The sequence below is a fragment of the Mesorhizobium waitakense genome, assembly GCF_056431085.1.
The window spans coordinates 340,667-398,337 of record NZ_JBWKME010000016.1 but is presented as its reverse complement, the minus strand read 5'-3'; the positions used below and the strand labels follow the sequence as shown (position 1 = coordinate 398,337).

General features: G+C 64.4%; 50 protein-coding genes and 1 riboswitch (2 of these 51 running past the window's edge). Of the genes, 29 read left to right on the top strand and 21 right to left on the bottom strand.

Translation table 11 applies throughout. The features are described 5' to 3' along the window. The 10 genes in view from AC07FD_RS04425 to AC07FD_RS04380 are tightly spaced (at most 11 nt apart) and all read left to right on the top strand, a layout consistent with a single transcriptional unit that may run on beyond the window. Positions 1–1,312 carry the 3' portion of an ABC transporter substrate-binding protein gene (locus AC07FD_RS04425; RefSeq protein WP_478348811.1) on the top strand. Its footprint begins 35 nt before the window's first position, so the window shows 1,312 of its 1,347 coding nt (coding positions 36–1,347); its start codon lies off the left edge, out of view; the stop codon is at positions 1,310–1,312. 4 nt (positions 1,313–1,316) lie between these two features. After that, the gene (locus tag AC07FD_RS04420; RefSeq protein WP_478348810.1) at positions 1,317–2,249 is read left to right on the top strand and encodes a carbohydrate ABC transporter permease; all 933 of its coding nucleotides are present in this window, start codon (positions 1,317–1,319) and stop codon (positions 2,247–2,249) included. After that, positions 2,246–3,082, top strand: coding sequence for a carbohydrate ABC transporter permease (locus tag AC07FD_RS04415; RefSeq protein WP_478348809.1), 837 nt, complete (start codon positions 2,246–2,248; stop codon positions 3,080–3,082). The genes AC07FD_RS04420 and AC07FD_RS04415 overlap by 4 nt, the downstream gene beginning before the upstream one ends. Before the next feature lie 5 nt (positions 3,083–3,087). Further along, entirely contained in the window at positions 3,088–3,909 is an 822-nt protein-coding gene (locus AC07FD_RS04410) for a sugar phosphate isomerase/epimerase family protein (protein ID WP_478348808.1), read from the top strand. An 11-nt stretch (positions 3,910–3,920) separates the two neighbouring features. Beyond that, positions 3,921–4,997: a Gfo/Idh/MocA family protein gene (locus AC07FD_RS04405; RefSeq protein ID WP_478348807.1), complete on the top strand. Its 1,077-nt coding sequence runs from the start codon at positions 3,921–3,923 to the stop codon at positions 4,995–4,997. Continuing rightward, a complete protein-coding gene (locus tag AC07FD_RS04400; RefSeq protein ID WP_478348806.1) occupies positions 4,997–5,815 on the top strand; it encodes a sugar phosphate isomerase/epimerase family protein in 819 nt (272 codons plus the stop codon). The genes AC07FD_RS04405 and AC07FD_RS04400 overlap by 1 nt, the downstream gene beginning before the upstream one ends. Continuing rightward, positions 5,815–6,645: an alpha/beta fold hydrolase gene (locus tag AC07FD_RS04395; protein WP_478348805.1), complete on the top strand. Its 831-nt coding sequence runs from the start codon at positions 5,815–5,817 to the stop codon at positions 6,643–6,645. Before AC07FD_RS04400 ends, AC07FD_RS04395 begins: the two co-directional genes overlap by 1 nt. Next, the gene (locus AC07FD_RS04390) at positions 6,642–7,364 is read left to right on the top strand and encodes a ribulose-phosphate 3-epimerase (RefSeq protein WP_478348804.1); all 723 of its coding nucleotides are present in this window, start codon (positions 6,642–6,644) and stop codon (positions 7,362–7,364) included. The genes AC07FD_RS04395 and AC07FD_RS04390 overlap by 4 nt, the downstream gene beginning before the upstream one ends. After that, on the top strand, positions 7,361–8,383 hold the full coding sequence (locus AC07FD_RS04385; RefSeq protein ID WP_478348803.1) for an ROK family protein: 1,023 nt from the start codon (positions 7,361–7,363) through the stop codon (positions 8,381–8,383). The genes AC07FD_RS04390 and AC07FD_RS04385 overlap by 4 nt, the downstream gene beginning before the upstream one ends. After that, the gene (locus AC07FD_RS04380) at positions 8,376–9,470 is read left to right on the top strand and encodes an ABC transporter ATP-binding protein (protein WP_478348802.1); all 1,095 of its coding nucleotides are present in this window, start codon (positions 8,376–8,378) and stop codon (positions 9,468–9,470) included. The genes AC07FD_RS04385 and AC07FD_RS04380 overlap by 8 nt, the downstream gene beginning before the upstream one ends. Positions 9,471–9,530: 60 nt before the next feature. Here the strand turns inward: AC07FD_RS04380 and AC07FD_RS04375 are convergent, their stop codons facing one another. After that, positions 9,531–10,859 (bottom strand): dicarboxylate/amino acid:cation symporter, encoded by a 1,329-nt coding sequence (locus AC07FD_RS04375; protein ID WP_478348801.1) that lies wholly within the window; start codon positions 10,857–10,859, stop codon positions 9,531–9,533. 322 nt (positions 10,860–11,181) lie between these two features. Here AC07FD_RS04375 and AC07FD_RS04370 point away from each other — a divergent pair, with 322 nt between their 5' ends. Genes AC07FD_RS04370 through AC07FD_RS04360 form a run of 3 tightly spaced genes read left to right on the top strand, consistent with a single transcriptional unit; the run spans position 11,182 to position 14,858 of the window. Beyond that, positions 11,182–13,002 carry a sensor histidine kinase gene (locus AC07FD_RS04370; RefSeq protein ID WP_478348800.1) on the top strand — a complete coding sequence of 607 codons (1,821 nt, stop codon included), beginning with the start codon at positions 11,182–11,184 and terminating at the stop codon, positions 13,000–13,002. Beyond that, a complete protein-coding gene (locus tag AC07FD_RS04365) occupies positions 12,999–14,390 on the top strand; it encodes a sigma-54-dependent transcriptional regulator (protein ID WP_478348799.1) in 1,392 nt (463 codons plus the stop codon). Before AC07FD_RS04370 ends, AC07FD_RS04365 begins: the two co-directional genes overlap by 4 nt. A 39-nt stretch (positions 14,391–14,429) precedes the next feature. Further along, positions 14,430–14,858 carry a GNAT family N-acetyltransferase gene (locus AC07FD_RS04360; protein WP_478348798.1) on the top strand — a complete coding sequence of 143 codons (429 nt, stop codon included), beginning with the start codon at positions 14,430–14,432 and terminating at the stop codon, positions 14,856–14,858. Here AC07FD_RS04360 and AC07FD_RS04355 read toward each other — a convergent pair whose 3' ends face one another. The 9 genes from AC07FD_RS04355 to murA all read right to left on the bottom strand — a co-directional run bounded on the left by AC07FD_RS04355 (position 14,859) and on the right by murA (position 25,880). Next, a complete protein-coding gene (locus tag AC07FD_RS04355; RefSeq protein ID WP_478348797.1) occupies positions 14,859–15,974 on the bottom strand; it encodes an anhydro-N-acetylmuramic acid kinase in 1,116 nt (371 codons plus the stop codon). A 10-nt stretch (positions 15,975–15,984) separates the two neighbouring features. Continuing rightward, complete coding sequence (locus AC07FD_RS04350) at positions 15,985–16,989, bottom strand: serine hydrolase domain-containing protein (RefSeq protein WP_478348796.1); 1,005 nt, start codon at positions 16,987–16,989, stop codon at positions 15,985–15,987. A gap of 433 nt (positions 16,990–17,422) precedes the next feature. Then, positions 17,423–19,171, bottom strand: a complete 1,749-nt coding sequence (locus AC07FD_RS04345; RefSeq protein ID WP_478348795.1) for an ABC transporter ATP-binding protein — start codon at positions 19,169–19,171, stop codon at positions 17,423–17,425. Next, on the bottom strand, positions 19,168–20,007 hold the full coding sequence (locus AC07FD_RS04340; RefSeq protein ID WP_478348794.1) for an ABC transporter permease: 840 nt from the start codon (positions 20,005–20,007) through the stop codon (positions 19,168–19,170). The genes AC07FD_RS04345 and AC07FD_RS04340 overlap by 4 nt, the downstream gene beginning before the upstream one ends. Next, a complete protein-coding gene (locus tag AC07FD_RS04335) occupies positions 20,007–20,966 on the bottom strand; it encodes an ABC transporter permease (RefSeq protein ID WP_478348793.1) in 960 nt (319 codons plus the stop codon). Before AC07FD_RS04335 ends, AC07FD_RS04340 begins: the two co-directional genes overlap by 1 nt. 31 nt (positions 20,967–20,997) lie before the next feature. After that, complete coding sequence (locus tag AC07FD_RS04330; RefSeq protein WP_478348792.1) at positions 20,998–22,518, bottom strand: ABC transporter substrate-binding protein; 1,521 nt, start codon at positions 22,516–22,518, stop codon at positions 20,998–21,000. A gap of 123 nt (positions 22,519–22,641) precedes the next feature. Next, the gene (gene murQ, locus AC07FD_RS04325; protein WP_478348791.1) at positions 22,642–23,565 is read right to left on the bottom strand and encodes an N-acetylmuramic acid 6-phosphate etherase; all 924 of its coding nucleotides are present in this window, start codon (positions 23,563–23,565) and stop codon (positions 22,642–22,644) included. A 180-nt stretch (positions 23,566–23,745) separates the two neighbouring features. Then, positions 23,746–24,627: a glucosamine kinase nucleotide-binding domain-containing protein gene (locus tag AC07FD_RS04320; RefSeq protein ID WP_478348790.1), complete on the bottom strand. Its 882-nt coding sequence runs from the start codon at positions 24,625–24,627 to the stop codon at positions 23,746–23,748. After that, the gene (murA, locus tag AC07FD_RS04315; RefSeq protein ID WP_478348789.1) at positions 24,624–25,880 is read right to left on the bottom strand and encodes a UDP-N-acetylglucosamine 1-carboxyvinyltransferase; all 1,257 of its coding nucleotides are present in this window, start codon (positions 25,878–25,880) and stop codon (positions 24,624–24,626) included. Before murA ends, AC07FD_RS04320 begins: the two co-directional genes overlap by 4 nt. Before the next feature lie 131 nt (positions 25,881–26,011). On the opposite strand from murA, the gene AC07FD_RS04310 reads away from it, so the two are divergent. Beyond that, positions 26,012–26,872, top strand: a complete 861-nt coding sequence (locus tag AC07FD_RS04310; RefSeq protein WP_478348788.1) for a MurR/RpiR family transcriptional regulator — start codon at positions 26,012–26,014, stop codon at positions 26,870–26,872. 6 nt (positions 26,873–26,878) lie between these two features. Here the strand turns inward: AC07FD_RS04310 and AC07FD_RS04305 are convergent, their stop codons facing one another. Next, the gene (locus AC07FD_RS04305; protein ID WP_478348787.1) at positions 26,879–28,234 is read right to left on the bottom strand and encodes a glutamine synthetase family protein; all 1,356 of its coding nucleotides are present in this window, start codon (positions 28,232–28,234) and stop codon (positions 26,879–26,881) included. 334 nt (positions 28,235–28,568) lie between these two features. Here AC07FD_RS04305 and AC07FD_RS04300 point away from each other — a divergent pair, with 334 nt between their 5' ends. Beyond that, positions 28,569–29,381: a class I SAM-dependent methyltransferase gene (locus AC07FD_RS04300; RefSeq protein WP_478348786.1), complete on the top strand. Its 813-nt coding sequence runs from the start codon at positions 28,569–28,571 to the stop codon at positions 29,379–29,381. Positions 29,382–29,385: 4 nt separating this feature from the next. On the opposite strand, the gene AC07FD_RS04295 is transcribed toward AC07FD_RS04300, so the two are convergent. Then, on the bottom strand, positions 29,386–30,084 hold the full coding sequence (locus AC07FD_RS04295) for a GntR family transcriptional regulator (protein ID WP_478348785.1): 699 nt from the start codon (positions 30,082–30,084) through the stop codon (positions 29,386–29,388). A gap of 374 nt (positions 30,085–30,458) precedes the next feature. On the opposite strand from AC07FD_RS04295, the gene ftsZ reads away from it, so the two are divergent. The 6 genes from ftsZ (at position 30,459) to AC07FD_RS04265 (ending at position 39,093) form a co-directional block, all read left to right on the top strand. After that, positions 30,459–31,496 carry a cell division protein FtsZ gene (gene ftsZ / locus AC07FD_RS04290; protein ID WP_478348784.1) on the top strand — a complete coding sequence of 346 codons (1,038 nt, stop codon included), beginning with the start codon at positions 30,459–30,461 and terminating at the stop codon, positions 31,494–31,496. A 206-nt stretch (positions 31,497–31,702) separates the two neighbouring features. Further along, positions 31,703–33,088: an SWIM zinc finger family protein gene (locus AC07FD_RS04285; RefSeq protein ID WP_478348783.1), complete on the top strand. Its 1,386-nt coding sequence runs from the start codon at positions 31,703–31,705 to the stop codon at positions 33,086–33,088. Then, positions 33,085–34,524, top strand: coding sequence for a DUF5691 domain-containing protein (locus AC07FD_RS04280; protein ID WP_478348782.1), 1,440 nt, complete (start codon positions 33,085–33,087; stop codon positions 34,522–34,524). Before AC07FD_RS04285 ends, AC07FD_RS04280 begins: the two co-directional genes overlap by 4 nt. Positions 34,525–34,543: 19 nt before the next feature. Further along, entirely contained in the window at positions 34,544–35,623 is a 1,080-nt protein-coding gene (locus AC07FD_RS04275) for an ATP-binding protein (protein ID WP_478348781.1), read from the top strand. A 4-nt stretch (positions 35,624–35,627) separates the two neighbouring features. Beyond that, positions 35,628–37,877 carry a DUF5682 family protein gene (locus AC07FD_RS04270; RefSeq protein WP_478348780.1) on the top strand — a complete coding sequence of 750 codons (2,250 nt, stop codon included), beginning with the start codon at positions 35,628–35,630 and terminating at the stop codon, positions 37,875–37,877. After that, complete coding sequence (locus tag AC07FD_RS04265; RefSeq protein ID WP_478348779.1) at positions 37,870–39,093, top strand: VWA domain-containing protein; 1,224 nt, start codon at positions 37,870–37,872, stop codon at positions 39,091–39,093. The genes AC07FD_RS04270 and AC07FD_RS04265 overlap by 8 nt, the downstream gene beginning before the upstream one ends. A 69-nt stretch (positions 39,094–39,162) precedes the next feature. Here AC07FD_RS04265 and fba read toward each other — a convergent pair whose 3' ends face one another. From fba to AC07FD_RS04250, 3 genes are all read right to left on the bottom strand, one after another. Then, a complete protein-coding gene (gene fba / locus AC07FD_RS04260; protein ID WP_477225929.1) occupies positions 39,163–40,227 on the bottom strand; it encodes a class II fructose-bisphosphate aldolase in 1,065 nt (354 codons plus the stop codon). A gap of 163 nt (positions 40,228–40,390) precedes the next feature. Further along, positions 40,391–40,864 (bottom strand): 6,7-dimethyl-8-ribityllumazine synthase, encoded by a 474-nt coding sequence (locus AC07FD_RS04255; RefSeq protein WP_477413763.1) that lies wholly within the window; start codon positions 40,862–40,864, stop codon positions 40,391–40,393. Between the two features lie 76 nt (positions 40,865–40,940). Then, positions 40,941–41,155, bottom strand: a riboswitch (FMN riboswitch). Between the two features lie 201 nt (positions 41,156–41,356). Then, complete coding sequence (locus AC07FD_RS04250; protein WP_478348778.1) at positions 41,357–42,532, bottom strand: MFS transporter; 1,176 nt, start codon at positions 42,530–42,532, stop codon at positions 41,357–41,359. Positions 42,533–42,580: 48 nt separating this feature from the next. On the opposite strand from AC07FD_RS04250, the gene AC07FD_RS04245 reads away from it, so the two are divergent. Beyond that, a complete protein-coding gene (locus AC07FD_RS04245) occupies positions 42,581–43,120 on the top strand; it encodes an Lrp/AsnC family transcriptional regulator (RefSeq protein WP_478348777.1) in 540 nt (179 codons plus the stop codon). 122 nt (positions 43,121–43,242) lie between these two features. Here AC07FD_RS04245 and mtnA read toward each other — a convergent pair whose 3' ends face one another. Beyond that, entirely contained in the window at positions 43,243–44,337 is a 1,095-nt protein-coding gene (mtnA, locus tag AC07FD_RS04240) for an S-methyl-5-thioribose-1-phosphate isomerase (protein WP_478348776.1), read from the bottom strand. Further along, complete coding sequence (gene mtnK / locus AC07FD_RS04235; RefSeq protein WP_478348775.1) at positions 44,334–45,605, bottom strand: S-methyl-5-thioribose kinase; 1,272 nt, start codon at positions 45,603–45,605, stop codon at positions 44,334–44,336. Before mtnK ends, mtnA begins: the two co-directional genes overlap by 4 nt. 135 nt (positions 45,606–45,740) lie before the next feature. Between mtnK and AC07FD_RS04230 the strand changes: the two genes are divergently transcribed. The 3 genes from AC07FD_RS04230 to AC07FD_RS04220 all read left to right on the top strand — a co-directional run bounded on the left by AC07FD_RS04230 (position 45,741) and on the right by AC07FD_RS04220 (position 49,428). Next, positions 45,741–47,252 carry a sugar ABC transporter ATP-binding protein gene (locus AC07FD_RS04230; RefSeq protein ID WP_478348774.1) on the top strand — a complete coding sequence of 504 codons (1,512 nt, stop codon included), beginning with the start codon at positions 45,741–45,743 and terminating at the stop codon, positions 47,250–47,252. Between the two features lie 79 nt (positions 47,253–47,331). Then, positions 47,332–48,327 (top strand): ABC transporter permease, encoded by a 996-nt coding sequence (locus tag AC07FD_RS04225; RefSeq protein WP_095088174.1) that lies wholly within the window; start codon positions 47,332–47,334, stop codon positions 48,325–48,327. A gap of 48 nt (positions 48,328–48,375) precedes the next feature. After that, on the top strand, positions 48,376–49,428 hold the full coding sequence (locus AC07FD_RS04220; protein WP_478348773.1) for a substrate-binding domain-containing protein: 1,053 nt from the start codon (positions 48,376–48,378) through the stop codon (positions 49,426–49,428). Between the two features lie 49 nt (positions 49,429–49,477). On the opposite strand, the gene AC07FD_RS04215 is transcribed toward AC07FD_RS04220, so the two are convergent. From AC07FD_RS04215 to AC07FD_RS04200, 4 genes are all read right to left on the bottom strand, one after another. Then, positions 49,478–49,765 carry a type II toxin-antitoxin system RelE/ParE family toxin gene (locus AC07FD_RS04215; RefSeq protein WP_478348772.1) on the bottom strand — a complete coding sequence of 96 codons (288 nt, stop codon included), beginning with the start codon at positions 49,763–49,765 and terminating at the stop codon, positions 49,478–49,480. Next, positions 49,758–50,018 carry a type II toxin-antitoxin system ParD family antitoxin gene (locus tag AC07FD_RS04210; protein ID WP_477300744.1) on the bottom strand — a complete coding sequence of 87 codons (261 nt, stop codon included), beginning with the start codon at positions 50,016–50,018 and terminating at the stop codon, positions 49,758–49,760. Before AC07FD_RS04210 ends, AC07FD_RS04215 begins: the two co-directional genes overlap by 8 nt. Before the next feature lie 127 nt (positions 50,019–50,145). Further along, on the bottom strand, positions 50,146–52,200 hold the full coding sequence (locus tag AC07FD_RS04205) for a bifunctional aldolase/short-chain dehydrogenase (protein ID WP_478348771.1): 2,055 nt from the start codon (positions 52,198–52,200) through the stop codon (positions 50,146–50,148). Between the two features lie 92 nt (positions 52,201–52,292). Then, a complete protein-coding gene (locus AC07FD_RS04200; RefSeq protein WP_478348770.1) occupies positions 52,293–53,258 on the bottom strand; it encodes a sugar-binding transcriptional regulator in 966 nt (321 codons plus the stop codon). Between the two features lie 191 nt (positions 53,259–53,449). Here AC07FD_RS04200 and AC07FD_RS04195 point away from each other — a divergent pair, with 191 nt between their 5' ends. The 4 genes from AC07FD_RS04195 to AC07FD_RS04180 all read left to right on the top strand — a co-directional run. Further along, positions 53,450–55,090: an acyl-CoA synthetase gene (locus AC07FD_RS04195; protein ID WP_478348769.1), complete on the top strand. Its 1,641-nt coding sequence runs from the start codon at positions 53,450–53,452 to the stop codon at positions 55,088–55,090. Positions 55,091–55,277: 187 nt separating this feature from the next. Then, entirely contained in the window at positions 55,278–55,886 is a 609-nt protein-coding gene (locus AC07FD_RS04190) for a TetR/AcrR family transcriptional regulator (protein ID WP_095088192.1), read from the top strand. 52 nt (positions 55,887–55,938) lie between these two features. Beyond that, positions 55,939–57,087 (top strand): efflux RND transporter periplasmic adaptor subunit, encoded by a 1,149-nt coding sequence (locus AC07FD_RS04185; RefSeq protein ID WP_478348768.1) that lies wholly within the window; start codon positions 55,939–55,941, stop codon positions 57,085–57,087. Between the two features lie 204 nt (positions 57,088–57,291). Beyond that, a protein-coding gene (locus AC07FD_RS04180; protein ID WP_478348767.1) for an efflux RND transporter permease subunit crosses the window boundary here: on the top strand, positions 57,292–57,671 show its 5' portion. It continues 2,767 nt past the right edge of the window; 380 of the gene's 3,147 nt are visible here — the first part of the coding sequence; its start codon is at positions 57,292–57,294; its stop codon lies beyond the right edge, outside the window.

The following is a 57,671-nucleotide window of genomic DNA, read 5'->3' as shown; positions in this document are numbered from 1 at the left end:
CAAGTCGATTGGGCATGTCACCATCGCCGATCGCCGGCAATTTCTCATCGGTTCCGCCGGCCTTCTCGGCGCGGCGGCTTTCGGGGCAGGGACGTCGCTCGGCATTGGCCGGGCTCGCGCTCAAAGCCGGGCCGAGATCAGCTTCGCCAGCGCCGCCTTCTTCGGCAAGGAGACCTTTGGCGACCTGATCAAGGCCTTCAACGAATCGCAGGACCGCATCCTGGTCAAGAACATCGAACTGCCGCCGCCGAGCTCCTCGACCGAGGTCTACCAGGGCCTGGTGCAGCAGCTCGCCCGCCGCACCGGCACGCCCGACGTCTTCAGCCAGGACGTGATCTGGATCGCCGGCTTTGCCGCCGCCGGATGGGCGCTGCCGCTGGATGAGTATTTCCCGGCCGACAAGCGCAGCGCCTACTTCACCGGGACCCTCGATGCCTGTACCTATGGCGGCAAGCTCACCGCCCTTCCCTGGTTCATGGATTCGGGCATGTTCTATTACCGCAAGGACGTGCTGGAAAAGCATGGCGGCAAGGTGCCGGAAAGCTGGGCCGACATGGCGACCATCGCCGCCGCCGCGCAGAAGGCCGGCGACATCGATTACGGCTATCTCTGGCAAGGCAAGCAGGCCGAGGTTCTGGTCTGCGACGCGGTCGAGATCATCACCTCCAACAACGGCGCCATCCTGGCGCCCGACGGCAAGTCGTCGCTGATCAACCAGAAGGGCGCGGTAGAGGCGATCCAGTTCCTGCACGACACCCTCGCCACCAACAAGATCAGCCCGAAGGACGTGCTGTCCTGGGACGAGGAGCCGTCGCGTCAGCCCTTTACCTCGGGCAAGGCGATGTTCATGCGCAACTGGTCGTATGTCTACCCGATCGCCCAAGACGCCAAGGCTTCCCAGGTGGTCGACAAGGTCGGCGTCGCGCCGCTGCCGTCGTTCCCCGGCGGCAAGAGCTCGGCCTGCCTCGGCGGCTACCAGCTCGGCGTCAATGCCAACTCGAAGCAGCGCGAAGCCGCGATCGAGCTCTTGACCTGGCTGTCGTCGACCGAGGTCCAGCACCGCATCGCGCTGAACTTCGGCCTCGCACCGACGCGGCCGGCGCTGTTCCAGGACGCACAGATCAAGAAGGAACAGCCGTTCATGGCCAGCCTCGAGAAAGTCTTCACGGGCGCCACGGCGCGGCCGATCACGCCTGAATACGCGAAAGTGACGCTTGCCCTGCAGTCCGGCATCTCCAAGGCGCTGGTCTCTGGCAACGTCCAGGCCGAGATGGACGCGACGGCGGCGCAAATCGACAAGATCGTAGGCTGAACCAATGTCCGCGGCGGCCACCATTCCCAGTGTCGGCCGGCCGCGGCGTCTCGGCAAGGCGCTTCCGGGCGCCTTGTGGGCCTTGCTCCTGCTGACGCCGGCCTTCGTGTCGCTGGCGTCGGTTTCCTTCTACCCGATCGTCAACGGGCTCTACCTCTCGCTCACCAACACCTCGCTGATCACGCAGGAACAGGATTTCACCGGCTTCTCCAACTATGTCGAGCTGTGGGGCGACCCGCAGTTCTGGAATGCGTGGTGGCACACGATCTGGTTCACCATCGCTTCGACCGTGCTGGAGACGGTGATCGGGCTCGGCATGGCGCTCATCCTGTGCGAAGCCTTCAAGGGACGGGGGCTCGTCCGCGCGGCCATGCTGGTGCCGTGGGCGATGCCAACCGTCGTCACCTCCAAGATGTTCGGCTGGCTGTTCGATGGCCAGAACGGCATCATCAACTACATCCTCCTGCATGCCGGACTGATCGACCAGAACATCAACTGGTACGGCTCCACCGACACGGCGATGATCACCATCATCATCGCCGATGTCTGGAAGACGACGCCGTTCATGGCGCTGCTGCTTCTGACCGGGTTGCAGACCGTGCCCAATTCGCTGATCGAGGCGGCGCGTATGGATGGCGCCAAGGGCTGGATCACCTTCTGGTACATCCGCCTGCCGCTGTTGATGCCGACCCTGCTGATCGCCGGCCTGTTCCGTGCGCTCGACGCCTTCCGCGTCTTCGACCTCGTCTATGTGCTGACCGGTGGCGGCCCGGCCGATTCGACCGAAACGCTGTCGACGCTGTCCTACAAGGTGCTCTTTTCGACGCTGCAGTTCGGCTACGGCTCGGCCGTCTCGACGGCGATGTTTGTCACCGAGGGCATCATCGCGCTGGTGTTCTGCCTGTATCTCGTCCGCCAGATCAGGAGAGCGCAATGAACGACACGCGCTCGCCGCTGCAGACCTTCGCCATCTATCTCGGCGCCTTGCTGATCCTCGTCTGGTCGGGCGGTCCGTTCATCTGGCAGTTCTCGACCTCGTTCCAGCTTGACAAGGCGCTGACGTCAGGCTCGCCGTCGCTGATCCCGCATCCCTTCACGCTGGAGCACTACTACAACGCCTTTGTCGAGAAGCAGCTTCACCGCTATGTCTGGAACTCGCTGGTGGTCTCGCTGGCGACGACGTTCCTGTGCCTGTTCGTCGGCTCGCTGGCCGCCTTCGCGCTGTCGCGGCTCAACATCAAGGGCCGCTTCGGCATTCTGATGGTCATCCTTTCGGTGTCTATGTTCCCGCAGATCGCGCTGGTCGGCCCGCTCTATCTGGTCGCCACCAATCTCGGCCTGCTCGACACCTACACGGCGCTGATCATCACCTACCTGGCGCTCGGCCTGCCGCTGGTGACCTGGGTGCTGTTCGGCTATTTCGAGACGCTGCCGCGCGAGATCGACGAGGCGGCGCGCATGGATGGCGTCAGCGTGCCCGGCCTGCTTTGGCGCATCATCCTGCCGATGTCGCTGCCGAGCCTGGTGACCACCGGCCTGCTCGCCTTCATCACCGCGTGGAACGAATTCCTGTTCGCGCTCGCCTTCACCTCCAACATCGACCGGCAGACGATACCGGTCGGCATCGCCAACTTCACCAACCTCTATTACGTCCCCTGGGGCGATATCGCCGCGGCCTCCGCCGTGGTGACCGTGCCCTTGATCCTCCTGGTGCTGTTCTTCCAGCGCCACATCATCGAAGGACTGACCCAGGGCGGCGTCAAGGAATGAATGACATGACGGAGACGAAGCTCAAGGTCGGCTGTCAGACCTTCACCTGGGAAATGCTGGGCAAGGGCTGGACCGGCGGCCCCGACGATCTGTTGAACGCGATAGAAGATGGCGGCTATGCCGGCATCGAGATCACCGACACCATGATCGGCCGCTACGCCGACAGGCCGGCTGAATTCGCTGCCGCGCTCGACGCCCGAGGCCTCAACCTCGTTTCCTTTGCCTTTGGCTCGAAGAGCGGTTTCACGTTGAAAGAGGCGCTGGCAAGCGACCTCGAAGCCGCCCGGCGCTGGACAGGCTTTGCCGCGAACTTTCCCGGCGCACTGGTCTCGATCGGCTCGGCGACGGTCGTCTCCGATGGTCCGCGCGAAGACAAGTTCGCCATATCGGCCGAATTCTACAATCGCGCTGCCGAGATCGGCCGCAAGACCGGTGTGGATGTCGCGGTGCATCCGAGTTCGCACCACAACACGCTGCTGTTCGACCGCGCCGACTATGACACGTTGTTCGCGCAACTGGATCCGGATCTTGTCGGCTGGGTGCCGGATACCGGCCACATCCTGCGCGGCCACAAGGACATGCTCGACACGCTGCGCACCCACCGCGACCGCATCCGTTACATCCACCTCAAGGACGTCGACGCCAAGGGCACCTGGGCCATGCTCGGCAAGGGCGTCTGCGATACGCCGGCAGTCATCGAGATCGCCGGCACCGCGCCGCGTTTCACCGGCTGGCTGGTGCTCGAAGAGGAATCCGACACCGCCGCCGCCGACCCCGCCGGCGCGGTCAAGACCAACCGCCAAACAATGCGCAGCTACGGCGCCTGAAGAACGAGACGATGATCAAGAAACAGGACAGACGCCTCAGGGTCGGCGTGCTCGGTTGCGGCCCCATCGCGCAGTTTGCGCATCTGCAATCCTGCGCCAAGGCCAGGAATGCCGATCTCTACGCCATCTGCGACGCCGCACCCGACCTCCTCGCCCGCATGGGTGCCACCTACGAACCGCGGAAAATGTATGCCGACTATGACGCGATGCTCGCCGATCCCGAACTGGAAGCGGTGATCGTCGCCACCTCGGACGCCTATCACGTGCCGATGTCGATCAAGGCGCTCGATGCCGGCAAGCATGTGCTGTGCGAAAAGCCGATAGGCACGTCGGTGGAGGAGGGCGAGGCGCTGGCCGAGGCGGTCAGGCGCTCCGGCAAGGTCCTGCAGGTCGGCCACATGAAGCGCTTCGATCCCGCGCTGGAGGCGGCGCGCGATTTCGTCCGGGACGAGATCGGCGAGGTGCTGGCGCTGAAGGCCTGGTACTGCGATTCCACCCATCGCTACACCAACACCGATGCCATCCAGCCGCTGCCCGTCACCAGCAAACTGGCGAGGAAACCGAGCGGCAATCCGAAGGCTGATCTCAGGCAGTATTTCATGCTGGCGCACGGCTCGCATCTCGTCGACACGGCGCGCTTCCTGTGCGGCGACATCGTCGCCGTGCGCGCCCGCCTCAACGAACGTTTCGGCGCCTATTGCTGGTTCGTCGAGACCGAATTCGCCAGCGGCGCGCTCGGCCATCTCGATCTCACCGTCGCCGTGCGGATGGACTGGCACGAAGGTTTCCAGCTCTATGGCGAGAACGGCTCTGTCATCGCCAAGACTTTCAACCCCTGGTACTTCCGCGCCAGCGAGGTCGAGATCTTTCACGAGAAGACCGCCACCGCCCACAAGCCGCTCGGCGCTGACGGCCATTTCTTCCGGCGCCAGCTGGAAGCTCTTGCCGAAACGGTGCTCGAAGGCGCGCCGATGCGCGGCGCCAACGTCGAGGACGGCGTCGCGTCAATCCGGGCCATGGTCGCCATCGCGCGCTCGGTGGTATCAGGCGAGCGGGTTGAGCTCGCCTCGGTTTCGGGGGCGGTGTGATGCGTCTCGGCATTTTCGCCAAGACCTTTCCAGGCGCCGAGCCAGCCGCCGTGCTGGCGGCCGTGCGGCATGCTGGCTATGAGACCACGCAGTTCAACCTCGCCTGCGCCGGCCTGCCTTCTATGCCGGATGCCGTGCCGCCGGACGCCATCGCGGCGATCCGCGCCGCCACGCAGTCGAGCGGTGTTTCGCTCGCGGCACTATCGGGCACCTACAACATGGCGCATCCCGACAAGGCCGTCCGCGACGATGGCCTCAGGCGACTTGCCGTCGTCATCGAGGCTGCTTCTGCCCTGGGCATTCCTCTGGTCACGCTCTGCACCGGCTCGCGCAATGCCGCCGACCAATGGGCGTACCATCCCGACAATGCCGACCCGGCGGCCTGGTCCGACATGGCCACCGAGATGGCGAAGGCGCTGGCGCTGGCAGAAACCGCCGGTGTCGATCTCGGCATCGAGCCCGAGCAGGCCAACATCGTCACCTCTGCGAAGGATGCCACGCGGCTGATCGCCGAGATGGGATCGAAGCGCCTGAAGATCGTGCTTGATCCGGCAAACCTGTTCGAACATGCGACGCCCGACGAAGCGCGTACCATCGTCGCCGCCGCGATCGGCGAAGCGGCCGGCCACATCGCCATGGCGCACGCAAAGGACCGCTATGGTGACGGCCGTTTTGCCAGCGCCGGCCAAGGCATCGTCGACTTCCCGGATTTCATCGCGCGGCTGAAGGCAGTGGGCTTCGACGGGGCGTTCGTCACCCACGGGCTGTCCGCCGGCGAAACCCCCGGCGTCGCCGCCTTCCTGCGGAGGCTCCTTTGATGGACGCCGCGCCGACGGTCATGCTTCGCGACGATGCGGCGCTTTGTGTCTTCGATACAGGGCGGGGGTTTCCGGTCATCTTCCAGCATGGTCTCGGCGGTGATGCGGCGCAGGTGGCGCAGAATTTTCCCGACAGTCGGTCATACCGCCGGCTGACCGTCGAATGCCGCGCACACGGCGGCTCCGGCGCCGGCTCGACGCGGCCCTTTTCGACCGCCATGTTTGCCGACGATGTGCTGGGCGCCGCCGACGCGGCCGGGCTCGACCGTTTCGTCGCCGGCGGCGTCTCGATGGGCGCGGCGATCGCGCTCAGGCTTGCAAGCCATCACGCGGACCGTGTCCTGGGTTTGGTGCTGGTGCGCCCGGCCTGGCGCTTCGATGCGGCGCCGCAGAACATGCAGCCCTTTTCGGAGGTGGCGAAGCTCATCCGCGATCGCCCGCTGGAGGACGCGCGCAACGCCTTTGCAACCTCGGTCACCGCCGCCCGCTTTCGTGGGGAAGCGCCTGACAATCTTGCTTCCCTGCTTGGTTTCTTCGAGCGCGAAAATGCGGCTGTCTTCGCCGAGGTGATGCAGGCGATCGCCAACGATGGCCCCGGCGTCACACTGGCGGCAGCCGGCAATCTCGCTATCCCCACGCTGGTCATCGGTAGCGGCGTCGATCTTATCCATCCGCTGGCGACCGCCCGTTTCCTCGCCGACGTCATCCCAAACGCCGCCTTTGCCGAGGTGACGCCGAAGGCCAGCGACAAGGATCGTCATTTCGCCGAGGTCCGCGCCGCTATCGCGGGCTTCCTCGAGGATCGTTTCAACAACCAGGACCATTCATGATCTCGAAACCTCTCTCAGGCCAGGCCGCCATCGCCGCATTGCCGCGCGATCGCATGATCGCTGAATTCTCGCTGTGGTCCGCCGACCTCGTCAATTTCGAGAGCGACCTGAAGCGCATCGAGCCCTATGTCGACCTTCACCACATCGATGTGGCGGACGGTCATTTCGCGCCGTCCTTCCTGTTCTTTCCCGATCTTGTCGCCCGCATCGCTGGGCTGACGGCCAAACCCATCCATGTCCATCTGATGGTCGATGCGGCGGTTGTCGAGGCGCAGACGCGCCAGTTCATAGAGGCCGGCGCCGACATGATCAGCGTCCATGCCGAGAACGGCGAGGCGGGATTGCGCGCCGTCCGGCTGGCGCGGGAACTCGGTGCCGAAGCCGGTGTCGTGCTCAGGCTGGAGACACCGGTCGAGACGGTGACGCCTTTCGTCTCCGAGGTGGCTTTCGTCACGCTGCTTGGCACCGCCATCGGCGTCAAGGGGCAGAGCCTGTCGGACGAGGCCTGCGGCAGGCTGGGCGCTGCCCGCGCCATCCTGAGAGAGGCCGGCCGCGAGGCGGCCGTGGTTCTTGCTGCCGATGGCGGCATCCGCCACGAGACGGTGCCGTTGCTGCGTGCCGCCGGTGCCGAAACCGTGGTCCTCGGCTCGCTCGCCTTCGGCGACAGGGACCTGGCCGGCCGCATCGGCTGGCTGCATGGCCTGAAGGTCGCGGCATGAGCGACGAAGCGGCCCTTGCGATCGATCTTGGTGGCACCGAGCTTCGTGCCGCCCTGGTCGACCGCGACGGCAAGATCCTGGCGTTCGCCGCAGTGCCGACACAGGCGCAAGCCGGTCCCGACGTGGTGATCGGCCAGATCGAGGCGCTGGCCGCGACGGTTCATGCCGAGGCGCCGGCGCTCGCCATCGTCGGCGTCGGCGTCGGCGCGCCGGGACCGCTCGATCCGCTGGCCGGCATCGCCGTCGGACCGCCGACACTCGCCGGCTGGCTGGACGTGCCGCTTGCCGATATCCTCGAACGGCGGCTCGGCCTGCCGGTGCGGCTGGAGAACGATGCTAACGCCGCGGCACTCGGCGAATGGCGCTTCGGCGCCGGTCACGGCGCCCGCTCGCTGGTCTTCGTCACGGTTTCCACCGGCATCGGCGGCGGCGTCGTCGTCGACGGGCGCATCCTGCATGGCCGCCGAGGCCTCGCCGCCGAGATCGGCCACATGACCATCACCAATGAGGGCGAGCGCTGCATGTGCGGCGTCGTCGGTTGCTTCGAGGCCATCGCCTCGGGCACCGCGCTCGGCCGCCGTGCCAACGCCGCGACAGCGCCCTTTGATGGCTCGGCGCTGCGGCGCCTCTCGGGCAACGGTGAGGTGACCGGCCGTCACGTGGTCGAGGCGGCACGGATGCAGGACGAGCTTGCCTTGGCCCTGCTCGAGGAGGAGGCCCGATGGCTGGGCATCGGCTTCACCAATCTTTTGCATCTTTATTCGCCTGACGTGCTGGTCGTCGGCGGCGGCATTGCCAATGGTCTCGACCTCATGGCACCTGCCATCGAGGCGACCATCAGGCAGCGGGCCATGCGTGCCTATCGCGACGTGCCGGTCGTTCAGGCCCAGCTTGGCCGTCACGCCGGGCTGGTTGGTGCTGCCAGCCTTGTCCTGTTCGATGACGGAGGTACGCTGGCGGCACGCATGCCTGTCGGTCCAAGCACATATCCGGATGCGAGGAGGGACTTCAATGGCTGAGCTCAAGCTGCGCGGCGTGCGCAAATCCTATGGCAATGCCGAGGTGATCAAGGGCGTCGACCTCGATGTCGGCGACCGCGAGTTCGTCGTCTTCGTCGGCCCGTCGGGCTGCGGGAAGTCGACGCTGCTGCGCATGATCGCCGGTCTCGAGAAGATCACCTCCGGCGAGCTGATGCTTGATGGCGCGCGCATCAATGAGGTCGATCCCTCCGAGCGCGGGCTCGCCATGGTGTTTCAGTCCTATGCGCTGTATCCGCATATGACGGTCGCCGAAAATATGGGTTTTGCGCTGAAGATCGCCGGGTTGCCGGTCGTCGAGCGTGACGCCAAGGTCCAGGCCGCGGCCGAGGTGCTGCAATTGTCGCATCTGCTCGAACGGCGGCCAAAGGAGCTGTCCGGCGGCCAGCGCCAGCGTGTCGCCATTGGCCGCGCGATCGTCCGCCAGCCGAAGGTGTTCCTGTTTGACGAACCGCTGTCGAACCTCGACGCGGCGCTCCGCGTCAACATGCGGCTGGAACTGATGCAACTGCACGAGCGGCTCGCCGCCACCATCGTCTATGTCACCCACGACCAGACCGAGGCGATGACCATGGCCGACAAGATCGTCGTCCTCAATGGCGGCACGATCGAGCAGGTCGGCACGCCGCTCGACCTCTATGCGAGGCCAGCCAATGTTTTCGTCGCCGGCTTCATCGGCTCGCCGAAGATGAATATGCTGCCGGTCAGGGTTCTCTCCGCCCACGCGGATGGCGTTGCCGTTGCCCTGCCGGGCGGATCCAGCCTGGTCGTTCCGGTCGAGGCGGGCGCGCTTGCACAAGACAGCGAGCTGCTGCTCGGCATCCGGCCGGAACATATCCGCATCGCGGATGCGGGCCAGTTCAAGGGCGAGGCGGTGCTGGCCGAACGGCTCGGCGGCCTGACCATCCTGCATGCCGACATCGGCGAGAAGACGAGGCTGGTCGTTCAGACCGAGGGCATCGACACGACACCGCTGCACAGTCCCATCGCCATGCAGGCCGACCCCTCCCGCTGCCATCTCTTCGCCACCGACGGCAAGGCGCTGGCACCGCTGCGCAAAACCGCCTGACACCGTTGTCACCTGTACGGCAGCGGGNNNNCCCCGCTGATTGGTGTTGAAGCGCTCGGATTACTCGGCGGGAACGAGATCAGCCGCCAGGCTGTCGTCGGCCGTGCCCGCCAGTGCCCTGGCGAGCTTGGCTTCGTCGAGTTCGCCTTCCCAGCGTGCCACCACCAGCGTGGCGACGGCATTGCCGACGAAGTTGGTCAGCGCCCGGCACTCCGACATGAAGCGGTCGACGCCGAGGATCAGCGCCATGCCGGCGACCGGCACCGCCGGAACGACCGACAGCGTGGCGGCAAGTGTGATGAACCCGGCTCCGGTGATGCCGGCGGCGCCCTTGGAGGAAAGCATGGCAACCAGCAGCAGCAGGATCTGGTCGCCGATCGACAAATGGATGTTGGTCGCCTGCGCGATGAACAGTGCCGCCAGCGTCATGTAGATGTTGGTGCCGTCGAGGTTGAAGGAATAACCGGTCGGGATGACCAGACCGACCACCGAGCGCTTGGCGCCGGCCTTCTCCATCTTTTCCATCAGCGAGGGCAGGGCGGCTTCCGACGAGGACGTTCCCAGCACCAGCAGCAGCTCTTCCTTGATGTAGCGGATCAAGGACAGGATGGAGAACCCGTTATAGCGGCAGACAGCACCCAGCACGACGAACACGAACAGCAGCGACGTCACGTAGAAGGTGCCGACCAGCATGGCGAGGTTGATGACCGCGCCGATGCCGTATTTGCCGATGGTGAACGCCATGGCGCCGAAGGCACCGATGGGTGCGGCCTTCATCAGCACGCTGACCAGCTTGAAGATCGGCGTCGTCAGGGCCTGTAGGAAATTGAGCACTGGCGTGCCCTTGTCGCCGACCAGCGCCAGCGAAATGCCGAACAGCACCGAGAAGAACAGCACCTGCAGGATGTCGCCGTCGGCGAAGGCGCCGACGATCGTCGTCGGGATGATGTTCATCAGGAAGCCGGTGACCGACTGGTCATGCGCCTTGGCGGCATAGGTGTTGACGGTCGAGGCGTCGAGCGTCGCCGGATCGATGTTGAAGCCGGCACCCGGCTGGACGACATTGGCCACGACAAGGCCGATGATCAGCGCCAGCGTCGAGAAGGTGAGGAAGTAGAGCATCGCCTTGCCGGCCACACGTCCGACCTTCTGCAGGTCGCTCATGCCGGCGATGCCGGTCGCCACAGTCAGGAAGATGACCGGGGCGATGATCATCTTGACCAGCTTGATGAAGGCGTCGCCGAGCGGCTTCATGCTCTCGCCGATCGACGGATAGAAGTGACCGAGCAGGATGCCGACGGTGATCGCGACGAGCACCTGCACGTAGAGTTGGGCATAGAAAGGCTTGCGCTGCGCGGAAGGCGCGCCTGATTGGTCTGCGATGTGCATCGAACTCTCCCTTGCCGGATGGGCGGAAATACACCGCCCTGCGTGACTTCTCCCATCGCGGCGCTCCGGTCGCGCGCCGCTGCAAGGACTTTTGCAAGCGCTGTGCCAGATCGGTGAAAGGCCGGAATCCCTGGATTTCGGCGGTTGTCAGCCGCTTTGCCGCGAATGCCTGTGCGGATTTCCGCACAGGCAGCGTTTGCCTGGGCGGAATTTCGCATTACACTGGGCCCCAAGGCTGCGGGGGAAAAACGGGCCGCGAGGAAAAGGGAGAGGGCAGACGTCGCAAGCAGGCATCGATAGGGGATACGCGGCCGGCCGTGAATTGCTGCGCGAAGCGGTGGCCCGGCTGCGCGATGGCCGCTGGCGTGTCGTGGTCGTCGCTCTTGCGGTTCTGGCAGGCGCGATCGCCATCGCCGGGCGCATCGCCACCGGCCAGGCGGCCGACAATTTGCGCGACGGAGCGCTTGCCGCCCTGCCGCTGGCGGCGGGAACCCTGACCGGCGAAATCGAAAAGCAGCGCCTGGTTCCATTGGTGCTGTCACGCGACGATGCCGTGCGCGGGGCGCTGCGCCGGGCCGGAAAGATGCAAGAAGCGGCCCTCAACGACAAGCTCAGGGCGATTGCCGGCGATGCATCGGCGTCCGCCATCTATGTCATCGACACAGCAGGCATCGCAATCGCCGCCAGCAATGCCGGCGAGCCGACGAGCTTTGTCGGCATCGACTATAATTTTCGTCACTATTTCCAGGAGGCAATGGCCAAGGGTGCTGCCAGCCAATATGGCCTCGGCACGATCAGCGGCCGGCCGGGTCTTTACCTCGCCAGCCGCGTCGATGATGGCGGCAAGCCGCTTGGCGTTGCGGTGCTGAAGGTCGAACTCGACCGCGTCGAAGCCAATTGGCGCTCCAGCGGCTTTCTTGTTTTCGTCACCGACGAACGCGGCGTGGTGCTGGCCACCAGCCAGCCCGAGTGGCGGTTTCATGCCCTGGCGCCACTCTCGGCGCAGGACGCCGCTGCTGCCCGCGAGCAGCTTCAGCTGGCCGATGCCGGCTTCGAACCGCTGCCGCTGCGACGCGGTGCCGGTGACGGCCTGGCGACAATCGACAGCTCCGGAAAGCCGCGCCAGTTCGTTGAAGTGGTACAGGACCTGCCCGGTGCGGTGCCCGGCTGGCGTCTGTGGCTGCTGACGCCCGCCGATGCGGCTTTGTCGTCCGCCGCCAACACGGCGCGCCTGACCACGCTGCTCGGGTTGCTGCTCATGGGCCTGCTTGCCTTCGTGCTGACCCGGCGCCGGCGCGCCCGCCGGCTGCGGCAGGAAGCGCTGGCGCGCATGAATGCCGAACTGGAGAGCCGGGTGAGCACGCGAACGGCCGAGCTGACCCGCTCCAACACCGCGCTTGCCGGAGAAATCGCCGAGCGTGAGAACGCCGAAGCCAAGGTCCGCCGGCTGCGTGACGATCTCGCCCAGGCCAACCGGCTTTCCATCCTCGGCCAGATCGCCGCCGGCGTCGCGCACGAGATCAACCAGCCGGTCGCCGCCATCCGCACCTATGCCGAGAACGCCGGCCGCTTCCTCGACGGCGGCAAGACCGAGCCGGTCAGCGGCAATCTGTCATCGATCGTTTCGATGACCGAGCGCATCGGCGCGATCACCAGCACCTTGCGCACCTTTGCCCGGCGGCCAGGCGTCGCCGCCTCGCCATTGCCGGTGCGCGAGGCGATCGACGGCGCGCTGTCGCTTCTGTCGGGACGCATCCGCGATTCCGGCGTGACCATCGTCGAGCCGCGCGGCAACGCGTCGCCGGTGGTCATGGCCAGCCGAATCCGGCTCGAGCAGATCCTCGTCAACCTGTTGCAGAATGCGCTGGACGCTATGAAGGACCAGCCCGATCCCCGCATCGAAATCGACATCGCCGAGCGCGACGACAGGGTGCTGATTTCGGTGCGCGACAACGGCCCTGGCCTCGGACCGGAAGCGGCCGGCAATCTGTTCATGCCGTTCCAGACCACCAAGGAGAAGGGGCTTGGCCTCGGGCTGGTGATCTCGCAGGAGATCGCCCAGGAATTGGGCGGCACGCTGCGGCTCGATCCCGGCAGCGCCGGCGGCGCATCCTTCACCATCGACTTGAGGCGAATTGAATGACAGACGCATCAGGGCTGGTGGCGCTCGTCGACGACGATGCGGACCTGCTTCACGCCACCACGCAATTGTTTGAGCTTGCCGGCTTCGCGGTGGTCGCGCTCGACGCGGCCGAGGCGGCGCTTGCCGTCGTCGACAGGAATTTCGAGGGCGTGGTCGTCAGCGACATCCGCATGCCGGGCATGAACGGGCTGCAGCTGTTCGATCGCATCAAGGCGATCGACCCCGACATACCGGTGATCCTGGTCACCGGGCATGGCGACGTCGATCTCGCGGTGGCAGCGCTCAAGGATGGCGTCTACGATTTCATCCCGAAACCCTATGCGGGAGACCGACTGGTCGAGGCACTGAGACGGGCATCGGAGAAGCGGCGGCTGGTGATGGAAAACCGGCGGCTACGCGAAGCCGCGGCGCAGGCCGCCGACGGTCTGCCGCTGATCGGCGAAGCGCCCGCCATCCGGCGGCTGCGTGAGACCTTGCGGCAGATCGCCGACATGGATGTTGACGTGCTGGTGGAAGGGGAGACCGGAACCGGCAAGGAGGTGGTGGCGGACCTCCTGCACCGATGGGGGCGGCGGCGCGCAAAGCCCTTCGTGGCGCTGAATTGCGGTGCGCTGCCGGAGACCGTCATAGAAAGCGAGCTGTTCGGCCACGAGGCGGGCGCGTTCACCGGCGCGCAGCGGCGACGGATCGGCCGCATCGAGCATTCCAGCGGCGGCACGTTGTTCCTTGACGAAATCGAATCCATGCCGCCGGCTCTCCAGGTCAAGCTGCTGCGTGTGCTCGAAACGCGCAGCGTCACCCCGCTCGGCTCGAACGAGACCCGGCGCGTCGACCTCCGGGTCGTCGCGGCGACCAAGGTGGATCTCGGACGGCAGGACCAGCGCGGCGACTTTCGCGAGGATCTCTATTTCCGCCTTAACGTGGTGACTCTGCGCATTCCGCCATTGCGTGAGCGCCGCGGCGACATCCCGATGCTGTTCGGCCATTTCCTCGGCAAGGCCGCGGAGCGATTCGGCCGGCCGGTCGCCGGGGTCAACGCAGCGGTCAGCGACCATCTCCAGTCGCATGCATGGCCGGGCAATGTGCGCGAGCTTGCGCATTTTGCCGATCGCGTCGCCCTCGGTCTCGGTCCGGACGACGACACGAAAACGGTTCCCGCGCACTTGCCGGAGCCCGCGGCCACGCTGCCCGAACGGGTCGGCCACTACGAGGCGCAACTCATCCGCGACGCACTGCGCGACCACGGCGGCGATGTGCGCAGCGCCATCGACGCGCTCGGCGTGCCGCGTAAGACCTTCTACGACAAGCTCAAGCGCTACGGCATTGCAGCGTCCGAGTTTCGCAATAGCGGCGATGCGGATACGCACCCTGTTCGGGGCCAGATATAAACATTGCGCAAGCATCGTGCCCCTTGTTCGGAAAAGGCCATGAAGACGACACTTGAAACGACGGCAAATCCCTCGCCGGAAGAACTCACCTTTCTCGCCGAACGGCTGACGGCGTTCAACGACGGCGATGTCGGTGCTTCCGAAAGAAAGGCCCTGGCCGTGTTCGTGCGCGACGAAGACGGCACGGTCGTCGCCGGCATCTCGGGCTATACCGCATGGGGCTGGCTCTACGTGCAGTGGCTGTGGGTCGATGAAAGGCTGCGCGGCCAGCAGATGGCCGGCAACATGCTGGATGCGGCCGAGCAGGAAGCGGTGGCGCGCGGCTGTCGGAATGCCTGGATCGACACCTTCAATCCGCACGCCGCCAAGGTCTATCAGCGCCAGGGCTATCAGCCCTTCGGAACGCTTGCCGATTTCCCTGTCGGCCGCAGCCGCATCTTCCTGCGGAAGACGCTTCCAGGGGCCTGACTAACCGGCGAGCCGTCCGCCGCGCATCGGCTGCGGCGCGCCGGTCGTGCTCGGGAAGCTGATCGGCAGGCCCCGCAGCACGCGGACCGCGAGGAAGGCAAAGCACTCGGCCTCCACCGCGTCGCCGCTCCAGCCGAGGCTTTCGGCCTGCACCACCTCGACGCCGGCGCGGCTGGCGAGCATCGCCATCATTGTCGGGTTGTGGCGGCCGCCGCCGCTGACCACGAGCTTTTTCGGGCGGCGCGGCAAAAGGTCGAGCGCCTTGCCGACGGCGGCAGCGGTGAAGGCGGTCAAAAGGGCTGCGCCATCCTCGGCATTCATTCCATCCGCCATAGCGGCGCCGAAGTCGAAACGGTCCAGCGATTTGGGATAGGGCTTGGTCAGATAGGGGTGCTGCAGCAGCTTGGCGAGCCGTGCCTCATCGACCGTTCCCGCACGACTAAGCGCACCGTCGCGGTCCATGTCGCCCAGCCCCTTCGATTTGATGAAATCGTTGAGCGGCGCGTTGGCGGGGCCGGTGTCGAAGGCGACGAAATTGTCGGCGCCATCCCACCATGTGATGTTGGCGACGCCGCCGAGGTTGAGCACTGCCATGTCGCCGCTGGCGCCGGCATTGCGCATCAGCGCGGCGTGGTAGGCGGCCGACAGCGGCGCGCCTTGCCCGCCGGCGCGCATGTCGGCCGAGCGGAAATCATAGGCGACCTTGGTGCCGAGGATTGCGTGCATGAGTTCGCCGTCGCCGAGCTGCCGGGTCTGGCCGAGCCGTCCGACCTGTGGCGCACGATGCAGCACGGTCTGGCCGTGAAAGCCGACGACGCCGATATCGGCCATCGTCATCCCATAGCCTTCGACGAGTTCCTTGACCGCCGCCGACTGGGCACGCGTCAGGGCTTCTTCCGCCTTGCGAAAGATCGCCGGCTCCGGCCCGGTGAAATTCCAGGCTCTTGCCTCGTTCAGTGTCTCTTCCAGCAGCGAACGGATCGATTGTGGGTAGGGCATCAGCCGATAGGTGCCGAAATCGTCGATCCGCTCGCCATCGGTCTTGACCAGTGCGACGTCGATGTTGCCGTCAAGCACGGTGCCGGTCATCAGGCCGACGGCCCAGATTAGTTCCATCATCTAGCTCCTAAAGTCCATTGACAAGGTCGCCGACCGCCTGCCGAAGCGCGGCGATGCCGCTGTCGAAATGACGTGTCGGATGGATCCGATTGGTGAGCAAGGTCCAGGCCTTGCCTCTGTCGAAGTCGATCCACAATCCCGTACCGGTGAAGCCGGTGTGGCCGATGGTTCCCGGGCCGCACAGCGCCCCGCCGGACCAGCCCCCATAGGGGCGCTCCCAGCCATGCGTCCGGGTTGCGGACAAGGGCGTTCGTATCAGTGCGATCGAATGCTCGGACGCACCCGTGCCGTCCAATAGCCCTTCCGCGAAATCGAGGACGGAAGCGGCTGTTCCAAACAGGCCGGCATGTCCCGCGCCTTGCAGCGCCGAGCAATTGTCGTCGTGCACTTCGCCGGACAGCACGCGATGGCGCCAGGTGCAGTCTTCGGTCGCGGCGGCAGTATTCGGCTCGGCGGCAAAAGCGAAGCCGGGGCCGGGATCCATGTCCCGGATCGTTTTCCCCGACAGTCGCTCCAGCGCAAAGCCGAGCAGGATGAAGTTGATGTCGGAATAGACCGGGTCGCGGGCGCGCCATTCGCGCTGCAGGATGAAGGCGCGCAGCAGCTCGGGATCGCGCCCATAGGTGTAGATCGGCTCGACCGCCGGAAACGGTGTCTGGTGGCCAAGACACTGGCGAAACGTCACCTTCCGTTCCCAGGCCTGTGCATCATACTGGCGAAGATCCGGCAGAGCGGAGATCAGCGGCGCATCGAGATCGATTAGGCCGTCTTCGGCCAGCGCCAGGATGCGCGGTGTCGTAAAGATCACCTTGGTCAAGGACGCCAGGTCGAACCAGGTTTGGTCGTGCATTGGCCGCAACTTCGGTACGAGTTGCGCGGAGCCGACCGACCTGACGACGCGTTCGCCATTTCTGTCGACAATGCCGAGCACGCCGCCGGGGATGCGCTTCGCAGCCACCGCGGCTTTCAGCGGTGCGAACGCGCCATCGAAAAGCTGGGCGAGGGTGCTCAATACCGGCCTCCATCTGAAAGGCAGCGTTCCGTCCCATCCCCGGACATCTCCCCCGCAAGCAGGGCAATCGCATATGGCGGCGCCAGCCCCCCACTCCGGCCGCTGCGCGGCCACCTCTCCCCCATGTCCATGGGGGAGAGGAAACCCAAGCCTTTCAAGGCTGCGACCTCGGCGGTTGGCATTTCCTCTTCCCCCACGAATGTGGGGGAGAGGTGGCTCGGCGAAGCCGAGACGGAGTGGGGGAGCGCCATATGCGATTGCCCTGCCCCCGCAAGGGGGGAGATTGGCAGTTCATGCGTGCCGACGGCCCTCAGACGTTGGAGGTTGGCGAAAGCGATAGCAACATCCAATCTCCCCCCTTGCGGGGGAGATGCCCGGCAGGGCAGAGGGGGGTGCTGTCCCGCCCACCTTGCGTATTTCCGGGCACAATCCATCACGCCTCTACCCTCGCCATATGATCAGCCCCAAACTGCTCCCATCTCGCCGGCGCCGGCTCGAACCCCTGCGGGCGGACCAGCGAAGAGACCTGGCGGGTGTCGAGTTCGAAATGTTCGTGGCGCCGGTCGATGGTCGGAACGGCGGCGATGAGCTTCTTCGTATAGGAATGCTGCGGCTTCGACAGCACCGAGGTCGCGTCGCCGATCTCGACGATTTGGCCGGCATAGATGACGGCGATCCGATGCGCGATCCGCTCGACGACGGCCATGTCGTGCGAGATGAACAGATAGGCCAGCCCGAACTCGCGCTGCAGGTCGACCAGCAACTCCAGCACCTTGGCCTGCACCGAAACATCGAGCGCCGACACCGCTTCATCGAGAACGACCACGGAAGGGTTGAGCATCAGCGCCCGGGCGATGCACAGCCTTTGCCGCTGGCCGCCGGAGAATTCATGCGGATAGCGCTCCAGGCTGTTCTTCGGCAGGCCGACGCGCTCCAGCAGGCTTGCCATCCTGGTTCGCGTTTCAGACGTCACCCGGCCGCCGGTGGCGATCACCGGCTCGGCCAGGATGCTCTCGATGCTGAGCCTTGGATTGAGCGAGGCATAGGGGTTCTGGAACACCATTTGCACGGGCAGGGCGCTCTGCTCGGCCGAAGCTTTTCGGGCGCCGACCGAGAAGCTGCCGCGTGTTGAGCGCACCAGCCCGAGGACGGCGCGCGCGGTGGTCGATTTGCCCGAACCGCTCTCGCCGACAATGGCCAGCGTCTCGCCGGGCATCAGGTCGAAATCGACGCCATCGACGGCATGCACCGCGCCTGTGGCGCGGCTGAAGAAGCTGCTCTTGAGGGGAAATCGTACAACCAGGTTATCAACCCTCAAGGCCGGTTCTGTGCTTGCACCCTTGTCGCGCTGCCCGTCGGCGCGCGTCGCGCTGCCATTGGCGAAATGCGGCACGGCATGCAGCAAATGCTGCGTATAGGGATGCTGCGCATTGTCGAGGATCTGGTTCAGCTCGCCTTGCTCCACGGCCTTCCCGTTCTGCATCACCATCACTCTGTCGGCGATCCCGGCAACCAGGCCGATGTCGTGGGTGATGAAGATCATCGACATGCCGGTTTCCCGCTTCAACTCGGCCAGCAGCGCCATGATCTGCGCCTGCACCGTGACGTCGAGCGCCGTCGTCGGCTCGTCGGCGATGAGCAGGCGCGGATTGCAGGCCAGCGCTATGGCGATCATCACCCGCTGCAGCATTCCCCCGGACAGCTGGTTGGGCGTGTATCTCAGCCGCCGCGCGGCGTCGGGAATGCGCACGCGGTCGAGCGCATCCTTGGCCGCCGCCGTTGCTTGCCTGCCGGTCAGCCCACGGTGCAGCCGAAACGATTCCTCGATCTGCCTGCCGATGGTCAGCACCGGATTGAGCGAGGTCATCGGCTCCTGGAAGATCATGCCGATCTCGGCGCCGCGAATGCCGGTCAGTTGCGGTTCCGTAGCGGTCATCAGGTCGAAGACGCTGCCATCGGCTCGCTTCAGCTTCATCGCACCGCCAGTGATGCGGCCGCCGCCGAAATCGATGAGACGGTTGATCGACAAGGCGGTGACGGATTTGCCCGAGCCGCTTTCGCCGACAATGGCCAGTGTCTCGCCGTCGGCAAGGTCGAAACTGACACCGCGCACCACCTCATTGGCTTGCGCATTGCGGCCGAAGCCGACGCGCAGGTCTGATACAGACAGCAGCGGGATCATGCCGGCGCCCTACGCATCTTCGGGTCGAGGATGTCGCGCAAGGCATCACCAAGCAGGTTGAAGCCGAGGATGCTGATCATGATCGCCAGACCGGGGAAGATCATCAGCCACGGCGCGGTCTCCATCAGATTGCGGCTGTCGCTCAGCATCAGGCCGAGCGAGGCGGCGGGCGGCTGCGTGCCGAGCCCCAGGAAACTCAAGCCTGCTTCCGTCAGCAGCGCCCAGGCCAGCGCCAGCGTCACCTGTACGGTCAACGGCGCCACCAGGTTCAGCAGCAAATGGCGGGTGACGATATAGCTCGAGCTGCTGCCGAAGGTGCGCGCGGCGTCGACGAATTCGCGCGCCTTGAGCGACAGGGCAGGGCCGCGCACCACGCGGGTGAAGATCGGCGTGTACACGACGCCGATGGCAACGACGCTGGTCCATGTGCCCGGCCCGGCAACCGTGACGATGAGCAGTGCCAAAAGGATCGCCGGAAAGGCCAGCAGCACATCCATGATCCGCATCAGCACGCCGTCCCAGCGGCGGCCGAGCCAGGCTGCGGCCAGCCCCAGAACGGTGCCGGCAAGGGTCGCGAAGGCGACCGAGAAGAAGGCGACCGTGAACGACTGCCCGACGCCCGCCATCAGCCGGCTGGCGACGTCGCGGCCGAACAGGTCGGTGCCCATCCAGTAGGCGCTGTTGGGTGCGTGCAGCCGATCCACTCGATATTGCGTGATAGGATTGTGCGGCGTCAGCCCCAGCATGCCGAGGATGGCGACCAACAGATAGACGCTGACGATGATGCCGCCGATGCGGCCGCTGCCGTGGCCGAAGATGGCGCGCAGGATGCGCATCACGGCTCTCCCAGCCGGATGCGCGGATCGAGCGCGACATAGGCGAGGTCGACCAGGAGATTGACGATCATGAAGTTGAAGGCGATGAACAGCACGGCGCCTTGCACCAGCGCATAGTCGCGCTGCTGGATCGCATCCAGCACCATTCGCCCAAGACCGGGCAGCGCGTAGATCTGCTCGACGATGACCGCGCCGCCGAGGAGATAGCCGAACTCGATGCCGCTCAGCGTGACGACGGGGATCAGCGCATTGGGCAGCGCATGCCGCCAGATGACGCTGCGCGCCGAGGCGCCCTTGCTGCGCGCGGTTCGCACATAGTCGTCGCTCAGCACGTCGAGCATGGCCGAACGCGATATGCGGGTAACCGAGGCTGCAAAGGCGAAACCGAGCGTGATGGCGGGCAGGATCAACTGGCTGAGATTGCGCAAGGGATCCTGCCACAGCGGCGCGAATTCGCCCATCGCCGGCAGCACGCCGAAGCCCGCCGACAGCGTGTAGATGATCAGCAGGCCAAGCACGAAGCTCGGTGTCGACTGGCCGATCATGGCGACGATGCGCACTCCGAGATCGGACAGTTTCTCATTGTGTGTGGCGGCAAAGATCCCGGCAGGCATGCCAACCGCAAGCGCGATGATCATCGACAGGATGGCCAACTCGAGCGTCAGCGGGAAGCGCTCGATGATGACGTCGAGCACCGGCCTGCCATAGGTGACCGAGATGCCGAGATTGCCGTGCAGGATGCCGCCTATCCAGCGCCAGTACTGGACGAACCAGGGCTGGTCGATGCCGAAATAGGCGGCGAGCGAGTCACGCTGCGCCGGCGTCAGCAGGCCGGCCTCGGTGCCCAGCATCGCCGTGATCGAATCGCCCGGCACCATCCGGATCGCAACGAAGACCAGGATGGACACGCCAAGCAGGACGAGAGGAAACGTCGCCAGTCGTCGCATCAGATAATTCACGCGAAGAAGTCCTCTCGTCCAAGGCCGGCGGCTACTGCTGGATGGTCACCTTGCTCAGGCTGAACAGCGTGCCCGTCGGCGTCGGTACGAACCCGGCGATGTTCTTCTGCTGCGCCGTATAGCTGTACGAGGTGTAGAGCCAGATCCACGGCGACATCTCGGCGAGGTGCTTCTCGAACTCGGCGAAGATCGCCTTGCGCGCCGCCGGGTCGGTCTCGGCGCGGCCCTTCTGCATCTGGCTGTCGAGCGTGTCGTCGATGTAGTTGGCCACCTTCTGCAAATTGCCTGCCTTGGTCCAGTAGCGGTTGTACATGGTATAGGGGTCGGCACGCCCGCCATTGAGCGCGATCGCCATGTCGAAGTCACCCTTCAGCCAGGCGTCGACATAGACGTTGAGCTCCATCATCTTGATGTCGAGCTTGACGCCGATTTCGGCCAGCTGCGACTGGATGACCTGGGCTTCCGCCGCCGCCGTCGGCGGCTCGCCGGTGGCGCCGATCACCGTCGCCGAAAAGCCGTCGGCATAGCCGGCCTCGGACATCAGCTTCTTGGCCTTCTCGACGTCGCGCTTGTAGCAGAACAGCTGGCTCGGATCGGTCGCCAGAGCCGGGATCGTCAGCGGTCCCGTGACCTTGCCTTCGCCGAGCGAAGCGGTGTCGAGCACCTCCTGCCGGTCGATGGCGCAGGAGATGGCCTGGCGCACCTTGAGCTCGGTCATCGGCTTGCGTGAGGGATTGAGCTGCAGCACGTGATAGGCGAGCACCGGCACGCGGTTCAGTTGCAGGCTGGCTTCCTTCGGCACCAGCGTGGCGACAAGCGGGTCGTTGAGCAGCGCGAAATCGATCTGCTTGGTGCGCATGGCGGCCAGGATCGCGGCCTCGTCGGGAAGCACGCTGATCTCGATGCCGTCGACGCCGGTCGGGCCGCCGGCCCAATCCTTGTTGGCGCTCAGCACTTCCTTGGCGTTGGGGTCCCATTTGTCGAGCTTGAACGGTCCCGAGCCGACCGCCTTGGTGCCGATCGAGCCGGACTTGATTTCGCTTGCCGGAACGATGGCCGCGTTGACGTCGCTCATCGCCGTCAGGATCGGCACGTCCGGTTGTGACAAATGGAACACGATGGTCGTCGGATCGGGCGTGTCGATGCTGGCGATCGACAGGAAATTGGCGCGTGCGGCCGCGCCTGTCTTCTCGTCGAGGATGCGCTCGAACGATGCCTTGACGTCGGCCGAGGTCACCCCTGTGCCGTCCTGGAATTTCGCCTTGGGATCGAGCTTGAAGGTCAGCTCCTTGCCGTCCTTGGAGAATTCCCAGGAGGTGGCGATGGCGGGGATGATCTGCAGGCTGGCGTCGACCCGCACCAGCGGCTCATAGATCAGCTCCAGCAGCCGCAGCGACGAAAAGGCCGTCTGCTTGTGCGGGTCGAGCCCGGTGGCGTCCTGCGACCAGGCCATATGCAGCGTTGCCGCATTCGCCTGCGTTGAAACCACAGCCACGCCGAGCATCGCCGCCAGCGTGATGCCCGACAGCAGCTTTCTTGTGAAGTGAACCATTCTCGTCTCCCATTATGGTTGAACTCGATGCCTTGCAGTTTCTGCGGACCGCTTCCAAGACACACATGCTTTGGAGTATCGGCCCAGTCTAAGCGGCTTCACGCCGTCTTGTCTCATGCGGCTTCATGCTGTCGTGTCGCTGATTGCCTTTCGCAGGAAGCCCCCGGCCTTGCCGAGAGCCACGCGCGCCTCCTCGACGCCCATGCCGGTGATCGTCACCAGGATCGCCAGCTTCACATCGTTGCCGGTCTGGGCGAGCGCTTGCTTGGCTTGCTGCGCCGCGCAACCGGTCGTCTGCATGACGATCCTGGTTGCCCTGGCGACCAGCTTCTTGTTGGACGGGTTAAGGTCGACCATCAGGTTCTGGTAGCTCTTGCCGATGCGGATCATGCTGGCGGTGGTCAGCATGTTGAGCACCAGCTTCTGCGCGGTTCCCGACTTCAACCGGGTCGAGCCGGTGAGGACCTCCGGGCCGACAACCGGCGAGATGGCAATGTCGGCGATGCCGGCGATGGTCGAGGCTGGATTGCAGGACAGCGCGACCGTCGTTGCGCCAACCTGCTTCGCATAGCTCAATCCGCCGATGACATAGGGCGTGCGCCCGCTGACCGCGATACCGACCACCACGTCATCGGCGGTGAGCCCGATCTCCTGCAGCGCCCTCGCGCCCATTTTCGGATCATCCTCGGCGCCTTCGGTCGACCGCACCAGGGCGTCGGGACCGCCGGCGATCAGGCCGACGACCATGCCTTCGGGCACGCCGAACGTCGGCGGGCATTCCGAAGCATCGAGGACGCCAAGCCGGCCGCTGGTGCCGGCGCCCAGGTAGATCAGTCGTGCGCCTTTCTGGAAGGCAAGCACGATACGGTCCACCGCGGCGGCGATTTCCGGCACGACCCTTTCGACCGCCGCCGGAACAGCCCTGTCTTCGTCATTGATCTTGCGCAGGACGTCGATGGTCGGCAGCAGGTCGATGTCCATCGTCCTTGGGTTGCGGCCCTCGGAAATCAGCCGGTCCAGTTCGGACATCAACCCTTGTTCGGTCATTCCAGTGCTTTCAAATCGTGCTGCATGGCCGGCGTTGAGCAGAGCTCCCGACCGGCGCCAGCGCATACGGACGCTGTGTCCGTTTGCTGCTACCCTGTTTTCGTTTGTTAACTTTTTAGAATTTGATATTCTCATCGTCAACAAGAATATGGAATATATTATTCCTATCTGCAGAAAGCGTTATGGCCCGCCGCAGGACCGCTTGGCGAGGATGATCGCACCCGAGACCGCATCGCCATCAGCGGGCTTCAGGCGGCGCCGGACATCGGGGGAGAGCCAGGGCTCGAGCGCACTGGACAGGCCGCCCAGCAAGGTGACGCGCGGCGCGCCTTGTTCGAACAGCACCCGCACCAGCGTGTCGATCTGCTCGGCCGCGCCTTGCACGATGCGCCGCCCGGCCGGATCGCCCTGGTCGGCATGGCGCATCACCATTGGCGCGAGCGCCGCATAGTCCGTGGCGCTGGCGCGGTCCATCCAGGCGACCGCTGCCATCGGGTCGCCTTCGAAGCGCAGCATCACCTCCGCCAGCAGCGCCGTTCGCTCGTGCCGGCCGTCATGGGCGCGCAACGCCAGCTGCACGGCTTTCAGTCCAAGATCGGCGCCGCTTCCTTCGTCGGAGATCGGAAACCCGTAGCCGCCGACACGCAGGTCGCGGCCGGCGACAAAGCCGAGGCCGATCGAGCCGGTGCCGGCAATGACGATGGCGCCGTCCTGGCCGGAATGGGCGCCAAGGCAAGCGCCAACGCCATCGCTGACGAAATCGATGCTAGCAAACGGATGCGCGATCGCCCGCAACGCCTCCAGCGCGCCTTTGCGGCCGATGCCGGCAAGGCCGACGCCGACGCGCATCCCAGCGGTCTCGACCCGTCCGAAGCCTGCCTCTTCGATCGCCGCGCCAAAAGCTTTCGCGACGGAGGCCCAGGCCGCATCGATGCCGAGCCGCGTGGTCGCCGGCCCCGACAGGCCCTGTCCCAGCACGTTTCCCTGGGCGTCCTCGATGCGGGCGCGACACCCGGTCCCGCCGCCATCGACGCCGAGAAAACAATCCGCACCGCTGCTCATGCGCTCAGCCGCTCTATATCGGCGCCGCACAGCCGAAGCTTGCGATCCAGTTGTTCATAGCCGCGGTCGAGGTGATAGACGCGGTTGATGGTCGTCTCGCCCTCGCACACCAGCGCCGCCAGCACCAGCGACACCGAAGCACGCAGGTCGGTGGCCATCACCGGTGCGCCATGCAGCTTGGTGCCACCACGCACCAGCGCCGTGGTTCCCTGCAGCTTGATGTTGGCGCCGAGCCGCATCAGTTCGGGAACATGCATGAAGCGGTTCTCGAAGATGGTTTCACGCAGCAGCGATGCTCCCTCGGCGCAACACATCAGCGCCATGAACTGCGCCTGGAGATCGGTTGGAAACCCCGGATAAGGTTCCGTCGTGACGTCGACAGCCTTCAACGGCCGGTCGCGTGACACGATGAGCCCGCGGTCGCCCGGCCAGACGCTGACGCCGGTTGCTTCCAGCAATTGCACCACCGAGGCCATATGCTCGAGCCGGGCATGGGTCAGTTCCAGCTGGCCACCGGTGATGGCCGCGGCAATGGCATAGGTGCCGGCCTCGATCCGGTCCGGGATGATGTCGTGCCTGGCGGCATGCCAGCTCGTGTCGCCCGCGATCAGGATGCGGTGCGTGCCGGCGCCCTCGATACGCGCACCCATGGCGTTGAGGCAAGCGGCGAGGTCCGCAACCTCGGGCTCGCGCGCCGCGTTAAGGATTTCGGTTTCACCCTTTGCCGTGGCCGCCGCCATCATCGCGGTTTCCGTTGCCCCAACAGATGGCGAACTCAAGACGATGCGCGTGCCGGTCAGCCCGTTCGGCACCGAGGCGACGATGGAACCATTTTCGATGGCGATCCTGGCGCCGAGGGCCGCGAGTGCCGCGACATGCATGTCGACCGGCCGCGCGCCGATCGCGCAGCCGCCCGGCAGCGAAACCCGTGCATGGCCGAACCGGGCCAGCAGCGGCGCCAGGACGAGCACGGTCGCCCGCATCTTTCGCACCGTGTCGTAGGACGTCTCCTTGGAAACGGCGGCACTGGTGTCGATCGTCGCGGTATGCGCCGATCTCGTCACTTCGGCGCCGTGCAGCCGCACCACGCCGAGCATGTTTTCGACGTCGGTCACATCAGGCAGGTTGGTCAGTTCGAGCGGGTAGGGGCTGAGCAGGGCTGCCGCGATCTGCGGCAGGGCGGCGTTCTTGGCGCCGGATGTGGTGACCGCGCCTTCCAGTCTCTGTCCGCCGACGATCCGCAATCTGTCCATGCGCCGAAACCTTGTGTGATGAGGTTCGAGAATTAATTGTGCGTTCTTGGCTGTCAATCAGAATTGGAATATTTTATTCCTATCGTGGCACGCTATGCGGCTTGCCGGCCTGAAACGCGTAAGGGAATCCCGTGTCCGTTCTGAACAGGATCAATGCGAAGCTCGACGGCATGGCGCCTGGCGATCGTGAGATCGGCCGGTACATCGTCGACAATCCCGACCAGATGCTGCGCCTGTCGACGGCCGCACTTGCGGCCGAGATCGGCCGCAGCCAGTCGAGCGTCGTCAAGTTCAGCCAGAAACTCGGCTATGCCAGCTATCAGGAGCTCAAGCTCGCCGTCAGCGAGGCCAAGGCGCAGGAATGGCAGGTGCCGGCCGGCGTCATCCATGGCTCGATCGAGGTCGGCGACAGCTACCAGGTCATCCTGAAGAAGCTGGTCGGCAGCAAGCTTCTGTCGATACAGCGGACCGTCGCCGCCAACACCGAGCGGATCATCTCCAGGACGCTGGAATTGCTGGATGGCGCGCGCCGCATCCATCTGGTCGGCGTCGGCGCCTCCTCGCTGGTGGCGCGCGATTTCTCCTACAAGCTGATGAAGCTCGGCCGCAATGTCCTGCACGACAGCGACAGCCACGTCCAGATGGCCAATGTCTCGACGCTCGGGCCAGGCGACGTGCTGTTCGCGCTTTCCTATTCCGGCGCCAGCATCGAAACCCTGCGCATCGCCGAGCTGGCCCGCAAGCGCGGCACGATGGTGATCGCCGTCACCGGCGTCCACGACAATCCGCTGAGTCGGGTCTCCGACATCTGCCTCTACACCATCGCCGACGAGGAGCGTGCGCGCTCGTCCTCCATCACCGCGCGCGACGCGCAGCTGGCGCTGACCGACCTTTTGTTCATCCTGCTGCTGCAGAGGCAGCCGGACGCCAATGAGTATGTCCACAACAGCGAAGTGGCGGTCTCGGTGCTGAAGACCGAGTTGTCCTCGTAAAATGCCTCAAACGCTTTCCAGATAGGTCTCGATCTCGAAGTCGCTGACATTGAGGGCGAACGTGTTCAGTTCCTGGCGTTTGCAGGCGATGAAAGAGTCGCGCAGGATCGCTGGAAATATCTCGGCCACATGTGTTCCGCTCTCAAAACTGGCGATCGCCGATGCCCAGTCCGGCGGCAGCTTGGCCGGCACAAGCCCTTGCCCGTCGCTCCCGGTCGGATCGCCAGGCGACATCTGTCTTTCAATGCCGATCAGCGCGGCGCCCAATATGGCGGCAAGCACCAGATAGGGATTGGCATCCGCTCCCGAAACGCGATGCTCGATGCGACGCGCGCCGGTCGGGCCGCCGGGAATGCGGATCGCGACCATGCGGTTCTCGTAGCCCCAGGCCACGGCGGTCGGCGCATAGGATCTCGGACGCAGCCTGCGGTATGAATTGAAGTGCGGGGCGAACACAAGCGTGCTCTCGGCCATCGCCGCGAGCAGCCCGCCGACCGCATGGCGCATGATCTCCGAGCCCTGGTCCGTGCCGTCGTCGAAGACGTTGCGCCCCTCGGCGTCGGTCAGGCTGAAGTGGACGTGAAAGCCGTTGCCGGCGCGGTCGCCATAGGGCTTGGCCATGAAACAGGCGGCAAAGCCGTGCTTGCGAGCGATGCCCTTCACCGTGCGCTTGAACAATACCGCATCGTCAGCCGCCCGCAGGGCGTCGGCGACGTGGTTCAGATTGATCTCGAACTGGCCGACGCCATTTTCGGCAATGGCTGTGTCGACGGGAATGCCTTGCGTTCTGCAGGCTTCGTAGACGTCGTGGATGAAGGATTCGAAGTCGTCGATCTCATCGATCGACAGCGCCGCATCGGAATCGAGCCGACGCCCGGTGACCGGCGAGACTGGCCCGACCGGTCGCTGCGACTGCGGATCGACCAGGTAGAATTCGAGTTCCGTCGCCGCGACCGGGGTCAATCCCAAGGCCTTGTAGCGATCGAGAATGCGGGCCAGCGCCCGCCGTGGATCGCCGAGATACGGCGCGCCGGTTTCGTCGGCGAGCCAGAGCGGGACAAGCGCCGTCGGATGCGCCGTCCAGGCCACCGGGAGAATGCCGCGCCCCGTCCATTGGCAAAGCCCGTCGGCGTCGCCGGTCGAGAAAACCAGCGTGTTGCCTTCGATGTCTTCGCCCCAGATGTCGAGGCCGATCAAGGAGTAAGGCATGCGCAGCTTGCCTTCGAGTGCCTTGCGCGCCTGCTCGACCGGGATGCGCTTGCCGCGCATGACGCCGTTGAGGTCGCACACAGCCGCCCTCAGGCTCTGGATGTCGTTCCTGCTTTCAAGCCAGTTCAAAACGTCCGCAATTGCATCGCTCAATTTGTAACCTCTGGTTTTTGAAGGTGCCGCAGTCTGATCGGCTGCACTGTCCCGGTAAAAATAGCTTGTGAGTTTTTGGAAACAAAACCTGACCATCGCCAGGTGTTTTCCTTATTTTTTCAGGTCACTAGCCGGGATGTCGGGAGGCATTTCAAAACCAATTGCGCGATCTGCGATCGCAACATAGAGGCAAGACGGCGGAAAGCCAAGGGGGCATTTGCACGGGTACGGCTCAGCGCAAGATGGCTTGCACGGGTCTCCCCTCGGCCGAAACGACCAGGCGGACAATTATGTGCTAGTCTGGCGCGCTGTTGAACGATGGCGGGTGGTGGCGATGTCAGAAACGGACAAGGTGTTCGCGGGCTCGATTCCGGAAAACTACGACCGCTATATGGTGCCGTTGATTTTCGAGCCGTTCGCCGCGGATCTTGCACGACGAGCAGCGTCCCTGTCGCCGAGTGCCGTCTTGGAAATCGCCGCGGGCACCGGGGTTGTCACCCGCGCATTGGCGCCAAAACTGTCCCTGGGCGCAAGCTATGTCGTCACCGACCTCAACCAGCCAATGCTCGACTACGCCGCTTCGCGACAAGCTCCCGACGGTCGTATCGAATGGCGCCAGGCGGACGCTTTGGCGCTACCGTTCGAAGATGCGGCCTTCGACCTCGTTTGTTGTCAGTTCGGCGCGATGTTCTTTCCCGACCGCCCATCTGGCTACCGCGAAGCAAGGCGTGTCCTGAAGCCCGGAGGACATTTTCTGTTCAACGTATGGGATCGCATCGAGGAGAATGTATTTGCCAATGATGTGACGAATGCCCTCGCGAGGATGTTTCCGAACGATCCGCCGAGCTTTCTGGCACGCACGCCGCACGGCTACCACGATACGGCCCTAATCCGTAGCGAACTGGAGGGCGCAGGCTTCTCCCGTGTGGTGATCGAGACGAGAGCCGAACAAAGCCGTGCATCCACGCCGCGCGTGCCTGCCGTTGCTTATTGCCAGGGAACTCCTCTTCGCGGCGAAATCGAGGCCAGGGGCGCGGGAGAACTGGAAGCTGCGACCGACTACGCCGCCTCCGCGATTGCGGACAGACACGGCCGCGGCGCGGTTGCCGCCAAAATACAGGCCCACGTGATCACGGTCGTGGTCTGACGCCCTAGGCTCTGGGTTCCGGAAACCGGGTCTGCTGGAGGATATGCGCGGCACCCTCATCGATGTCGCGAACGATGGCCGTGCGTGCGCGCTCCCCGTCCTGGGCCTCGATCGCCGCGACGACTTCCTCGTGATAGTCGATGTCAAGAATGGAGCCGAGATCGTCCTCGAAGCCCATGGCCAGATTCCTCAGAAAAGGGCCGACCTGCATCCAGACGGTTTCGATCAGGAAGATCATCTGCTCATTGCCGCAATGGCGATAGATCGAGAATTTGAAGTCGTGGTTCTTCCGCAGATAGTCGTCGATATCGCCCTTGCGGGCCGCCAAAGTCAGGTCGGTCGAGTGGCGTCGGATCGTCCGCAGGTTGTTGCCGTTGATGAGCTTTGTCGCAAATTCAGTCGCCGAGCCTTCGAGGATCGTCCGCACGGCGGTCAGCTGTGAGAACCGCTCAGCCGAAATAACAGGCACTTTCACGCTGCCGTTCGGCATCGGGCTCAGCGCCCGCAGCGCCTGCAGCCGCATGAAGGCGCTGCGCACCGGCATGTCGCTGGTGCCGAGTTCCCTGGCGAGCTTGCGCGAGGTCAGCTTCTGGCCGGGCAAGAACTGGCCGGACATCAAGGCTCTGACAAGCTCCAGATAGACCTTCTCATGCAAGGGGACGGTGTCGACGGCGGTCAACCCGAATTGTGTTTTGTCGGCCATTGGCGGGGGGCGCTACTTCATTCGTTCTGAGATTGACCCTGACGACATCAGCCGCAGATAGTCTTGGTTGGCCGAACGCGGCGAGAACGCCGAAGTCAGCGACGTTCTCGGCCGGCATGATAGACGCACCGATCGCAGCGCCGCAAGCCGTGTTGGCACAGCCGGCGCCCTGGTTGACGGCGTCCATGCCACGGTGTGCAAAACCATCATCACAAATCTTGACCTTGCGCGCTCTTGCACCTCTGGCCGCTCTCTGGCTTTTTGAGCTACCCATCCGAACGGACTGATTCGCGTCATGCCGCTCGATTGCATCTCCCCAAGGCAGTCTGCGGATGGGTCGTGAAGCGCGCGCAATTGGCGAAGGAGAAACAGGCATGGCCGAGTTCAAGAAGCCCGAAATCTCCGAGATGAGACCCAAGATCACCGTTATCGGCGTCGGCGGCGGCGGCGGCAACGCCGTCAACAACATGATCGTGGAGCAGCTTCAGGGAACCGAATTCATCGCCGCCAACACCGACGCACAGGCGCTGACCATGTCGAAGGCAACGCGGCTGATCCAGCTTGGCGCGCATGTCACCGAAGGGTTGGGCGCCGGATCGCTTCCCGAGATCGGCCGCGCCGCGGCGGAGGAATCGCTGGACGAGATAATGGATCACCTGGCCGGCACGCATATGTGTTTCGTCACCGCCGGGATGGGCGGCGGCACGGGAACCGGCGCTGCTCCGATCATCGCCCAGGCGGCGCGCAAGGCCGGCATCCTGACGGTGGGCGTCGTCACCAAGCCTTTTGCCTTCGAGGGCAGGCGCCGCATGCAAATGGCCGAAGAGGGCATCGAGCGGCTGCGCGAGAGCGCCGACACGGTGATCGTCATCCCGAACCAGAACCTGTTCAGGATCGCCGATGCCAAGACCACCTTCGCCGATGCCTTCGCCATCGCCGACCGGGTGCTCTATGCCGGCGTCAGCTGCATCACCGATCTCATCGTCAAGGAAGGCCTGATCAATCTCGACTTCGCCGATGTCAAATCGGTGATGCGCGACATGGGCCGCGCCATGATGGGAACCGGCGAGGCCTCCGGCGACGGCCGGGCGATGAAGGCGGCGGAAGCCGCGATCGCCAACCCATTGCTGGACGAAGTTTCGATGAAGGGCGCCAAGGGTGTCCTGGTCTCGATATCGGGCGGCAGGGATATGACCCTGTTCGAGGTCGACGAGGCCGCCACCCGCATCCGCGAAGAGGTCTATGAGGACGCCGACATCATCGTCGGCGCCATCTTCGACAAGAGCATGGAAGGCCGCTTCAGGGTTTCTGTGGTGGCGACCGGGCTCGATCGCGCCTTTGGGGCAGAGGACGCCGATGCCGGCATCGCCCGGGGCCATGTCGGCCAGCCGCCGGCGCGGACGCTTCAGTAGCCATCTTCTGCGCACCTCCTTGGCAAAGGCTCAGGTTGCCTGACAACCCTGGGGCCTGCGTATCGGCTTTGCTCAGCGCAGTTTAGCTTGCGGCCCGCTGTATCGGTCTCTATCCCTCTGCTGCTACAAGAATCCTTCACAGACGGCCATCTATACTGGCAACCGGCATTCGTTCGAGCGACGAGAGGCGCGGCTTGGAATTTGACTTGAAGACCATCGAAGCGCTCGCGCCCGACCAGGCGTCGTTGAGCGCCGCTTCCAGGTTGACCAAGCAGTCGAACTGGTCACGGCTCGAAAAGAACGGACAGCTCGCGCTCATCTGGGGGGAATGCCAGGGTTCCGGCTCCAATCCTTACCGTGTGGTCGTCGACACCGGCGATCACGGCTACAAATGCACCTGCCCGTCGCGGAAATTTCCCTGCAAGCACACCTTGGCGCTGATGTGGATCGCCGCCACCGCGCCACCCAGTTTTGCCGCCGCCGGGTCGACGCCGGAATGGGTGAACGATTGGCTGGGCCGCCGCAGGAAGGCCGCGTCGCAGCCTCTGGAACCGACCCAAGGTGCGGGAGGCAAGAGCATCGGCGAAGCCGCACGCGACGACGAAAGGGCTGTTGTCGAGGACGCGGCAGCAGTCGAGCGCCGCGAGGCAGCGCAGCGCAAGCGAGCGGAAGACACGCGATCCGCCGTGTCGGCAGGACTGGATGAACTGGATCAATGGATCGCCGACCAATTGCGGCTTGGCCTTGCAGGCTTTGTCGACAACAGCAGCGATCGTTGCCGCCGGATTGCCGCACGGCTGGTCGACATGAAGGCGACAGCACTTGCCGGCCGCATCGACGAGTTACCGTCGCGGCTGATGGGGCTGCGCGGTGAGGAACGGCCGGACGCGGCGATCCGCGAACTCGGCAAGCTTGTATTGCTGGCCAAGGCGTGGCGATCGGCACCCGACGACCCGGAACTGAGGCGGCTCGTCTCGACCTCCGAGAGCCGGGAGCAGGTGCTGGCCAATCCCGATGCGACGCAGGTCGACAGCGTCTGGGAGGTGCTCGGCGAGAAGATCGAGTCCCGCCGTGACGGTCTTGTGAGCCATTCGACCTGGCTGCTCGACCTGAACAGCGCCACCTCGCGATTTGCCCTGCTGCTCGATTATTTTCCGGCTTCGGCCGGTCGCCGGTCGAACGCGTTCACACCTGGGGACCGTTTCGATGCCAGGTTGATCTTCTATCCGGCGCGCCAGCCTTTGCGGGCGTTGGTGGCGGATCGCAGGGGTGACGTCTCGTCCGGCGAGTGGCCCGATTTCAGCCTTGGCGCGTTGGATCCGCTAGCGGCCCATGTTGCGCGCCAGGACGCCTCGCCCTGGGTTACCGATTGCCCCGTCATGCTGCCGCCCGGTGCGATCCTGCTGGACGATCGGGGTGCCGCCTGGTGGCAGGCCGCCGGCGATCTGCACGGCATCGCCTTGCCGATCGCCGATACCGTCAACCCAACGCTGCTTGGGCTGGACCTCAAGGCAACGGCCGCACTTTGGAACGGCAGCCGGCTTGAACTCCTGGCGGCGCAAAGCGGGTTTGGGAGGCTTGATCTGTCATGAATGAGATCGAGCAGACCGGCCTGGCGACCATGCGCGACTGCTGGATAACCGGCGGCACCACCTTCGACATGGCTCCAGCGGCGTGGAAGGAGATCGCCGGCAGTGCAAGTCCCGACGAGCGCGAGCGCCGGCTGCTGGCAATCGCCGCGCAGGCCCTCGACATTGCCTTGCGGCCAGCCGCGCCGAAGATGCTGAAACAACGCCCGCCACTGCCTGAACTTGCCTTGCCCATGCTGCCGGAGCGGCTGCGGCCGCTTTTGCGAGCCGCGCTGAAGCATGCAGCCGACGCAAGGACCAAGACACGCGTGGCCACGCTCGTCGCCAGCCGAGGCTTCGTGCTGCATCCAATGGATTGGATGCCCTCTGCGTCGTATCAGGAAAGTCCGGACGTTTATGCCCCCTGGGTCGATTGGCAAGCCGGTGTGGGTGGCGAGAAACAATCCCGCCGGGAACAACTGACCGTGGAAACCTGGGATGATTTCTATCCCGCTGCGCGCCGTACCGCGCTGGCCGATATGCGCCGCACCGCTCCGGCGCTGGCCAGGCAACTGATCGAGGCCAAGGGATCAAGTGAGCCGGCGGAGATCAGATCCGCACTCATCGAACTCATGCGCTTCGGCCTGGGCGCCGATGACGTGCCATTCCTGAAGAGCCTCTCTGCCGACCGCTCCGGCAGGGTGCGCGAACTGGCTGGCCGGCTGCTGGCAAGGTTGGGAGAGCATGGCAACCCAGGCGATGGCGGGACGGAAGATCCGACAGCCCAGCTCGCCGCCTTCATCGCCGAAGGCAAATCCGGCTTCATCCGCCGCCGCACCACCTATACACCGATAAGACTCAAGGCGCCCGCGCAGGAAGCACGCCGCGGCGACTTGTTTGCCACCTGTTACCTGGGCGATCTTGCTGCCCGCTTCGGCGTCACCGAGTCCGATTTCCTCGGGGCATGGCAGTTCGGCGTCGACGACAATGCCGATCTCTTCCTCGTTCGAATGGTCTCGGTGTCCGGCGGTGAAGCAGCGGTGGCGCATTTGGCCGATACGCTTGTCGCCGAAGGCGGCAAGCCGGCGCTTCTCATCCTCCATCTCATGGCGCGCCTGGACAGCGGCAGGAAGCGCGTCTTGATCAGACAAATCCTGAAAGACACGTACGATCTTCACGCGCTCATCCAGGTCGAAGGCATCGAAGCAGGCTGGCTGGAATGGGCCGATCTGACAAACGGCCAGACGCTCCCGGCATTGCATTCCGCCATTGCGGGAAACGACGAGCCCGTGAAGCGAAGCGCCGACCAGACACTGGAAAATTTGGGCTTTCTGGCGACAGCGGCGACGGCAGAAAAATTGATCGGGGATGTCGTTGCGGCCGGCATGGCGCCGGCGGCGCCTTCGCTCGGTCTCCTGCGCCTCAATGCGGCACTGGCCGGGCCTGGAATCGACACATGATCACTCGGGAGAACAGCAAATGAACGCAGTCATCCGTCTTCCGGTCGAGCAGGCCTACGCCGCCGAGTTGCAGGCCCTCTCGCGCAATGACGACCGGCAAAAGCCCGCCGGATGGAGCCTTTCGCCCAAGGCGGTTCTCACCTATCTGCTCGGCGGAAAGGCCGACGACGGGACGCTGATAACGCCCAAATATGTCGGCCGCCGCCGGCTGATTGAGACCGCCGTGGCGACGCTCGCCACCGACCGCGCGCTGTTGCTGCTCGGCGTGCCAGGCACTGCCAAATCCTGGGTGTCGGAGCATCTCGCCGCCGCCATCATGGGCGACTCGACATTGATCGTGCAGTGCACGGCCGGCACCGACGAGAACCAGATCCGCTATGGCTGGAACTACGCGCAGCTTCTGGCCAAGGGCCCGAGCCAGGAGGCGCTGGTGCCGACGCCGCTTTACCGCGCCATGCAGGACGGCAAGCTCTGCCGCCTCGAGGAACTGACGCGCATGGGCTCTGACGTGCAGGACACGCTGATCACCGTGCTTTCTGAAAAGATGATGCCGATCCCGGAACTCAACACGTCGATCTACGCGCAGCGCGGTTTCAACATCATCGCCACGGCCAACAACCGTGACAAGGGCGTCAACGAGCTGTCTTCGGCACTGAAGCGCCGCTTCAATGTCGTCGTGTTGCCGTTGCCCGAGGATATGGCAGAAGAAGTGGCGATCGTCTCCAAGCGGGTCGGCGAGATGGCCGGCGGCCTCGACCTGCCGGTGCCGAAGAATGTCGGCGAGGAGATCGCCCGCGTCCTGACCATCTTCCGCGAATTGCGCTCCGGTGCCACCGCCGATGGCAAGGTGACGTTGAAGACGCCGTCCGGTTCGCTGTCCACGGCGGAGGCCATCGCCACCATGGTTGGCGGCCTCAGCCAGGCGGCTTGGTTCGACAGCGGCAAGCTCGGCGCCGAAGGCCTGGCTGCCAGCCTCGTCGGCGCGATCGTGAAGGATCCGGTGCAGGACAAGCTGGTGCTGGAAGAATATCTGGAAACAGTGCTCAAGAAGCGGCCGGACTATGCGGGCTATTACGCGGCCTTGAACGCGGCGATCTGACGCCATGGCGCTGAGCGACGTTTCCTATTTCGGCATACGCCATCACGGGCCCGGCTCCGCCGACAGCCTGGTGCAGGCGTTGCAGGACTTGAAACCGGTCGCCGTGCTGATCGAAGGGCCGGCCGATGCCTCCGCGTTGCTGCCACTGCTTGCCCGGGCCGAAATGCAGCCGCCGGTGGCGCTGCTCTGCTATCCGGAAGACGATCCGGCTTCGACGAGCTTCTGGCCCTTCGCCGAGTTTTCGCCGGAATACCAGGCGGCCCTGTGGGCTGTTGGCAACAACGCGGCCTTGCGGTTCATCGACCTGCCGTCATCGGCCCGGGTAGTGCCTGTTGACGACGCGGAAAATGCCGATGCCGATGAAGCGGAATCCGGCGCCGACAACGAGACGGCTCAGCATGTGCGTGACCCGATCGGCACACTGGCGCAAGCCGCCGGCTATGAAGATGGCGAGAGCTGGTGGTCCGATATCATCGAGCAGAACCCGCAGCCAGGTCCCATCTTTGCCGCGATTTCCGATGCCATGACGACGCTACGCGACGGCGAGGGCCCGCTAGCCGAATTCGAGGCCAGGCGTGAAGCGCATATGCGGCTTGAAATCACCGCCGCGCGCAAGGAATTCGAGGGGCCGATCGCAGTCGTTTGCGGCGCCTGGCATGTGCCTGCATTGCAAGCGACGCGACCGCAGAAAGAGGACCAGGCGCTTCTCAAGGGGCTCGCCCGGCGCAAGAGCACGATGACCTGGGCGCCATGGACGGGGCCACGTCTGGCGCTGGGCTTCGGCTATGGCGCGGGCGTCGTCGCGCCCGGCTGGTGCAAGCATCTGTGGCGTACGCGCGGCCGCCACGACGCGGCAACCCTGTGGCTCGCGATGATCGCGGCGGTGCTGAGAGGCAAGGGGCATATGGTCTCGACCGCTTCGCTGATCGAAGCCGAGCGGCTGGCGCGTGCGCTGGCCGCGATCCGTGAGCGGCCAAAGCCTGGGTTCGAGGAATTGCGCGACGCCGCGATCGCCGCCCTGTTCAACGGCGAAGCGCTGCTTTGGGCGCTGGTCGAAGCCGAGCTGCTGCTGGGCGCGGATGTCGGTGAAATTCCGCCCGACACGCCAATGGCGCCGCTGATCGAGGATCTGCAGCGCAACCAGAAGGCGGCGCGGCTGAAGCCTGAGGCCCTGGAGCGCGAACTCTCGATCGATTTGCGCAGCGAAAGCGGGCTGTTTCGTTCGACATTGCTGCACCGGCTGAACGTGCTTGGCGTGCATTGGGGCAAGTTGACCGACAGCGGACGCAGCCGCGGCACCTTTCGCGAGCGATGGGCGCTCTCGTGGGAGCCGGAATATGCCGTTCGCCTGGTCGAGAACCTGATCTACGGGCCGACCATCGAGAAGGCCGCCAATGGCCGGCTGATCCAGATGATCGGCGCGTCGGCGTCTCTCGACGCGCTGGCGGGACTGGTTCAGGGCGCCATCACGGCAAACCTGTCCGAGGCGTCGACCGCCGGTCTCGTGGCATTGGAGGAACGCGCGGCGCACAGCAGCGAGTGCCTGGAAATTCTGGCATCGGTGCCGCCGCTCGCCGGCATCATCCGCTATGGCGAGGCGCGCAAGACGGAAACGGCCCGCCTGTCCGGTCTGCTGGAACGGCTGATCATCGAAGGCGGGATAGCACTCGCCTATGCCGCCCGCGACCTCGATGACCAGGCTTCGACGACGCTGGTTGGCGCGATGCGCAAGGCCGATGAAGCGATCCGGCTGGTCGAGCCAGGGGAAGACGTGCTGGATGCCTGGCGCAATGGACTGGCTGCGGTGCTCGATGGATCCCGATCGACGGCGCTGGTGGCAGGCTGCGCCGCGCATCTGCTCTACGAAGCCGGCCATCTGTCCGCCGACGCCGCCGCGGGCCTGATCGCACGGCGCCTGTCGCCGGGAACGCCGGTCATGGAGGCCGCAGGGTTCTTCGAAGGCTTCTTCAGCACCGCCAGTCAACGGCTCATCTATGACGAGGCACTGCGCGGAGCGGTCGATGCCTGGCTCCAATCCCTCGACGAAGATGCCTTCATTGCGCATCTGCCGCTGCTGCGCCGGGTCTTCTCGCATCTGGACTCGATGGAGCGGCGGCGGCTGATCGAAGCGGTGCTCGGCCGCGCCGCACGCCTGCCGGCCGGACTGACACCGGCGCCGGATGGCGACGCCGCATGGCGCCGACACCTGGAACGGCTTGGACCCTTGCTGACGGGCGGGAACGGCAATGGATGACGCGGCCGAAATGAACGAACCCGCCACCGATGACGGACGCGAGCGCCGCTGGCGCCTGGCGATCGGTGCCGATGACGAGAAATCGACTTCGCTTTCCGACACGGACAAGCGGCTTTCTGCGGCGCTCGATGCACTCTATGGCGATGGCGCCGGCGATGCGGCCGCCGACCCGCGCAAGCGCCGCGGCGGGCTCGGCCGTTCGGCGCCGCGGGTGGCACAGTGGATGGGCGATATCAGGTCGTTCTTTCCCGCGCAGGTCGTGCAGATCGTCCAGAAGGATGCCTTCGAACGCCTCAACCTGAAGCAGATGCTGATGGAGCCAGAGTTCCTCAAGGCGATCGAGGCCGACGTCAATCTCGTTGCCGACCTGATTTCGCTGCGCTCGGTCATGCCGGCCAAGACCAAGGACATCGCCCGAACGATCATCGCCGATATCGTCGCCAAGCTGATGCAGCGGTTGGAGCAGAAGACGGCCGAGGCGATACGGGGCGCGGTCGACCGGTCGCAGCGCACCAATCGGCCACGCCAGCGCGACATCGACTGGCCGCGGACCATCTCGGCCAACCTTCGCCACTACCAGCCCGAGCATAAAACCATCGTGCCGGAGAAGCTGGTCGGCTTCATGCGCAAACAGCGCCGGCTGGTCGATCTGGACGAGGTTGTGCTGTGCGTCGACCAATCCGGCTCGATGGCAAGCTCGGTGATCTACGCCTCAATATTCGCCGCGGTGATGGCCTCGTTACCCGTCGTGCGGACCAAGCTCGTCTGCTTCGACACGGCCATCGTCGATCTCACCGAGGAACTCAGCGATCCCGTCGAAGTCCTGTTCGGCGTGCAGCTTGGCGGGGGCACCGACATCAACCAGGCCGTCGCCTATTGCGCGGAGCGCATCGAACGGCCGACCAAGTCGCATATGGTGCTGATCACCGACCTTTATGAAGGCGGCAACGGCCAGGAATTGCTGCAGCGGCTGGCAGCACTTGTTCGATCTGGCGTCAATGTCGTGGTGCTGCTGGCGCTGACCGACCAGGGCAGGCCCGGTTACGACCCCAAGATGGCAGGCTCCGTTGCCGCGCTCGGCGTTCCGGTCTTTGCCTGCACGCCGGATCTGTTTCCAGACATGATGGCGGCGGCATTGCGCCGCGAGGATATCGGCGCATGGGCGGCCGGCGCCGATATCAAGCTGGTTCGCGCCGAGACCGAGACGCCGGAGTGAAACACAAGGCAATAGAAATACCAGAGCTGCCGGGATGTCCCTGGCAGCTCTGGGATAGGTTGATCGAGCTCAGCCGAACTTCGGGTCGAGACTGCCCGACTTGTAGCGCTTGGCCATTTCGGCGACAGGCAGCGGCTTGATCTTCTGCGCATTGCCGGCGGTGCCGAACTGCTCGAAGCGCTCCTTGCAGAGCTTCCTCATCGCCGCCATGGCCGGCGTCAGGTACTTGCGCGGATCGAACTCGCTCGGATTCTCGGTCAGCACCTTGCGGATGGCGCCGGTCAGCGCCATGCGGTTGTCGGTGTCGATGTTGATCTTGCGCACGCCGTGCTTGATGCCGCGCTGGATCTCCTCGACCGGCACGCCCCAGGTCGGCTTCATCTGGCCGCCATATTTGTTGATGATCTCCTGCAGATCCTCCGGCACCGAGGACGAGCCATGCATGACCAGATGCATGTTCGGCAGCCGGCGGTGGATCTCCTCGATGACGTTCATGGCCAGCACCGCGCCGTCGGGCTTGCGCGAGAATTTGTAGGCGCCGTGGCTGGTGCCCATGGCGACCGCCAGCGCATCGACATGGGTGTGTTTGACGAACTCCACCGCCTGTTCCGGGTCGGTCAGAAGCTGGTCGTGGCTGATCTCGCCTTCGACGCCGTGGCCGTCTTCTTGCTCGCCCCCACCGCTCTCCAGTGAGCCAAGCACTCCGATCTCGCCTTCGACGGAAACACCGCCCCAATGCGCCATGTCGACGACGCGCCGGGTGATGCCGGAATTGTAGGCGTAGTCGGCCGGCGTCTTGCCGTCCTCCTTCAGCGATCCGTCCATCATCACGGAGGTGAAGCCGTACTGGATCGCGGTGACGCAGGTGGCTTCGTTGTTGCCATGGTCGAGATGCATGCAGACCGGGATGTCGGGGTGGATTTCGACCAGCGCGTCGATCAGCTTGGCCAGCACGACGTCATTGGCGTAGGCGCGAGCACCACGGCTCGCCTGCAGGATGACCGGCGACTTGGTCTCCTCGGCGGCCTCCATGATGGCGAGGCCCTGTTCCATATTGTTCATGTTGAAAGCGGGCACGCCGTAGCCGTATTCGGCGGCGTGGTCGAGCAATTGTCTCAGTGTTATGCGAGCCACCCAATAGTCTCCCGTATCTGGTTTCAAGCGCAACGTCGCGGGCCGGCCGGTCGCCGGTCGGCCCCTGATGCTTCTGGCCGGATTTCAGGCCAACCGCAACCTTCTGCGGTCCTGTCGATCGCAATTCTTGTTGCAGGGCTGAAATCCGGCCGTTTTGGCGATCTCAGGCCGCGATCAGTTCCCGCGCCGCCAAGATCTGCACGCAGGCATTGGCCGCTTCCTTGCCCTTGACGGTGAAGTGCTCGAAGAAGAAGCGGTGATGCTCGGCGCTGTCATGGTAGTTGTGCGGGGTGAGCACCGCCGACAGCACCGGCACGCCGGTCGACAGCTGCACATTCATCATGCCGTCAATGACGGCACTGGCGACGAACTCATGCCGGTAGATGCCGCCGTTGACGACAAACGCCGTGCCGAGGATCGCGGCATAGCGGCCGGTCTCGGCCAGGGTCTTGGCGTGCAGCGGAATTTCGTAGGCGCCGGGAACGTCGAAGACATCGACGGCGAAGCGCTCGCCTCCGATGTCAGCCAGTTCCGCCTCGAAGGCCTGCACGCACTGGTCGACGATGTCGGCATGCCAGCGCGCGCGAATGACGGCGATGCGGGTCGTTTCATAGTCTTTGTGGGAATGCTGATTCATGGGTCCATCCTTCCGTTTCGAACCAGAATCAGGACGCACGATACGAAATCCGGCCCGCCGGGACGGTCCGTGTTCCGTTCGTTCTCTTCCATCCGGACTCTAACCGTCGGCTCCGGAATCACACCGGATCTGCTGACCTCTCCACTAGAGCGCCACGCGTCCTCTTGGACGCGTAAAGGACGCTCTAGCACTTAAGAATCCACGCATTGAGCGTTGACCGGAAAGCGCTCGCGGGCTTGGGCCGAAACCCTTACCGCCGGTGGGGACTTTCACCCCGCCCTGAGAACATTAACGCCGTTTGTATGAAAGGGCAGGGCGCCGCTGTCAATCGTGTGAGAGACGGATGGCCAATACAGTCTGTCAACTGGAGCAATTCCAGGAAAAGTGTGAAGCGGTTTTCCCGGGAAAAGCGCATAGCGTTTCCCCTTGGGAAGTGCGTCAAAAACGGAAGAGATAGAGCGGTTCGGCGTTTCCGCGAAACGATGAACCGCTTTATCGCGTGCGCCACGCCGCCGCCGAAGCGGCAATCAGCATGAGCAATGCCGCAACCGTCGCGCAGGTGGCGAAACCGAAGCTGGAATAGAGCGGGCCGAACCCGGTGGTGCCGACGAAGACCGCCAGATAGGTCACCGCGCTGTTCAAGCCCATGATCGTGCCGCGCCGCGAAGGATCGAGCGCCGACAGGCGCATCACCAGGACGTTAAGTCCAAAATGATTGGCAAGCCCCCAGACCGCCACCATGGCGATGGTCAGGCCGAAACTGCCACTCGTCGCGGCCATGGCGACATAGACGACGGCGACAAGAAGATAGGCAAATGGCATGACGCGACGGGCGCCCAGGCGATCGATGACGCCGTCGAGGAGAGCAGCCGTGCCGAAGCCGATGCCATAGGCAAGTGCTGCCCATCCGTTGGCGCTGACCGGTCTCCCCAATCCGCTGTGCAGGTGATCACCGAGATAGCCATAGACGCCGTAGAAGGCGGTCATGAAGGCGGCACAGGCGATGAGCAGCGGCACGATGCCGGGAATGCCGAGCGCCTCCAGCGGCGTCGGCGCCGGGCCACTTTTCCTGGCGTCGCTCAGTGACGACAGTGTAAGACCGGCCAAGGCAAGCGTTGCCAGCAGCGCGACCGCGGCGAAAACGGCGCGCCAATGCACGAGATCGGCAAGTACGGCCGACAGCGAAACGCCGGCGACCATGCTCAGCGTCCATCCGGTCAGCACGACGCCGATCGTGCCGCTTTCCCGGCCAGGCGGCGCGATGGCCGCGGAACTGGCATAGATGGCCGGCATGGCGATACCGGCAGCAATGCCGGCGAGCAATTGTGCCGCGACCAGCATCATCACCGTCGGTGCCGCCGCGCTGGCGACGAGCGCTATCGCGAGCAACAGCAATGCCCCTTGCAGCATCCGGCGGGCGCCGATCCGGTCGATGTAGCGTGCCAGGAACAGGGCGCTTGCGGAGGTGCCGAGGCCGAACACGGCAGCCGCGATCATGACCACCGGTACGCTGGTCGCAAACGACGCGGCCACGGCCGGTGCGATCGGGCCCAGCACAAGCGAATTCGAGCCGATCACGGCGATGCATCCGGTCAACAGATAGGCAAGGGCCGGGATCGGCGCCTGGGCGTTCGCGGCCAATGGTCCAACTTGATCAGCGTTCGACATATGACCATAATGACCGCATTAAATTCTGCGGCAACCGGAGATTTCAGCATGGACGAAGAAACAGATGGCATTCCGCAGAACAGGTCTGCAGTCCGTGAGCTCGACGCAATTGACCGAAAAATATTAGGCGTCCTGGTCGATGACGCGACCGTCAGTTATGCCGAGCTCGGTGATCGCGTGGGGCTTTCACCGCCGGCGGCGCACGAACGCGTCAAGCGGCTGCGGCGCAGCGGCGCCATCCGCAACACCGTGGCAATCATCGATCCCAACGCGGTGCGCAAGCCGCTGCTGGCTTTCGTGCATATCGACACCAAGGGCTGGGCAAAGACGCCGGAACTGATGGCAGTTTCGCAGTATCCGGAAGTCGAGGAAATCCACACCGTCGCCGGTGACACCTGCATGCTGCTCAAGGTCCGCACCGAAGACACCCGAGCGCTCGAAGGCTTGCTGTCACGCCTCTACGAAACGCCGGGCGTCACCTCGACGCGCAGCTATGTGGTGCTGTCGACCTATCTCGAGCGGCCGGTGCAGCCGGGCGTGACCGCGACGTGGCCGACGCCCAAGCACATGGGCAAGCCGCTTTATTAGCATTGGGTTCGAAGTCCGGTCTTAGAGCAGTTCACCGGTTCACGGAACCGGCAACCTGCTCTAACTCATTGTTTTGACGCAATTCCGGACGGAAAACCGTTTCACATTTTTCCTGGATTGCTCTAGCCGCGCTCGGGAAACATCGCCTTCAGGCCCTCGCGCGACGCATTGGCGACGCCGCGTTCGGTGATCAGGCCGGTCACCAGCCGCGCCGGCGTCACGTCGAAGGCCGGGTTCGCCGCGGGTGTCGTCTCGGGCGAGATGCGCACCTGGGCGATCTCGCCGGCAGCGGTCTTGCCCCAGACCAGCGAGACCTCGTCGGCCGAGCGCTGCTCGATCGGGATATCGGCCAGCCCGTCATGCACCGTCCAGTCGATGGTCGGCGACGGCAGCGCGACATAGAACGGCACGTCGTTGTCGGCGGCGGCAAGTGCCTTGAGATAGGTGCCGATCTTGTTGCAGACATCGCCGTCGGCGGTGGTGCGGTCGGTGCCGACGATGACCATGTCGATTTCGCCACGCTGCATAAGATGGCCGCCGGCATTGTCGACGATCAGCGTGTGCGGCACACCATGGCCGGCCATCTCCCATGCGGTCAACTGGGCGCCCTGGTTGCGCGGCCGCGTCTCGTCGACATAGACGTGGACCGGAATGCCGGCCTCGGTTGCCAGATAAATCGGCGCGGTGGCGGTGCCGTAGTCGACGGTCGCCAGCCAGCCGGCATTGCAGTGGGTCAGGATGTTGACCGGTTCGCCCTTCGGCTTGCACGCCGCGATCGCCTTGATGATGGCGAGTCCGTTCTCGCCGATGGCGCGGTTGAGGCCGACATCCTCGTCGGCGATTTCCCTGGCCCGCCGATAGGCGGCTTCGGCGCGTTGTTCTGTTGGCAGCGGCCTGAGGAAGCGCCGCATTTCGTCCAGCGCCCAGCGCAGATTGATCGCCGTCGGGCGCGTCTCGTGCAAGGTCTCCCAGACCGCATCAAGTGCGGCATCCGATGGATCGTCCGCCATCTGCATGGCGACGCCATAGGCAGCGGTGACGCCAATCAGCGGCGCGCCGCGCACCCACATGTCGCGGATCGCTGTGGCGATGCCGGTGACGGTGTCGATCTTCTCGACGCGGAAATCATGCGGCAGCCAGCGCTGGTCGATGATCTCCACCGAACGCGCGTCGTCGCTCAGCCAGATGGTGCGATAGTGGCGGTCGCCGACGTTCAAATGCTGCTCTCCTGTTCAATCAGCGCGGCCAGGTGGTTGACCTCGTCGATGCTGTGGATCTGGCGCCGGTTGACGGCGAGGTGGCGGCCGAATTTCAGCGCCTTGGCCTCACAACTGGCGCGCAGATTCTCGTCGGCAATGGTCTCGAAATCGGCATTGTGGGCGAGGCCGAGGATACGCCGGTGGACCTCGATGCCGGCAAAGCCGAGCAGATCGGTCCAGATCTGGTGCAGCACATGGTCGAGCGCCTGTTCGGCGCCGAGCCTGTCGCCCTGATCCTCGAACAGGCTTTTCTGGTAGAGCATGCCGGTGCGCTCGGTGCGCCACAGATGCGAGAACTCGGCGCGGAACACGACCCAAGTCTCGACGGTCACCCCGAGCAGGTAGGCGCGCATGGCGTCGCGCTTGCCGCTCTGCTCGTGTCCCCGCTGCGAGAAGAAGGACATCCAGAAATTGGCGAGCAGCATGCCGACATCGAACGCCATTGGGCCATAGAAGGCGAACTCCGGATCGATCATCTGCGTCTGGCTGTCGGTGACCATGATCGAGCCAGAATGCAGGTCGCCATGCAGCAGCGTTTCGGCATTGGCGGCGAAGATGTGCTTCAGCCGCTGCGCCTCGACCTTGAGGTCGCGGTCGGCGCGCAGCTCTTCGACGAGGTCGTCGAGCTGCGGCGAGGTGTGCCGGTTCATCCTGGCGTCGAAATAGGGGTCCGAGAACACCAGGTTCTCGGTGATGTCGCAGAGTTCGACATTGTCGGCGAACAGCGCCAGGTCGGCCTTGCGGTCCTTGGCTGCCATATGCAGGTCGGAGCCGCGAAACAGGGTGCGGGCCATGAACAGGCCGATATCCCTGGCAATGTTCGGCAGCTGCCGGCCTTCGATCAGCGCCCGCCGCAGGATGATGTGCGGCGACAGATATTCCATGATGATCAGCGCCTGGCCTTCATCGAAATGGTAGATCGCCGGCACCGAGCCCGGCGCGCGCGCCTCTTGCCGGGTCAGCGCGTGGTATTCGAAGAACGAGCGCTTCAGCGGCAGCGGCCAGCTGTCGCCGACCAGGCGGACATAGGGCAGGGCCTGTTTGACCACCGCTGCACCGCTGGCGCCTTCGACGATGAACACCAGGTTCAGATTGCCGTCGCCGACCTCGCGGACCTTCCACGCGTTCGTGTCCTTGCCGATCCGCGCGCGCAACGCCTCGTTGTCGCCAAGACGGCTCGAAAGCGTCTCGACCGACAGTGCTTCGAACTGCAAATTTCCAGTCATCGTCATCCTCCCGCCTATGCGCTCCGAACATAACGGAGGCATGGCGGCCGGGCCAAGCTAGGAAGCGATCTGGCAATTGTCAATCGTGTTGACAATTGCCGATGTAGCCCATAGCGTCATGTCAGGGAGGAACGCATGGTCGGCAATGCCGTGTTCCGCGCAGAGGGGCTGAGGAAATCCTTTGGCCAGAACGAGGTGCTTGGCGGCGTCTCGCTGGAGCTGCATGCCGGCGAAGTGACGGTGCTGATGGGCGCCAATGGCGCCGGCAAATCCACCCTCGTCAAGATCATCAGCGGCGTCTATGAGCGCGGCGACGGCACGATGGGCCTCGCCGGGCAGGCCTTCGCGCCGAACACGCCGGCGGAGGCGATCCGGGCCGGCGTCGTCACCGTGCACCAGAACATCAATGACGGTGTCGTCGCCGATCTCGATGTCGCCGCCAATTTGACCCTCGACCGCTTGAGCGGCAGCGGCGCTTCGTTCCTGTTCAATCCGGCGCGCGTGCGTCGCCAGGCAAAGGCCGTCGCCGACCGCATGGGGCTGGCCATCGATCTCAAAGCGCGCGTCAGCGATCTTTCGCTGGCCGATCGCCAGATGGTGGCGATCGCCCGCGCTTTGGCGCATCAGCCGAAAGTGCTGATCCTCGACGAGCCGACCTCGTCGCTGTCCAGCGCCGAAGCCGATCGGCTGTTTGCGCTGATCGACAGGCTGCGCGAGCAGGGCGTCGCCATCCTCTACATCTCGCACCGCATGTCGGACATCAGGCGGCTTGCCGATCGTATCGTCTCGATGCGCGACGGCGTCATCTCTGGCGTCTTCGACAAGAAACCGCTCGACTATGAAGGCGCCGTCAACGCCATGCTCGGCCGCAAGATCCACCTCGACCAGATCGTCGTCAGGCATTCGGCCAAGGCGATCCTGACGATCGAAGGGCTGCGCATAGCGCAAGGCGCCAGGCCGATCTCGCTGACGCTCGGCGACGGCGAGGTCGTTGCCATCACCGGCCTCGTCGGCGTTGGCAAGACGGTGCTGGCCGAGACGCTGTTTGGCGTGCGCAAGCCGCTCGGTGGCACCATGGTGCTGAACGGCAAGCCCTATGCGCCTGAAACAACAGGCGAGGCTATCGCCGCCGGCGTGTTCCTCGTCGCCAAGGATCGCGGCGAGAACGGCATCATCGGCGGCTTCAATATCCAGGAAAATATCAGCCTGCCGTTTCACAAGCGCATGTCGCGCCTCGGTGTTCTCAGACGCCGCCTGGAACGCACCACCGCGCGCCGGCAGATCGAGGAACTGGGCATCGTCTGCCGCTCCGAGAAGGACGAGCTGGCGGCACTTTCCGGCGGCAACCAGCAGAAGGTGATGGTCGCCCGCTGGATGGCGCAGGATGCCGGACTGTTCATTCTGGATGAGCCGTTCCAGGGCGTCGACATTTCGGCCCGGCGCGACATTGCCGCCAAGCTCAGGGCAAGCGCCAACGGCCGCGCCACGCTGCTGTTCGTCACCGAGCTCGACGAAGCGCTGGAGACGGCCGACCGGATCCTGGTGATGTCCGAACAAACCATCGTCGGCGAGCATCGCAATGCCGATGTCGATCTCGATCGCCTGCTGGCCGAGGTCGCCGGCGGACCGCTGCACAGCGCCGCCTGAGCGTGGCGGCAAGGAATTGGAATGGAGAGACCATGGGTTCGAGTTGGGTAGAAATCGCAGCGGCGCGAGAGGGCGCTGAATGACGTTGCGAGACCATGCCATTCGCTACGGCTTCATCGTGCTTTTGTTCGGTTTGATCGCCTATTTCGCGATCGCCGCCGACGGTTTCGTTTCGCCGCAAAGTGCCGTCTTCATCTTCCAGTCGGTCGCCATCACCGGCGTGCTGGCGCTCGGCGTCACCGCCACGCTCGTCGTCGGCGGCTTTGACCTGTCGATCGGATCGGTTGCCACATCAGCCATGATGGCGGCGGCCTATGTCATGGTGGTGCTGGAGCAGAACGCTCTCGTCGCGGTCGTCGTCTGCCTGCTCATCGGCGCCATTGTCGGCCTCATCAATGGCTGGCTGATCGTCTATATGCGCGTGCCCGATCTCCTGGCGACGCTCGGCATGATGTTCCTGCTGGTCGGCCTGCAACGCATCCCGACCGAGGGCCGTTCGATTGCCACCGGCATGACCATGCCGGACGGTTCGGTCGCCAATGGCAAGTTCAGCGACGCCTTCCTGGCGCTTGGCCGCCACCGCTTCGATTTCTTCATCCCGAACCTCATTCCGGTGTCGGTGGTGGTGCTGCTCGTGCTCGCCGTGCTGATCTGGTTCTTCCTCGAATACACGCGTTTCGGGCGCATGATGTATGCGGTCGGCAGCAACGAACGTGCCGCCGAACTCGCAGGCGCGCCTGTCAAGGCATACAAGATCTGGGCCTACGTTATTTCAGGAGTTTTTGCCTCGATCGGCGGCATTTTGCTCGCCGCCCGACTTGGACGCGGCGACATCGCCTCGGGTAATAATCTGCTGCTCGACGCTGTCGCCGCGGCACTGATCGGCTACGCGGTGCTCGGCGCCGCCAAGCCGAACGCCTTCGGCACCGCCGTCGGCGCGCTGTTCGTCGGCATCCTGCTGCAAGGCCTGACGATGATGAACGCGCCGTACTACACGCAGGATTTCGTCAAGGGCGTGGTTCTGGTCGTCGCCCTTGTCTTCACCTTTGCCCTTTCGGGCAGGGGCCGGAGATAGATTTCGACCGGACAGGATTTTGGGTTCAACAAGAGTGGAGGAAACAAAATGAACATTACGAGAAGACTTCTGGGGAAGGCGGCACTCGGGCTGGCCGGGGCAACCATGCTGATGCAGTTCCCGGCACTGGCCGCGGACAAGCCGGCGCCTTTCGACAAGCCCGGCGTCAAGATCGCGCTGGTGCGCTATCTCTCGACCGGCGACTTCTTCCAGGCCTATCTCTCGGGCGTCGAGGCGCAGTCGAAGGCACTCGGCATCGACCTGCGCGTGCTCGACAGCCGACAGGACGCCGCCCTTCAATCCGACATGGTCGACCAGGCCATCGCGCTTGGCGTGCAAGGCATCATCATCCAGCACGGCCTGACGGAATCGATGAAGGACGCCGCCCAGCGAGCGGTCGACGCCGGCATCAAGGTGGTGGCTTTCGACGTCAATGTCGAAAACCCCAAGATCCCGCAGGTCGAACAGTCCGACCGCGACCTCGCGCGCCTCGCTCTCGAGCAGGCGGTCAAGGACAATGGCGAGAGCTGGAAGGCCGGCTATGTCTATGTCGCCGGCATCGCGCCGCTCGACCGCCGCAACGAGACCTGGGTCGACGTCAAGAAGAAGCATGCCGGCATCAGCGAAGTCGCGATGTTCGGCACGCTCGACAACCCGATCGCCAACACCGTCGCCAACCAGGCGCGTTCTGTGCTGTCGGCCCACCCCGACATCAAGGTGATGTTTGCCCCCTATGACGAATTCGCCAAGGGCGTGAAGATCGCCGTCGACGAGGCGGGTTTGAACAAGGGCATCAAGATTTACTCGGCCGACATCTCGACCTCTGACATCGCCGCGATGCGCGAGCCCGACAGCGCCTGGGCGGCGACCGCCGCCACCAACCCGGCCGTCGTCGGCCAGGTCTCGGTGCGTGCGCTGGCACAGCTGCTGGCCGGTGAAGACCCCGGCCACAACGTCGTCGTGCCGCCGACGCTGATCACCCAGAAGGACCTCGTCGACAAGGACATCAAGAACATGGAGGACCTCTCGGCCAAGCTGCCGCAGTTCGCCCATGCCGATGTCGCGATGCCGGCCTGGATGCCGAACCCGAACGCCAAGTAATTTTGCTATCCGGCGAAGGAAGGAGCGGCGCTCGCGCCGCTCCTTCCCGTTACATCCAGTGTTCCGGGTCGCGCATCCCGTGGACAATCGCCACGACCAGGACACCTTCCGACTGCGGTTCGTAGATGACGATGTAGCGGCCTTCGACGAGTACACGGGCCGTCATGCTCAACTCCGGCGGCCCCGCGCCCATCTTGGGGTGCTGGGCCGCCAGTTCCAGCTTGTCAAAAATGCGCAAAAGTAGCTTGTCCGCTGCCTTTTCGTTGTCGATTGTGATTGTATGCCAGATGTCTCGCAAATCCTGCGAGGCGCGAGGCGTAAACCGGTATCTAGCCACGGGCGCGGCGTTCTGCCTTCAGGCCGCGTATGAACTCCGCGGGTTCGACTTCCACCGGCTTGCCGCTGGCCATGCCGTCAGCATAGGCCCGCTTCAAGTGATCGAGCTCCAGGGTTCGCAATTCCTCACGCTGCTCCCACAAACGCAAAGCGTCGCGGACAATCTCGCTGTTGGAGGCATATCCGCCACCTTCTATGGCGCTTTGCAGGCGAGCGGCCTGCTGTGGCGTTAGCGATATGGTAAGGGTGCGCATGGGTTCGTTTTTCATCCCCACCCTATACCATTCCCCACAAGATCTAACAATCTTTGTTAGGATTCTGGCATATGAGCCTTACAATCCCATGTCGCAAGGCAGGGGATTGTAAGGGCGAGGCTTTCGCCTACCGCATCGCCGCCGCGATGTTGCCGCCGTCGACGGTCGTCACATCGGCGGTGGTCCGGTCAGCCAGCGCGTGATGCAGGAAGGCCTGCGCCACGTCCTGCGCCGTCACTTCCTGGCCGAGCAGATTGCCGGACATGTAGTCCTTCTCCGACACGCCGCGCGCGCCGGAGCGGCTGGCGATCATGGCGTCGGTCAAAAGTCCGGAGCGGATGCGGTCGGCGTTGACGGCGTTCGAGCGGATGCCGTGGGCGCCATAGTCGAGCGCATATTGCCTGGACAGGAACAGCGTCGCCGCCTTCGGCACGCCATAGGCGCCGAACTTCGGACCCGGGTTGACCGCCTGCTTGGAGGTGTTGAACAGAAGCACGCCGCCGGTGCCCTGTTCGAGCATGATGCGCACGGCATTCTGCGCCACCGACTGGTGAGCAAAGAAATTGAGCTCGAAACTCCTGCGCAAAAGCGCATCGTCGAGTTCGCCGATCCGGCCTTCCCATGCGGCACCGGCATTGGAGACCACGATGTCGACGCCGCCGAACACGGCAACCGCCTTGTCGAAGGCGGCACGCACTTGGCGCGGGTCGGTGATGTCGGCGGCGACGCCGATCGAGTTGTTGCCGGCCTTCTTCGCCGCATCGGCTGCCTTTTTGGCATCGAGATCAACGACGACGGCATGGGCGCCATTGTCGGCGAACAGCTTGGCCGTCGCCGCACCGATCGCGCCGGCGCCGCCGGTGATCAGCACCACCTGGCCGGTCAGCGGCTTCGGCTTGTTGGAAGCGAGCTTGGCCTGTTCCAGCGACCAGTATTCGAGCGGGAACAGGTCGGCCTTGGAGAGCGGATGAAACCGGCCGACCGCCTCGGCGCCGCGCACCGCCTCGATCCACATTTCGCCGACATCCGAAGCGATCTTCGCGTCCTTCAGCGTGCGTCCGTGGCCGAACATGCCGAGGCCCGGCACCAGCGTCAGGCGCGGCATCTGGTCGAGCATGGTGCGCTTGACGTCGTCGAGCGCATCATTGGTTTCGAAATAGGCGCGGTAGTCCCTGGCGAAGGCCTCGACGTGGTCCTTGATCATGGCCTTGTAGTCGCCGACCTTGTCGGCGTCGGGCGCCGGCAGCGCCATCGGTCCGGTCTTGATGCGGATCGACAGATCGGGCGTCGACACGCCGCGCCCGGCATAGTCGGCGATCTCAGCCGAATTGATGAAATCGACGATCGCCTCCGAGGTGCGGAAGTCGCTGATCATGCGGTCGAAACGGCCTTCGCCGCGTGCCACCGCCACAGCCCCGCGCAGCGTCGGCGCGATAGCCGCCGGTGTCGCGAGCTTCGCCGGCAACGCTGCCTTTGCCGCTGTCGGCTTGGCGTTCTTGGCGACGTACTCCTCGGCGACGTTCACATAGTGGATCATCCGGTCGTAGGCCTGCCTGGCGTCGTCGCCGAAGGTGAAGATGCCATGCTTGTCGAGGATCAGGCCCTCGACCGTCGGATCGGCGTCAAAGATGTCGGCCGCCGCCTTGGCGAGGTCGAAGCCCGGCATGATGTAGGGCACATAACCCATCTTCGCGCCGAACACCGTCTCAACCAGCCGTTTGCTGTCCTCCTGGTCGACGATGGCCAGGATGGCGGTCGAATGCGTGTGGTCGACGAATTTGTGCGGCAGGAAGGCATGCAGCAGCGTCTCCACCGAAGGGTTGGGCGAGGACGGGTCGATGAGGTTGGCGCGTTGCAGGGCAACCATGTCCTCGTCGGCCAATCTGTTCAGTGCGCGGGCCTTGAGCAGCGGCTTGAGCTTGACCGCCGGCAGGCCCTGCGGCTCGATGACACCCATGTCCCAGCCGCTGCCCTTGACGCACAGCACGTCCCACTGGTCGCCGACGAGATCGGTGGCCGTCGTCTTGCACGACGTGTTGCCGCCGCCATGCAGGACCAGCCGTGGTTCACCGCCCAGCAGCCGCGTCGTGTAGACGCGCAGCGCCAGGTCGCGGCCGACACCCTTTTTTGCATAGTCGGCAACGAGTTTCTCGGCTGCGTCGTCGTTCCACAGGTTCTTCATGTTCGCTTCGTCCGGTTGTTGTCTTTGATGGTGAAACAGGAATGCCGCGACGCTTTGATGACAATGCGCCAGCGGCGGAAATATGTGTTTTCCTAGGAGGCCTTTTCTGTCGTCGCGCCAGCATGATCCAGCAGCCGCTGCGCCATGCGTGCGCCGACCACCAGATGCGTGCAAAGTCCGCCGGCGATCGCCGCAAGCAGCGGTTCGAACTTGCTGTCCTCCTGCACGACCATCAGGCGCCTGGCAATGGCGCGCAGCGAGGCAAGCTCGGCCGAGATCACCCGGCGGTTGTAGCTGCAGTCGAGCACCTTGCCGTCGGCGTCGATGATCTGCCCGGCAATGACGCCGGCAGCACCTCGGCTGCGCAGCTCCGCCATTTCGCCTGATGTCAGCGCACCGCATTTGACCAGATGGCTGTCGGCGTCGACAGCACCGACCGAGTACAGCGCCAGATCGCATTCACCGACGCCCGACAATTGCTCGCGGATCACTGGTTCGGCGCGCAACGCGCGCGCCAGCTCTTCCGTCGACAGCACCAGCGGGGCGTAGAAGTTGAGCCCCTTCGCGTTGAGCCGCCGCGCGATTTCCATCGTGCATTGGTCTGGCCGGTAGGAATAGGGCGCGCCGAGATTGCCGCAGAGCTGCACCACGGTGACATCCTGCAGGTCGGCATAGGACATGATATCGGCGATCATGTAGACGGTGCGGCCCCAGGCGACGCCGATGCGGTCGCCCTTCTTGACCAGTTCGAGAAAGACGCTTGCCGCCAGCACGGCGATTTCCGTCGACGGATCGGCGATATGGTCGTTCTCCGGCGCAATCCAGACGGCGTCGAGGCCTAGCGCATCCTCGAGCTTGCGCGCGAGCACATCGTCGGTGAAAAGCTGGGTCGAGGTCGAGATGTTGACGATGCCGGTCTCGCGCGCCTTGCGCAGATACATGGCGACCGAGGCACGGGAAATGTTAAGCTGGCTCGCCACCTGGTCCTGTCGCAGGCCATGGGCGTAGTAGAGCCAGGCGGCCTTGTGGATGAGCTGTTCTGCCGGTCGGATCGCCATGCCGTCTCCTCGGCTGACATTATTCACGGCCTTCGACAAAAGTCAAACCAGGCCAAGGTATACGATGCCTTTTCATCAGCTGAATCTAGATCATCATTGTGCCAAATGCGCTCTATCGCGGCATCGTTGGTGGTGACGCGGCCCGAGCCTGTGATTAGAACATCTCAAAGAAGAAACTCGGGGAGGACGGGATGGGCAATCCTTACGAACAGGATCTCGACAAGAACGCGGCCAACCACCAGCCGCTGACGCCGCTCACCTATCTGGAGCGCGCGGCTAAGACCTATCCCGACCATGTCGCCATCATCCATGGCCGCCAGCGCATCGACTATCGCACCTTCTGGCGCCGGTCGTTGAAGCTTGGCTCGGCCCTCCAGAAGCGCGGCATCGGCAAGGGCGACACCGTCACCGTCATGCTGTCCAACACGCCGCCGATGCTGGAAGCGCATTTCGGCGTGCCGATGACCAAGGCGGTGCTGCACTCGCTCAACACCCGCCTCGATGCCGCGGTCATCGCCTTCCAGCTCGACCATGCCGAGACCAGGATACTGATCGTCGATCGCGAGTTCTCCGGCGTCGTCAAGCAGGCCCTGGAACTGGCCAAGGTCAAGCCGCTGGTCATCGACTATGACGATCCCGACTACGCTGCCGACGCGCCGTATCCGAAGGGCGAGCGCATAGGCACATCAGACTATGAGGATTTCATCGCGAGCGGCGACGAGGACTTCGCCTGGTCGATGCCCGACGATGAGTGGGACGCCATTTCGCTCAACTACACCTCCGGCACCACTGGCAATCCGAAGGGCGTCGTCTACCACCATCGGGGTGCTGCCCTCATGGCCTACACCAACACCATCCATGCCGGCATGGCCAAGCACGCGGTCTACCTTTGGACGCTGCCGATGTTCCACTGCAATGGCTGGTGCTTTCCATGGACGCTCGCCGTCCAGGCCGGCACCCATGTCTGCCTGCGCTGGGTGCGGCCGAAGCCGATCTACGATGCGATTGCCGACCACGGCGTCACCCATCTGTGCGGCGCGCCGGTCGTCATGTCGGTGCTGATCAATGCGAAGGACGAGGACAAGCGCGAATTCGCGCAGACGGTCACCTTCAATACCGCGGCTGCCCCGCCACCGGAGGCCGTGTTGTCCGGCATGGCCGATGCCGGCTTTGCCGTCACCCATCTCTACGGATTGACCGAAACCTATGGCCCGGCGGTCGTCAACGAATGGCACGGCGCCTGGGACAATCTCGAAAAGGGCGAGCGCAGTGTCAAAAAGGCGCGGCAGGGTGTGCGGTATGCAGCGCTCGAAGGCCTGACCGTCATGGATCCCCAGACGATGCGGACGACGCCGGCGGATGGCGAGACCATCGGCGAGGTGATGTTCCGCGGCAACATCGTCATGAAGGGCTATCTCAAGAACCGCAAGGCGAGCGACGAAGCCTTTGCCGGCGGCTGGTTCCACTCCGGCGATCTCGGCGTCATGCATGCCGACGGCTATATCCAGCTCAAGGACCGTTCCAAGGACATCATCATCTCGGGCGGCGAGAACATCTCCTCGATCGAGGTCGAGGATGCGCTCTACAAGCACCCCTCTGTTGCCTCTTGCGGCGTCGTCGCCAGGGCTGATGACAAATGGGGCGAGGTGCCGGTCGCCTATGTCGAGTTGAAGCCCGGCAAGGCGGCGACCGAGGCCGAGATCATCGAGCACTGCCGCGCACTGCTTGCCCGCTTCAAGGTGCCGAAGGCAGTGATCTTCGCCGAAATCCCCAAGACCTCGACCGGCAAGATCCAGAAGTTCCGCCTGCGGGAAATGGCTAAGGTCGCCTGACGTCTCGGGCAGCCCTCTCGCGAAATTATTTTCAATGGTCCGAATCCTCGGGCCGCCTGATGACGTCTGTTGGATGTCACCAGCTGTCACCAATCGTACGCGTACACCGATTTCGCGTTGACAGGTCAGTCATTTCGATTTACGACTGACGAAAATTGAAATTCGTCAGTCGTAAACAAAGAGAGCCATGTCCGAAGCCGCCAACATAGTCGCCGCCGACGTCGCCCGACAGGAGAATGTGACGCGCATTCTCGACTGCGCCGAGCGCCTGTTCCGGCACTACGGTTACGGCAAGACCAATGTCGCCGACATCGCACGTGAACTCGGCATGTCGCCGGCCAATATCTACCGCTTCTTCGCCACCAAGGTCGAAATCCACCAGGCCGTCTGCGGCAGGATGCTCGGTGCCAGCTACAAGATGGCCTACGAGATTTGCCACCTGCCGATCAGCGCGGAAGAGCGGCTTCGGCGCTACGTGCATGCCCAGTACAAGATGACGATGGAAGTCATGCTCGACGAGCAGAAGGTCCATGAAATGGTCATCGTCGCGCTCGAACGGGATTGGGGCGTCATCGACAAGCACGTCGACAGCATCCACGATCTGTTCGCGGAAGTCATCCGCGATGGCATCGAGGCCGGTGAGTTCAGGGAACAGGATCCGGTGATCGCGTCGCGCTGCTTCGGCGCCGCCACCGTCATCCTGTGCCATCCGCAGATGGTCGCGCAGTGTCTTGCCAAGACCAATCGGGCGATGCCCGACGACCTCATCGACTATGCAATCAAGGCCTTGAAATAGCGCCGCACGCAGGTGCCGGTGTCGACCATTCATCTCCAGTCGGAGTAGCAAGATGTTTTTGTCCCGTTCCATCCTTCGCAAGCTGCCGGTCGCCGGCCTGATCGTCGCGGCGCTCGGGCTTGCCGGCTGCTCGCAGGAGAAAGCCGAAGTCAAGGACATCATCCGCCCGGTCAAGGTCGTCGAGATCGCCCAGGCGCATGACACCCGCACGCTCTCCTATTCCGGGTCGGTGCGGGCCCGAACCGAAAGCGCCCTGGCGTTCCGGGTCAACGGCAAGATCACGGAGCGCCTTGTCGACATCGGTCAGCATGTGGCTTCAGGCGATGTGCTCGCCCGCATCGATCCCATCGACTACGACCTTTCGGTCAAAAGCGCTCAGGCAGCGCTTGATGCCGCCGAGCGGCAGGTCGAGACGGTCGAGCTTGCCCGCAAGCGCGCAGAGCAGCTTTTTGCCAAGAATTTTGCACCGAAATCGCAGCTCGAACAGGCGACGCTGAGCTATGACCAGGCGGTCGCCACCCGCGATTCCGCTCGCTCGTCGCTCGACCAGGCCAAGAACCAAGCCGGCTACACCGACCTCAAGGCCGACAGGGACGGCATCGTCACCGCCGTCAGCGCCGATGTCGGCCAGGTGGTTGGCTCCGGCACGCCGGTTGTCACCGTCGCGGTCGATGGCGAAAAGGAAGTGCTGATCGCGGTTCCGGAAATGGAAATCGCCGAGTTCAAGCCGGGCAAGACCGTAAAGGCGGGCTTCTGGTCCGACGACACACTCGCGCTCGAGGGCAAGGTCCGCGAAGTCGCCGGCAGCGCCGATCCGCAGTCGCGCACCTTTGCCGTTCGCGTCAGCCTGCCCAACGATCCGCGCGTGCTGCTCGGCATGACCGCCAGCATCGAAGCATCGGCGGCCAATGAGCGGCAGCTCGTTTCGATCCCGCTGAGCGCGCTGGCCAAGCAAGACAGCCAGTCGATCGTCTGGACCGTCGATCGCGGCGCCGACACCGTCCACGCCCGCCCGGTCAAGGTCGCCAAGTTCGCCGCCGATGGCGTACGGGTCGCCGAAGGATTGCAGCCCGGCGATGTCGTGGTCGCTGCCGGCACGCAGTTCATGACCGAGAACCTGAAAGTGAAACTTGCCGGCGACACTGTGCTGCAATCTGCTTCTGCGGCCGGCGATGATAGCGACACCAGACAGGTGCGCTGACGACAGACACCGGCTGCGCGTTCCCGCAGCCGCTGGTTTCCGGGCGGCAAACGCTCGAACCGAGGCGCTCGATTGATGTGGCCCCCCGCGCATCAATTTTCGCGTCCCCAACCGCGATGAGTGTTCTCCGCTCGGAGAGCCTTGCCGCCCGGAAGCCACCACCGAACCGCGATCTTGTTGCGCTAGATAGATGGACCTGCATCGATGACCAATTCCACGGACGAGAAGCGGCCCTTCAACCTGTCGCGCTGGGCAATCGGCCATCCCTCCATCGCCCGGTTCCTGTTCGGCCTGATCATCATTGCAGGCGCGCTCGGCCTGATGCGCATGGGCCAGAAGGAAGATCCCGATTTCACCTTCCGGGTGATGGTCGTCCAGGCGATCTGGCCCGGCTCCTCGATCCAGGAGATGGAAGACCAGGTCGTCAACAAGATCGAACGCAAGCTGCAGGAAACGCCTCATCTCGATTTCGTGCGCTCGTTTACCCGCGCCGGCAGCGCCATCATCACGGTACAGATCAAGGGCGACACCAACGCCGCCGAGGTGGCGGACGCCTTCTATCAGGTGCGCAAGAAGGTCGGCGA

Bases quoted from the DNA above. Each gene is read 5' to 3' on its own strand.
- AC07FD_RS04420 (WP_478348810.1), top strand. From the start codon at position 1,317: ATGTCCGCGGCGGCCACCATTCCCAGTGTCGGCCGGCCGCGGCGTCTC.
- AC07FD_RS04415 (WP_478348809.1), top strand. From the start codon at position 2,246: ATGAACGACACGCGCTCGCCGCTGCAGACCTTCGCCATCTATCTCGGC.
- AC07FD_RS04410 (WP_478348808.1), top strand. From the start codon at position 3,088: ATGACGGAGACGAAGCTCAAGGTCGGCTGTCAGACCTTCACCTGGGAA.
- AC07FD_RS04405 (WP_478348807.1), top strand. From the start codon at position 3,921: ATGATCAAGAAACAGGACAGACGCCTCAGGGTCGGCGTGCTCGGTTGC.
- AC07FD_RS04400 (WP_478348806.1), top strand. From the start codon at position 4,997: ATGCGTCTCGGCATTTTCGCCAAGACCTTTCCAGGCGCCGAGCCAGCC.
- AC07FD_RS04395 (WP_478348805.1), top strand. From the start codon at position 5,815: ATGGACGCCGCGCCGACGGTCATGCTTCGCGACGATGCGGCGCTTTGT.
- AC07FD_RS04390 (WP_478348804.1), top strand. From the start codon at position 6,642: ATGATCTCGAAACCTCTCTCAGGCCAGGCCGCCATCGCCGCATTGCCG.
- AC07FD_RS04385 (WP_478348803.1), top strand. From the start codon at position 7,361: ATGAGCGACGAAGCGGCCCTTGCGATCGATCTTGGTGGCACCGAGCTT.
- AC07FD_RS04380 (WP_478348802.1), top strand. From the start codon at position 8,376: ATGGCTGAGCTCAAGCTGCGCGGCGTGCGCAAATCCTATGGCAATGCC.
- AC07FD_RS04375 (WP_478348801.1), bottom strand. From the start codon at position 10,859: ATGCACATCGCAGACCAATCAGGCGCGCCTTCCGCGCAGCGCAAGCCT.
- AC07FD_RS04365 (WP_478348799.1), top strand. From the start codon at position 12,999: ATGACAGACGCATCAGGGCTGGTGGCGCTCGTCGACGACGATGCGGAC.
- AC07FD_RS04360 (WP_478348798.1), top strand. From the start codon at position 14,430: ATGAAGACGACACTTGAAACGACGGCAAATCCCTCGCCGGAAGAACTC.
- AC07FD_RS04355 (WP_478348797.1), bottom strand. From the start codon at position 15,974: ATGGAACTAATCTGGGCCGTCGGCCTGATGACCGGCACCGTGCTTGAC.
- AC07FD_RS04345 (WP_478348795.1), bottom strand. From the start codon at position 19,171: ATGATCCCGCTGCTGTCTGTATCAGACCTGCGCGTCGGCTTCGGCCGC.
- AC07FD_RS04340 (WP_478348794.1), bottom strand. From the start codon at position 20,007: ATGCGCATCCTGCGCGCCATCTTCGGCCACGGCAGCGGCCGCATCGGC.
- AC07FD_RS04330 (WP_478348792.1), bottom strand. From the start codon at position 22,518: ATGGTTCACTTCACAAGAAAGCTGCTGTCGGGCATCACGCTGGCGGCG.
- murQ (WP_478348791.1), bottom strand. From the start codon at position 23,565: ATGACCGAACAAGGGTTGATGTCCGAACTGGACCGGCTGATTTCCGAG.
- AC07FD_RS04320 (WP_478348790.1), bottom strand. From the start codon at position 24,627: ATGAGCAGCGGTGCGGATTGTTTTCTCGGCGTCGATGGCGGCGGGACC.
- murA (WP_478348789.1), bottom strand. From the start codon at position 25,880: ATGGACAGATTGCGGATCGTCGGCGGACAGAGACTGGAAGGCGCGGTC.
- AC07FD_RS04300 (WP_478348786.1), top strand. From the start codon at position 28,569: ATGTCAGAAACGGACAAGGTGTTCGCGGGCTCGATTCCGGAAAACTAC.
- AC07FD_RS04295 (WP_478348785.1), bottom strand. From the start codon at position 30,084: ATGGCCGACAAAACACAATTCGGGTTGACCGCCGTCGACACCGTCCCC.
- ftsZ (WP_478348784.1), top strand. From the start codon at position 30,459: ATGGCCGAGTTCAAGAAGCCCGAAATCTCCGAGATGAGACCCAAGATC.
- AC07FD_RS04280 (WP_478348782.1), top strand. From the start codon at position 33,085: ATGAATGAGATCGAGCAGACCGGCCTGGCGACCATGCGCGACTGCTGG.
- AC07FD_RS04275 (WP_478348781.1), top strand. From the start codon at position 34,544: ATGAACGCAGTCATCCGTCTTCCGGTCGAGCAGGCCTACGCCGCCGAG.
- AC07FD_RS04270 (WP_478348780.1), top strand. From the start codon at position 35,628: ATGGCGCTGAGCGACGTTTCCTATTTCGGCATACGCCATCACGGGCCC.
- AC07FD_RS04265 (WP_478348779.1), top strand. From the start codon at position 37,870: ATGGATGACGCGGCCGAAATGAACGAACCCGCCACCGATGACGGACGC.
- AC07FD_RS04255 (WP_477413763.1), bottom strand. From the start codon at position 40,864: ATGAATCAGCATTCCCACAAAGACTATGAAACGACCCGCATCGCCGTC.
- AC07FD_RS04250 (WP_478348778.1), bottom strand. From the start codon at position 42,532: ATGTCGAACGCTGATCAAGTTGGACCATTGGCCGCGAACGCCCAGGCG.
- AC07FD_RS04245 (WP_478348777.1), top strand. From the start codon at position 42,581: ATGGACGAAGAAACAGATGGCATTCCGCAGAACAGGTCTGCAGTCCGT.
- mtnK (WP_478348775.1), bottom strand. From the start codon at position 45,605: ATGACTGGAAATTTGCAGTTCGAAGCACTGTCGGTCGAGACGCTTTCG.
- AC07FD_RS04230 (WP_478348774.1), top strand. From the start codon at position 45,741: ATGGTCGGCAATGCCGTGTTCCGCGCAGAGGGGCTGAGGAAATCCTTT.
- AC07FD_RS04225 (WP_095088174.1), top strand. From the start codon at position 47,332: ATGACGTTGCGAGACCATGCCATTCGCTACGGCTTCATCGTGCTTTTG.
- AC07FD_RS04220 (WP_478348773.1), top strand. From the start codon at position 48,376: ATGAACATTACGAGAAGACTTCTGGGGAAGGCGGCACTCGGGCTGGCC.
- AC07FD_RS04210 (WP_477300744.1), bottom strand. From the start codon at position 50,018: ATGCGCACCCTTACCATATCGCTAACGCCACAGCAGGCCGCTCGCCTG.
- AC07FD_RS04205 (WP_478348771.1), bottom strand. From the start codon at position 52,200: ATGAAGAACCTGTGGAACGACGACGCAGCCGAGAAACTCGTTGCCGAC.
- AC07FD_RS04200 (WP_478348770.1), bottom strand. From the start codon at position 53,258: ATGGCGATCCGACCGGCAGAACAGCTCATCCACAAGGCCGCCTGGCTC.
- AC07FD_RS04195 (WP_478348769.1), top strand. From the start codon at position 53,450: ATGGGCAATCCTTACGAACAGGATCTCGACAAGAACGCGGCCAACCAC.
- AC07FD_RS04190 (WP_095088192.1), top strand. From the start codon at position 55,278: ATGTCCGAAGCCGCCAACATAGTCGCCGCCGACGTCGCCCGACAGGAG.
- AC07FD_RS04185 (WP_478348768.1), top strand. From the start codon at position 55,939: ATGTTTTTGTCCCGTTCCATCCTTCGCAAGCTGCCGGTCGCCGGCCTG.